Source organism: Helicobacter pylori, assembly GCF_002832345.1.
GTDB classification, from domain to species: domain Bacteria; phylum Campylobacterota; class Campylobacteria; order Campylobacterales; family Helicobacteraceae; genus Helicobacter; species Helicobacter pylori_CP.
In genome coordinates, this window is sequence record NZ_PHLZ01000011.1 from 1 (window position 1) to 51,711 (window position 51,711).

The following is a 51,711-nucleotide window of genomic DNA, read 5'->3' on the forward strand; positions in this document are numbered from 1 at the left end:
ATGAACCTAATCCTACACAAAAAGATTTAATAGATCAAGAGGATTTATTAAAAACAAGCGAAAATTTAAACGAAACCACACCAAACGCTAAAAATTTAAGCCCACTTGAACAAGCCAACGCTGAAAAACATGAGTTAACGCTAAAAACAATGCAAAAAATGCATAAAACGAAGCATAAAATGAAATTATAAGGATAGTGTAGCCCATAGAAAAACATTAGCAAAATCTCAGAATAGCAATTAAACATTAGTTATGAGCTGAGTGCTAGACATATTTGATAAAGCTAATGTGCTTTGAAACTTTAACATAAAAAATTAAACACAAGGAGTAAGGAATGAAAAGCATTAAAAAGCCTCACCTTGACCATACACAAGCCCTTGCGTCTTATGTGTCAGGGTCTATTGGCACACTCAAAGTGTTTTTAGTATGGGTTAGAAAGTTATTCTCCAACCCATGCCTTGACAATATTAGCACAAAAATATTAAATAATAGAAAGAGTGAATTAGTTTTAAAAACGATGTCCAAGAGTACGGAGATTATAAGAATAACAAGGCTTATAAAGAATTTTCAAGCACCGGACTCAATACTAAAGTAAAGGTTCAGCCACAGGTCGAGTTCCCATGGTGGTGCTAAAAAGAACAATACTTAAAAAACTTTAACAAGTCAAGGGGTAAAAAATGAATTAATCTTAAAAACGATGCATCAATCAAAGCTTTAATACAAGACACCAAACCCTCTAAGGGGCAACCATAGGTTGAGTTCCTATAACGATGTCTGTAAGAATGCTACCATAAAAACCCTAACAAAGTCAAATAACGACCTAAACCTTTTCAAGGAGAACGCAAGGAGAATGAATGAAAACAAAAAATGATGTTAAAGCAGAGATTGACAAGGCGGACATTATCCACTCTTTCATTCCGCAGGCAAGAACGCTTAAAGAATAAGCCAATGGAGTGGGCTTGCATTGAAACTATAAAACAAAAACTTTAAAAAGTCAAGAAATGAAAGAAAGCGAACTCAATAGCTACAATCAAATCATAGAAGAAGCGAGAAGGATAATGGATAAGGCGAATCATTAAAGAGTGAGTGGGTTATTAAGCTATGAAGTGGATAAATCAAGGAATGGGCTAACTCAGTCGCCTTTAGCGCCAAATTACAAAGGGAAAGATACTAATCCCCTAAACCTTGATAACCCTAATCCTACCACAAAAGAATAAGCAAGGCAATAAACTACCCAACCCAGTCAGTATGAGAAAAATAAGCCTAAAAACCCCTTTAAAAATTTTGGCTTTGTTTTAATCAAATGCCAATAATTGAGTTTTTAAAAAATGATTTTTTAAACCCTATAAAAATGAAATAACCCTTTTTATGGTTTAGTTTAAAGCCCAGTTGGTTTTAGTGAGATTTTCTCTGATGGAAAAAAGCTTGTCTTTGACTTCGTTACTGCTCAATTTCCTCACTTTATCCGAATTGTATTTCAAGTCCTGGCTAAGAAGAGACAATCTGTTAGACAAATCGGCAATATCCACCCTTAGCCCCTCATCTCTGGCTAATTTGAGTGCGGGGATTAGATCCGTATCTTTTGAAAATATCAAAATCCTATCGGCTATTTTTTTAAAGGCTATTCTTTGAATGTCAAGACCCATGAGCATATCCACCTGTTTTTGTTCCAATAACGCTCTATAACTCCCATCAAACTCCACTCTTATTGCGTTTAACTTAGTCCTCCCTAACCTTAATTCCACTTGATCCAATGAAGCCAAATCGTGTTGGAAATTTTCCACATCGCTATAAATCTTCTCCCATTTAGTCGCTTCACTGCTTTGTAAGATTTCTTCAATGTCGTTGCTCGTGAAGATTTTCATTTCTGTTCCCGGATTTTTTTCATTTTGGAGGGTGTCATTCCTTTTATCCCATAACGCATGTTCAAAATCAAAGGGTGGGGTGGTATAAAAGTAAATACGACTGATCCATTCATCATCTAGTAAAAAAGCTCTGATAGTAACGATCACATCTAAAGCGATATTGTAATTAACGCACTTTGTTTGTTTAATATCGCGCCTGAAATTCTCCCAATCCACTAGTATGATTGTGTTTGCTTTCATTTATTGCTCCCTTATTTATATGCTAAATTTTTTAAAAATTCTTAATGCAATCTTGTATTTTGCACCAACAAGAAACATGGATATAATAATAGCGTTTTTTAAACCTTGCAATTAAATAATAGGAATGATTGATGCGTATTTTAGGAATAGACCCAGGCAGCAGGAAATGCGGGTATGCTATCATTTCTCACGCTTCTAACAAGCTTTCTTTAATCACGGCCGGGTTCATTAATATCACCACGACACGCTTGCAAGAACAGATTTTAGATTTGATAGAAGCCTTAGATTGTTTATTGGATCGTTACGAAGTCAATGAGGTAGCGATTGAAGATATTTTCTTTGCGTATAACCCTAAAAGCGTGATCAAACTCGCGCAATTCAGGGGGGCGTTGTCTTTAAAGATTTTAGAAAGGATTGGCAATTTTAGCGAATACACGCCCCTACAAGTCAAAAAAGCCCTGACCGGTAACGGGAAAGCCGCTAAAGAGCAAGTGGCCTTTATGGTCAAACGCTTGCTTAACATCGCAAGCGAAATCAAGCCTTTGGATATTAGCGATGCGATAGCCGTTGCTATCACGCATGCACAACGCTTAAAGCTCCACTAACTACCATTTGTAAGCCACTTCAAAACGCGCGTTAAAACCAGGCTCTGCGATCGCTCTTTTAATAGCGTCAGTGCCTGGCATATCCGGGCTCATGACATAGGGGCTTGTTTGATCCACATAGAACTTGTTGAAAATGTTATTAAACACGGCTGAAAGCAACAAACCTTTCCAACGGCTTTTGGTTTTAGGACTCCAATTGATATAAAAATTACTCACGCCATAGCCCGGTTTATGCATATGCACTAACCCTAATTTAGATCCGCATTTGGCTAAATCGGTAGGGGTTTTGGGTTTCTCAGCCGTCCCATAATCAGGCAAGTAAATATCAAACCCGCAATAATCCAAACCGGTAACAAAGCGGCTAAGCCATGCAAGATTGATCCCTGTTTTTGGAATGGTGTAATCCAATTTGATGATAAAAACATTACCGGTGCTTGCGGCAAGCTCGTAGCTGTCCGCCATTAAATACCCCCTAGTGGTGGGCCAAGTGCGCGAGATCCCCACATTCAAACTCACGCCCTTGTATCTAAAAGTCCCACCCACTTCATAGCCATAAATACGAATCGCTTGATTTAAATTGGTTACAATCAAATTTTGCGCGTATTGGGAGATGAAATTATCCAAAGCTTGATAAAACGTCGCAGCCCTCCCGCTAAAATACTGGCTTGAATAATCAATATTAAATTCAGCGTTAGAGCCCACTTCAGGCTTGATATTTTTAGCGTATCGCAAATCGTTTTGGCGCATATACACGCCATCTCCTGGCATAACCCCCCTTGTAACTTGAGAATAAGTGATTTTTAAAGATAGTGGCTCAATGGGGCTTATCACAAGAGCCGCGCTAGGGCTAAAGCCTTGAGTGTAGCGGTGGTTCCAATCTTTATCATAAAGCGTGTATGCATCCCACCTCACCCCAGCTCCAAAAGTGATGATTTTATGAGGCGCATAATTCGCTTGCACATAGCCTCCATAAATATTCCCGTTCGCTTTCCCTCTTTGGCATAAAGTAGGGTCATTGGGGTTATTATCCACAAGAGAGCAAGCGATTTGTTTTTGCCCTTTATCATCAGTATAGACTTGATTAGGCCTGTATAATTCTGATTTAGGGATGCGAGCGTCAAAAACGCTTAAATTTTGGTAATTGAATCCGTATTCAAAAAGGCTGTCTGTGGCTTCATCAATCACATGCGCGACTTTAAGGTTTAATCCGGTGTTGTTTAAAAACAGATTTCTAGGCTGTGAGCTTGGTTTATCCACATCTGAAAAGCTTGGGGTGCAATACCCGCCTTCCACGCATGGGTAATTTTCTCTTTCCCATGCACTCGCTAAAGAAGTGGGGAATTTAGCATAAACGCCATTAGGATCAAATAGAGGATCAAACTGAGCGTTCCTGATGCTTGTATAAAGGGTAAAATCCAATCGTGGGTCGCCAAAAGAATTTCCCGCTTCCCTTTTATATTGTAAGGAAAGATTGTTAGCGCTATTAATAGAGTGATACAAATACCTTGTGAAACTATCTAACACATTAGGACACCCTTGAGCGCCATCAGGACTAAAAGGGGCTTCACAAGGATAGGCTAACCCAATAGCGTTGCTCCTTAAGGGGCGTGTGGCGTTATCTCGTGTCATGTTCCAGCTGAAAGTGAGCGTGTCTCTGTCGCTCAAATAACCATTCATTTTAATCAAAGCGTTGTTTTGCTCGCTAGGGGTTCCTGGCTCTTTATCGGCTTGTGTGGGATTGAAAAGGTTTTTCATCGCTGTGGCGCCGCTTCTATAATAGAAAATATTTTGGTGCGTGTAGTAAGCGATAATATCAAAATGCGCGCTCTGATAGGCCGATCTAAAAGTCTCTCGATCGCCAAAATTGGTATAAAAACTCACCGCCCCACTTGCTGCATAATTTTTCCCCCTAGGGATAAAATCAGCCGCTCCTTTAGTCTCCATTTTAATCACGCCCGCAATCGCTCCTGGCCCTGCACTCGCATTAGCCGCGCCTTTGGTAACTTCCACGCTTTTGAGCATGCCAGGGTCAATCACGGTGTTGCCTTGGTGGTGGTAGATATTGCCATTTTGCGCAGCCCCATCCACCGTAACCCTTAAAAGCCTGTCTTCAATGCCTCTCACATAGATTTTCTGCCCCATCACGCTCCCTCCGCCCACATTCACATCAGGATTAGTCCTAAACAAGTCTTTGACTTCATTGCTTTGGCGTTGATCCAATTCTTTAGAAGTTACTTTAAACTCATTGTTGTAAGTGAAAATCCTTTTAGCTTGGGTGGTAACCTTATTTAAAGTGCGCTCCTCGCTATAGCAAGTCTCAGCGAGTAGGGGGAAACATAAAGCGTATCTAAGCTTTGTGTATGATCTTAAAAACATCCAACAACTCTCCTTAATCTAAAAATTTAAAAAAAAAAAAAAAAAAAAAAAAAAAAAAACAAAATCCGTCAATACATTGAGATAGAATAGTATGATAATTATTATTAAAACCAGATTAAAAATAAAATTTTGTTTTTAATCTTTATTATTTTCATTAATTGTTACAAATAGAAATACTTAAGGAGGTTTTTCATTCTTAAAAAAAGGATTTTTTAAGGAAATTGAATCTTGTTAGTCTTTGTATAACAAATTATGTAATAATCACCACAAGTAATCGGCTTAGTGTTAGATTACGAAGTTTTGAAACCAAATAAAGGAAAGAATATGGTTAATAAAGATGTGAAACAAACCACTGCTTTTGGCGCTCCCGTTTGGGATGACAACAATGTGATTACGGCTGGTCCTAGAGGTCCTGTTTTATTACAAAGCACTTGGTTTTTGGAAAAGTTAGCGGCGTTTGACAGAGAAAGGATCCCTGAAAGGGTGGTGCATGCTAAAGGAAGCGGGGCTTATGGCACTTTCACTGTGACTAAAGACATCACTAAATACACTAAAGCGAAAATTTTCTCTAAAGTGGGCAAAAAAACCGAATGCTTTTTCAGATTTTCCACTGTGGCTGGTGAAAGAGGCAGTGCGGATGCGGTAAGAGACCCAAGAGGTTTTGCGATGAAGTATTACACTGAAGAAGGTAACTGGGATTTAGTAGGGAACAACACGCCTGTTTTCTTTATCCGTGATGCGATCAAATTCCCTGATTTCATCCACACTCAAAAACGAGATCCTCAAACCAATTTGCCTAACCACGATATGGTGTGGGATTTTTGGAGTAATGTTCCTGAAAGCTTATACCAAGTAACATGGGTTATGAGCGATAGAGGTATTCCTAAATCTTTCCGCCACATGGATGGTTTTGGCAGCCACACTTTCAGTCTTATCAACGCTAAGGGCGAACGCTTTTGGGTGAAATTCCACTTTCACACCATGCAAGGCGTTAAGCACTTGACTAACGAAGAAGCCGCAGAAATCAGAAAGCATGATCCTGATTCCAATCAAAGGGATTTATTCGAGGCGATCGCTAGAGGGGATTTCCCAAAATGGAAATTGAGCATTCAAGTGATGCCAGAAGAGGATGCTAAGAAGTATCGATTCCATCCGTTTGATGTCACTAAAATTTGGTATACCCAAGATTATCCGTTGATGGAAGTGGGCATTGTAGAGTTGAATAAAAATCCTGAAAACTATTTCGCAGAAGTGGAGCAAGCGGCATTCACTCCGGCTAATGTCGTTCCTGGAATTGGCTATAGCCCTGATAGGATGTTACAAGGGCGCTTGTTCTCTTATGGGGACACACACCGCTACCGCTTAGGGGTTAATTACCCTCAAATACCGGTTAATAAGCCAAGATGCCCGTTCCACTCTTCTAGCAGAGATGGTTACATGCAAAATGGGTATTACGGCTCTTTACAAAACTATACGCCTAGCTCATTGCCTGGCTATAAAGAAGATAAGAGTGCGAGGGATCCTAAGTTCAACTTAGCTCATATTGAGAAAGAGTTTGAAGTGTGGAATTGGGATTACAGAGCTGATGACAGCGATTACTACACCCAACCAGGTGATTACTACCGCTCATTGCCAGCTGATGAAAAAGAAAGGTTGCATGACACTATTGGAGAGTCTTTAGCTCATGTTACCCATAAGGAAATTGTGGATAAACAATTGGAGCATTTCAAGAAAGCTGACCCCAAATACGCTGAGGGAGTTAAAAAAGCTCTTGAAAAACACCAAAAAATGATGAAAGACATGCATGGAAAAGACATGCACCACACAAAAAAGAAAAAGTAACCCTTTTCTTTAAGCGTTCTTATTTTTTAGGAACGCTTTGTCTTTCAAAATTTAGGTTTTTGGATACTCATCAATCTTTTGGTGGTGTGTCCTATTTTTTCATTCATTCAACGAATTTAAAAATTACAATAAAGAGTTATAGTTATGAAACGAAGGGATTTTATTAAAACGACTGCTTTAGGCGCTACAGGTGCTGTTTTAGGAGTACAGATTTTGCAGGCAGAAGAAAGCAAAGGGAGTGTTGCAAAATATAAAATAGAAGCTCAATACAGCATTGATTTTGATTCTGCAGAACACACTTCACTTTTCATTCCCATGCCGAGTGTTGTAGCGAGTAATGTGCATTTACAAGGCAATCATGCCAGCCATAAAAGCATGCTCAATTTTGGAGTGCCTTATTTGCAAGTGGATTTTTTAAAAAGCGTTCAAAAAAAGCAAGTCCATTTGTCTTATGAGATCGCTAGCTATCAATTGAATGAGCGTTTGTTTGAAACGAGCGATTTTGTAGCAATGGGGCGTTATGAAAGAGACGATGCGAGCGTGGCTAACATTGCCAATCAGCTCAAGGGAACAACCCCTAAAGAAAGCGTTCGCAATTTTTATGCGTTCATCAAGCATGACATGCCTAAGAGACAGAAGGCTTTAGAGGGTAAAGAAAATTTGCCTAAGCGTGAGAGTTTGCCTTGGTTTGCAACCATTTCAAAAGAGAGCATGTTTGTGTCCTTATGCCATGCATGTGGGATTAAAAGCGCTGAAGTGCAAGGCTTGAAACTGGGTCAAAACAGCGTGGTGAAAAACGCTCCTAGAGTGGAAGTGTATTTGAAAGATTCATTTCTAGCGTTTGATTTTCAAAATAATCACAAGGAAGTTTTTATCCCGTTGAATCGCCATAAAGACATGCAGTTAGATTCTGCCTTATTGGCGACTTTTGGCGATGCCTTTGCCCTTGTGGATGGTAGGGATTTAGGCAATTACGAGAGCAAACTTTTTGAAAAAAGAGTGTCCTATACGATTGTCTAAAGGCATGAAATTTAGGAATATTCCTTGGTAGCGGGCTTTCCTTTTTAGGGAGAGTTTGCAAAAAGGGTTTATAAAGGGTTGTCTTTATGCGAGAATTTTTTAAGAAACTTGGCACAGAATACGCTTCTAAGCTGTTTTTGGTTTATTGGCTTAGATGGATGTTGAGCGCGTTGGTGATGCTACCTTTTATGGAGGTTTTTTATTATTTCAATTTTCCGTTGTGGCTCAATCTTTTCTTGGGGCAAACCATTGGAGCGGTGATTTTTTTCAAGCTGGATAAGTTGATTTTTTCTAAAAAATGATTTTTACAAGCTTAAAAAGCCACTAAGTTTTTTCTTAAGCTTTTGTATTTTCCTAAGCTTTTTTGAGAAATTCAGATTTTAAAGACAGGCTCTGCCCTTCTATTTTACAATCCACATTGTGATCGCTATTGACAAGTTTGATATTTTTGATTTTGGTGCCTTTTTTAAGCACTAAAGATGAACCTTTAACCTTTAAATCCTTAATGAGAATGACCGAGTCCCCATTTTGTAAAAGATTATTATGGCAATCTTTAACGATCAATTCTTCATTATTAACTTCATTTTCATTCCACTCATACAAACAGCTAAAGCAAACCAATTGCGTGCCATCATGGTAGGTGTAGGCGTCGTTGCATTTAGGGCATGGGGGTAAATCTTGCATGATAATTATCCTTATCGTGGTGTTAGTGCTACCATGTTATCTAAAGCAAGGTTATAAAACGCTTTATTTTGACAAGTATCAATCCCCTAAGATCGCATGACGAAAAATTACCACCTGATTAGAGCAAGCTATTTAATTTTTTAAAAAAATCTTTTAGCTTTTTTAATGTTATCAATTTAAGTTTTTCTCGTTGGTATTCAAAAAGCTCTTTTTAAAAATAGGTTACTAAATGTTACTAATAAGTTAAAATTTATTAAAATAATCATAATGATTAAAGATTTTAACCGCTATTGTAGAAAAATAACGAGAGGGTTTGTAAAAACTCTCATTAAAAACAAGGAGCAAAAAAGATGAAAAAAGCGGGCTTTCTTTTTTTAGCGGTGGTAGCTATCGCTGTTATGAGTTTAAACGCTAAAGATCCAAATGTGTTGCGTAAGATTGTTTTTGAGAAATGTTTGCCCAATTATGAGAAAAATCAAAATCCTTCGCCATGCATAGAAGTCAAACCCGATGCCGGCTATGTGGTTTTAAAAGATATTAACGGCCCGTTGCAATATTTGTTGATGCCAACAACTCACATTAGCGGTATTGAAAGCCCTTTGCTGCTTGATCCCTCTACGCCTAACTTTTTTTATTTATCATGGCAAGCGCGTGATTTTATGAGTAAAAAATACGGAAAACCCATTCCTGATAGCGCGATTTCTTTGACGATTAACTCTAGCAAAGGGCGATCGCAAAACCATTTTCATATCCATATCTCTTGCATTAGCCTTGATGCACGCAAACAGCTGGATAATAACCTAAAAAAAATCAACAGCCGTTGGTCGCCATTATCAGGTGGCTTGAACGGGCATAAATATTTGGCGCGTCGGGTAACAGAGAGCGAATTGGCGCAAAAAAGCCCCTTTATCATGCTTGCTAAAGAAGCGCCTAATGCGCATAAACGCATGGGAGACTATGGCTTGGCGGTGGTGCAACAAAGCGATAACTCCTTTGTCTTGTTAGCGACACAATTTAACCCATTGACTTCCAATCGCGCTTCAGCCGAAGAGATTCAAGATCATGAATGTGCGATTTTGCGTTAAAGCGAGTTAGGTTCTTAAATTTGAGCGATGACCTTTAAAAAGCGTTATGGGGGTAGTGTTACAAAACCCCCTATCCCCTTATGAATTTGACCGATCTTTTTGATTGATAAAACTTAAAATCCGCAACCAATCATTCTAAAAAGCTATTTAGGAACAACTTTTGCTTTATTTTGCATAGATTGAATTTCTTTAAATTAAAGGATAACCATGCTTAGGTCTTTATGGTCTGGTGTCAATGGGATGCAAGCCCACCAAATCGCTTTGGATATTGAGAGTAATAATATTGCGAATGTGAATACCACCGGGTTTAAATATTCTAGGGCTTCTTTTGTGGATATGCTCTCTCAAGTCAAACTCATCGCTACCGCGCCCTATAAAAACGGGTTGGCAGGGCAGAATGACTTTTCTGTGGGGCTTGGGGTAGGCGTGGATGCGACGACTAAAATCTTTTCGCAAGGCAATATCCAAAACACAGATGTCAAAACCGATCTAGCGATTCAGGGCGATGGCTTTTTTATTATTAGCCCTGATAGGGGGATCACGCGCAATTTCACTAGAGATGGGGAGTTTCTTTTTGACTCGCAAGGGAGTTTGGTTACCACCGGCGGGCTTGTGGTGCAAGGGTGGGTGAGAAACGGGAGCGATACCGGCAATAAAGGGAGCGATACGGACGCTTTAAAAGTGGATAACACAGGCCCTTTAGAAAACATCAGAATTGATCCAGGAATGGTGATGCCAGCCAGAGCGAGTAACCGCATTTCTATGAGAGCGAATTTAAATGCTGGAAGGCATGCCGATCAAACAGCAGCGATATTCGCTTTGGATTCTTCAGCCAAAACCCCTTCAGATGGCATTAATCCGGTGTATGATTCAGGCACGAATCTAGCTCAAGTCGCCGAAGACATGGGATCTTTATACAATGAAGATGGCGACGCTCTTTTATTGAATGAAAACCAAGGGATTTGGGTGAGCTATAAGAGCGCGAAAATGGTCAAAGACATCCTCCCTTCTGCAGAAAACAGCACGCTTGAGTTGAATGGGGTTAAGATTTCTTTCACGAACGATTCAGCGGTGAGCAGGACTTCAAGCTTAGTAGCGGCGAAAAATGCGATCAATGCGGTCAAAAGCCAAACGGGCATTGAAGCTTATTTGGACGGCAAGCAATTGCGTTTGGAAAACACCAATGAATTAGACGGCGATGAAAAGCTTAAAAACATTGTGGTCACTCAAGCCGGAACCGGGGCGTTCGCTAACTTTTTAGACGGCGATAAAGATGTAACGGCTTTCAAATACAGCTACACGCATTCTATCAGCCCTAATGCGGATATTGGGCAGTTTAGGACCACTGAAGACTTGCGCGCCTTAATCCAGCATGACGCTAATATCGTAAAAGATCCTAGTTTAGCGGACAATTACCAAGACTCAGCCGCTTCTATAGGAGTTACTGTCAACCAATACGGCATGTTTGAAATCAATAATAAAGACAATAAAAATGTCATTAAAGAAAATCTTAATATCTTTGTGAGCGGGTATTCTTCAGACAGCGTAACGAACAATGTTTTGTTTAAAAACGCGATGAAAGGGCTTAATACCGCTTCTTTGATTGAAGGGGGAGCGTCAGCGAGCAGTTCTAAATTCACCCACGCTACGCATGCGACAAGCATTGATGTGATAGACAGCTTAGGCACTAAACACGCCATGCGCATTGAGTTTTATAGGAGTGGGGGAGCGGAATGGAATTTTAGGGTGATCGTGCCTGAGCCTGGGGAATTAGTAGGGGGGTCAGCGGCTAGGCCTAATGTGTTTGAAGGAGGCCGTTTGCATTTTAATAACGATGGATCGCTTGCAGGCATGAACCCGCCTCTTTTGCAATTTGACCCTAAAAATGGCGCTGATGCCCCCCAACGCATCAATTTAGCCTTTGGTTCCTCAGGGAGTTTTGATGGGCTAACAAGCGTGGATAAGATTTCTGAAACGTATGCGATTGAGCAAAACGGCTATCAAGCGGGCGATTTGATGGATGTCCGCTTTGATTCAGACGGGGTGCTTTTAGGAGCGTTCAGTAATGGCAGGACTTTAGCGCTCGCTCAAGTGGCTTTAGCGAATTTCGCTAACGATGCGGGCTTACAGGCTTTGGGCGGGAATGTCTTTTCTCAAACCGGAAACTCAGGGCAAGCTTTAATCGGCGCGGCTAATACGGGGCGTAGGGGTTCAATTTCAGGATCCAAACTGGAGTCTAGTAATGTGGATTTGAGCCGGAGTTTAACGAATTTGATTGTGGTTCAAAGGGGGTTTCAAGCGAACTCTAAAGCGGTAACCACATCTGATCAAATCCTTAACACCCTATTGAATCTCAAGCAATAAACCAAAGGATTACTCTAATACAATATAATAGGGGCTAATTTAAAGATTAAGGTTTAGCATGCATGAATACTCGGTCGTTTCTTCTTTAATCGCTCTTTGCGAAGAGCATGCGAAGAAAAATCAAGCCCATAAGATTGAAAGAGTCGTGGTCGGTATTGGTGAAAGAAGTGCTATGGATAAGAGCTTGTTTGTGAGCGCGTTTGAGACTTTTAGAGAAGAATCTTTGGTGTGTAAAGACGCTATTTTAGACATTGTAGATGAAAAGGTTGAATTAGAATGCAAGGATTGTTCGCATGTTTTTAAGCCTAACGCCCTAGATTATGGGGTATGCGAGAAATGCCACAGCAAGAATGTAGTCATCACTCAAGGCAATGAAATGCGTTTGTTGTCTTTAGAAATGTTAGCGGAATAAAAACCGATGCAAGAAGAATTGAACGCTTACCAGCAAGAAATTGAAGACACTAGAGGAGTTTTAAAAAAAATCCGTTTGGAATTGAAGAAAGTCCAAGAAATTTTGCGTAAGAAAAAGAGCACTTTAAAAGGTCTGAAGCAAGAAATCTATCAAAAAAAATCAGAAAAAGAAAACTCCCGCTCAAACAAGGAAACGCAAAATACAGAAGAAGAATGGATTTTCCCTAAAGCCCTTGAAGAAGTGGAGGTTTTCACTAGTGATAATCAGGTTATCATGGCAAAACCAAGCAAGCGCGTGTTTGGTGAAGGGATTTACTTGCAATACCGCAGCGTTTTGCGCGAAAACAGGCTTTTAAAAAACCATCTCTCTAAAAAAGATTTTGAAAATTCGTTGCTCAAAATTGAACTAAGGGATTTGCATAAAGAAATCAAGCTCTATCAAGTCCAAAACCTTTTGAAAGACAAATAATGCCCACGATTTTAGTGAGCGCTTTAGAAGCGAGCTCTAATGCGCATTTAGAGGAATTACGCCAAAATTTGCCTGAAGATTATCGTTTTATTGGGGTGTTTGAAAGCAAAGAAGCGCTCTATAGCCCTAGGGAATTTTCTATCATGGGTTTTAGAGATGTGATAAGCCGTTTGGGGTTTTTACTCAAAGCCCATAAAGAAATGGTCCAATTAGCCAAACAAGCGGATATGGTGCTTTTAATGGATTCTTCTTCTTTCAATATCCCCCTAGCCAAAAAAATCAAAAAACAAGATCCGCATAAAAAAATCATGTATTATATTTTACCGCAAGTTTGGGCATGGAAAAAATGGCGCGCTAAAAGCCTTGAAAAATACTGCGATTTTTTGGGAGCGATTTTGCCTTTTGAAGTGAGCTATTACCAAAAAAAAGCCCAATATGTAGGACACCCTTTATTAGATGAAATTAAATATTATAAAAAAGATATTAAGGGCGAAACTCTAGTGTTTATGCCAGGAAGCCGAAAAAGCGAAATCGCTAAAATGTTCCCTTTGTTTGTCAAAGCGGCTCAAATTTTAGAACAAAACGAAGGGTTTAAAAGGCGTGTGTTAGTGGTGCCAAGTTTTTTTAAGGGGTTGGATTTGAAAGCCCTTTATGGAGAAGACATTGAATTATTTGAAATTTCTTATGATGCGCATAAGAGTTTGTTTGAAGCGGAATTTGCGTTCATTTGCAGCGGCACAGCGACTTTAGAGGCCGCTTTGATTGGCACGCCTTTTGTGTTAGCGTATAGGGCTAAAACGATGGATTTTTTGATCGCTAGAATGCTTGTCAATTTGCATTATATAGGACTCGCTAATATTTTTTATAACGCCTTAAATGATGAAACTCCAGGGCTTGGGGAGAGCCAATTGCACCCGGAATTAATCCAGCATTTTTTGAGCGTAGAGGGTTTGTTAAAAGCGTATAAAGAAATGGACAGAGAACGCTATTTTAAAGAAAGTTTGAGATTAAGGGAATATTTAAAACATGGGAGCGCGAGAAAAGTCGCCGAAGAGATGGCTTTTTTGCTGAATTTAACTTAATTTTTACTATAATCTCTACTGAATAAGCTTAGGAGATTAAATGAATAAAGAACCTATGAGTATGCATGGATACAATAAGATTTGTGCGGAATTAAAGCAATTAAAAGAGGTGGAACGGCCTAATATTGTGAAAGAAATTGATATTGCTAGAGGGCATGGGGACTTGAAAGAAAACGCTGAATACCATGCCGCTAAAGAAAAACAACGCTTCATTGAAGCGAGGATTGTGGATTTGAGCGAGATTATTTCTAACGCTCAAGTGATTGATCCGAGCGTTTTAGCCCATAATAAAGTGAGTTTTGGCAGCACGATCAAAATCCTTAATTTGGATAACGATAAAGAGTTTTCTTATACGATAGTAGGGAGCGTGGAGAGCGATCCGGCTAAAGGGTTGATCTCTTTTGGTTCGCCGATCGCTAAGAGCTTGATCGGTAAGAGCAAGGGTGATGCGGTGAGCATTCAATTGCCTAATGGCGAGAGCGATTTTGAAATTTTAGACATTTATTATAAAGAGATTTGTTTTGATGAAAATTAAAATCCAAAAAATCCACCCAAACGCCCTTATCCCTGAATACCAAACCGAGGGTTCTTCAGGCTTTGATTTGCATGCGGTAGAAGAAGTAGTGATCAAACCTCATAGCGTGGGGTTGGTGAAAATAGGGATTTGTTTGTCTTTAGAAGTGGGGTATGAATTGCAGGTGCGCACCCGTAGCGGTCTAGCGTTGAATCATCAGGTGATGGTGTTAAATTCCCCTGGCACGGTGGATAATGATTATAGGGGCGAAATTAAGGTGATTTTAGCGAATTTGAGCGATAAAGATTTTAAAGTCCAGGTAGGGGATAGGATCGCTCAAGGGGTGGTTCAAAAAACTTATAAAGCCGAATTTATAGAATGCGAACAATTAGATGAAACTTCAAGGGGGAGCGGGGGGTTTGGTAGCACGGGAGTGAGCAAGGCATGAGTATTAAGGAAAATTTAGAGCAGGTTAAAAGCGAATTTAAAAGCGATGAAAAGCTTTTAGAGGGGGCGTTTAGATTAGAAAAATTTTTCAAACGCTACAAGTGGGTGTTGTTGTTTATTGTGGTGGCTTTTATCGCTTATTTAGGGGATACAAAATTACAAGATTATAAGCATGAGCAAACGAGAGAGCGGATCACTCAAATTTATAATGAAGTGCTAGAGAGTCCTAATAATATAGCCTTGCAAAAAAGATTGAAAGAAATCGCCCCAGAGTTGTATGACTTGTATCAGTTCGCCAGAGCGAGTGAGAGAAACGATGCAAACGAGTTTAAAAGGCTTTCGCAATCTTCTAATGAAGTCGTTAAAGCGTTTGCCAAATATTCTTACGCATCGCTCTCTAGAGATAAAAACTTGCTTGAAAAAAGCCCCATTCTCAAAGAAATGAGCGCTTTACAAGAAGTGAACTTGTTGTATGAAGAAAATTCTAAAGACGCGATTAAAAAAGCGCATCAAAGTTTATCAACTATCCCTCTAAGTTCTTCACTCTATGCTATAATCTCTGTTTTAAAACATTATGGAATGTTAGAAGATATTCAACAAAACCCTTCCAAACCAACCAATCTAAAAAAAGAAACCATTCAAGGAACGCATTGATTTGATGAACAAACCATTTTTAATCTTACTCATAGCCCTAATTGCCTTTAGCGGCTGTAACATGAGAAAATACTTCAAACCCGCTAAACACCAAATTAAAGGCGAAGCGTATTTCCCTAACCATTTGCAAGAAAGTATCGTTTCGTCTAATCGTTATGGAGCCATTTTAAAAAATGGAGCGGTTATAGGCGATAAAGGTTTAACGCAGTTAAGAATCGGTAAGAATTTCAATTATGAAAGCAGTTTTTTAAATGAGAGTCAAGGGTTTTTCATCCTTGCGCAAGATTGTTTGAACAAGATTGATAAAAAAACAAGCAAAAACAAGGTGGCTAAGACTGAAGAAACGGAATTGAAATTAAAGGGCGTTGAAGCGGAAGTCCAAGATAAAGTCTGTCATCAAGTGGAATTGATTAGCAATAACCCTAACGCTAGCCAACAATCCATCATTATTCCCTTGGAAACTTTTGCCTTGAGCGCGAGCGTTAAGGGGAATCTTTTAGCGGTGGTGTTAGCGGACAATTCAGCGAATTTATACGACATCACTTCTCAAAAATTGCTTTTTAGTGAGAAAGGTTCCCCAAGCACCACGATCAATTCTTTGATGGCGATGCCTATTTTTATGGATACGGTCGTGGTATTCCCCATGCTAGATGGGCGCTTGTTAGTCGTGGATTATGTGCATGGAAACCCTACGCCTATTAGAAACATTGTTATCAGCAGCGATAAGTTTTTTAACAATATCACTTACCTTATCGTAGATGGCAATAACATGATCGCTTCTACAGGGAAAAGGATTTTGTCAGTGGTGAGCGGTCAAGAGTTCAATTACGATGGGGATATTGTGGATTTGCTTTATGATAAGGGGACTTTATACGTGCTCACGCTAGATGGGCAGATCTTGCAAATGGATAAGAGTTTGAGGGAATTAAACAGCGTGAAACTGCCTTTCGCTTCGCTCAACACGATTGTATTAAACCATAATAAATTGTATTCTTTAGAAAAGCGTGGGTATGTGATAGAGGTGGATTTGAATGATTTTGATTCGTATAATGTCTATAAAACACCAACTATAGGTAGTTTTAAGTTTTTTTCATCCAATCGTTTGGATAAAGGGGTGTTTTATGATAAAAATCGGGTGTATTATGATCGCTACTATTTAGATTATAATGATTTTAAACCAAAACTTTATCCTGTTGTAGAAAAACCGGCATCTAAAAAATCTCAAAAAGGCGAAAAAGGGAACGCTCCTATTTATTTGCAAGAAAGGCATAAAGCTAAAGAAAAGCCTTTAGAAGAAAATAAAGTTAAGCCAAGAAATAGTGGGTTTGAAGAAGAAGTTAAAACCAGAAGGCCTGAGCCTATTAAGGATCAAAATAACGCTATCCAACAAGGCGAAACAAAAAACAATGAAAGTAAAAACGCTCCTGTTTTAAAAGAGAACGCCGCTAAAAAAGAAGCACCAAAACCAAGTTCTAAAGAAGAAAAACGCCGCTTGAAAGAAGAAAAGAAAAAAGCCAAAGCCGAACAAAGAGCGAGAGAATTTGAACAAAGAGCGAGAGAACATCAAGAAAGAGATGAAAAAGAGCTTGAAGAAAGAAGAAAAGCTTTAGAAATGAATAAGAAGTGAGTCTATGCCAGCTAGGCGATCTTTTAAAGATTTGAAAAACCTGGTTTTATGCGATATAGGCAACACGCGCATCCATTTCACACAAAACTACCAGCTCTTTTCAAGCGCTAAAGAAGATTTAAAGCGTTTGGGTATTCAAAAGGAAATTTTTTACATTAGCGTGAATGAAGAAAATGAAAAAGCCCTTTTAAATTGTTACCCTAACGCTAAAAATATTGCAGGGTTTTTTCATTTAGAAACCGACTATGTAGGGCTTGGGATAGACCGGCAAATGGCATGTTTAGCGCTAAATAATGGCGTGGTGGTGGATGCGGGGAGCGCGATTACGATTGATTTAGTCAAAGAGGGCAAGCATTTAGGAGGGTGTATTTTGCCCGGTTTAGCCCAATATATTCATGCGTATAAAAAAAGCGCTAAAATTTTAGAGCAACCTTTCAAAGCCTTAGATTCTTTAGAAGTTTTACCTAAAAACACTAGAGACGCTGTGAATTACGGCATGATTTTGAGTGTCATTGCTTGTATCCAGCATTTAGCCAAAGATCAAAAAATCTATCTTTGTGGGGGCGATGCGAAGTATTTGAGTGCGTTTTTACCCCATTCTGTTTGCAAGGAGCGTTTGGTTTTTGACGGGATGGAAATCGCTCTTAAAAAAGCAGGGATACTAGAATGCAAATGATGCAGAATTTGAGTTTTTTGGGCATGTTTTTAGCCGCTTTGAGCATGTCCTTAGGGCATTGTGTGGGCATGTGTGGGGGGATTGTGAGCGCGTTTAGTCAAATAAGATTTTCTAAAATTACGAGCTTTTCTTACCAGCTCACTTGCCATGCCCTTTATAATATAGGAAGGATCAGCACCTACATGCTCTTAGGGGCTATAACGGCAGGTTTAGGGCATAGTCTTAGCGTGAGCATGGGTTTTAGAGGCGTTTTATTGATGAGCATGGGAGTTGTTTTAATCCTTTTAGCGCTCTTGGGATCTAAAGTGGAAAAATTAAGCTTTCAAATCCCTTTCATCTCTTTTTTGATGAAAAAAACCTTGCAATCTCAAAACATTCTAGGGCTGTATTTTTTAGGCGTGTTGAACGGGTTTTTACCTTGCATGATGGTGTATTCGTTTTTAGCGAGCGTGATTCTCAGTCATAGCGCATTTATGGGAGCGATGCTAGGCCTTTCTTTTGGGCTTGGCACCAGCGTGCCGTTGTTTTTAATGGGGATTTTTTTAAGCAAAATTTCCATTTCTTACAGGAAATTTTTCAATCTTTTGTCTAAAAGTTTAATGGGGGTTTTTGGGCTTTATGTCCTTTATATGGGGATCATGCTCATTAGCCACCAAACACCCCATGCAATGCACCACCAAAGCGATATGATGCACCATCAAAATAATGCTACACCACAGCAAGAGGGTTATTTTCATGATCACCACTAACAAAGCCCTTTTTTTAGACAGAGACGGCATTATCAATATTGATAAAGGCTATGTGAGTCAAAAAGAAGATTTTGAGTTTCAAAAAGGGATTTTTGAATTGCTAAAGCATGCGAAATCTTTAGGCTACAAACTGCTTTTAATCACCAACCAATCCGGGATCAACCGAGGCTATTACACCCTTAAAGATTTTGAAAACCTCACCCAATACCTCCAAGAAAGCTTGCTCAAAGAATTAGGTTTTAATTTGGATGGCGTCTATTTTTGCAGGCACGCCCCAGAAGAAAATTGCGCTTGCAGGAAGCCAAAGCCCTTTTTGATTTTACAAGCCGCTAAAGAGCATCAAATTTGCTTGGAGCAATCTTTTATGATAGGCGATAAAGAGAGTGACATGTTAGCCGGCTTGAACGCTAAAGTTAAAAATAACCTTTTATTGAGTGCAAATTTTTTAAAAACTCCTCATTCTTGGATACAATGTAAAGATCTTAAAGAGATGATTGATTGGATTAAATAAGGATAAATCATGCGTTATATTGATGATGGATTAGAAAATCAAACGATTTTAATCACCGGTGGGGCTGGCTTTGTAGGCAGTAATCTGGCCTTTTATTTTCAAGAGAACCACCCTAAAGCTAAAGTGGTCATTTTGGATAAATTCCGCAGTAACACACTCTCTAGTAATAACCGCCCGAGTTCTTTAGGGCATTTTAAGAATTTGATCGGTTTTAAGGGCGAAGTGATCACGGCTGATATTAATAACCCTTTAGATTTAAGGCGTTTAGAAAAATTGCATTTTGATTATTTGTTCCACCAAGCGGCTGTCTCTGATACGACCATGCTCAATCAAGAATTAGTGATGAAAACCAATTATCAGGCTTTTTTAAACCTTTTAGAAATCGCTCGCTCCAAAAAGGCTAAAGTGATTTACGCTTCTTCAGCGGGCGTTTATGGCAACACCAAAGCCCCCAATGTGGTGGGCTCAAACGAAAGCCCTGAAAATGTTTATGGCTTTTCCAAGCTTTGCATGGACGAATTTGTCCTCTCTCATTCAAATGACAATATTCAAGTGGGCTTAAGGTATTTTAATGTCTATGGGCCTAGGGAATTTTATAAAGAAAAAACCGCTTCTATGATCTTACAGCTCGCCTTAGGCGCGATGGCGTTTAAGGAAGTCAAGCTTTTTGAATTTGGCGAGCAATTAAGGGATTTTGTCTATATTGAAGATGTGATCCAAGCGAATGTGAAAGCGATGAAGGCTCAAAAAAGCGGGGTTTATAATGTGGGCTATTCGCAAGCCAGAAGTTATAATGAAATCGTTAGCATTTTAAAAGAGCATTTAGGGGATTTTAAAGTAACTTATATCAAAAACCCTTACGCTTTTTTCCAAAAGCACACCCAAGCGCATATTGAACCCGCTATTTTGGATTTGGATTACACCCCTTTATACGATTTAGAAAGCGGTATTAAAGATTATTTGCCCCATATCCATGCGATTTTTAAAGAACAGCGCGCATGAAAAAAATCTTAGTCATAGGCGATCTGATCGCTGATTATTATTTGTGGGGGAAGAGCGAACGCCTTTCTCCTGAAGCCCCTGTGCCTGTTTTAGAAGTCAAAAAAGAGAGTAAGAATTTAGGCGGAGCGGCCAATGTGGCTAATAACCTTATCTCTTTAAAAGCTAAAGTCTTTTTATGTGGGGTGGTGGGCGATGATTTAGAGGGCAAGCATTTCATTAGCGCTTTAAAAACAAGAGGGATTGACACTTCAGGCGTCTTAATAGATAAAACCCGTTGCACCACGCTTAAGACGCGCATCATCGCACAAAACCAGCAAATCGCGCGCGTGGATAAGGAAATCAAAGACCCCTTAAACGCTGATTTAAGAAAAAGACTTTTAGATTTTTTCACAGAAAAAATCCAAGAAATAGATGGCGTTATCCTTTCAGATTACAATAAGGGCGTGTTGGATTTTGAACTCACTCAAACAATGATCGCTCTAGCCAACCAACACCACAAGCTCATTTTATGCGACCCTAAAGGGAAAGATTATAGCAAATATTCTCATGCGAGTTTGATCACGCCCAATCGTTTTGAATTAGAGCATGCGCTCCATTTGAAGTTAGACAGCCATGCGAATTTATCAAAAGCGCTCCAAATCTTAAAAGAAACTTATCAAATCGCTATGCCTTTAGTTACTTTGAGCGAACAAGGCATCGCTTTTTTAGAAAAAGGCGAGCTAGTCAATTGCCCCACTATCGCTAAAGAGGTTTATGATGTAACTGGGGCAGGCGATACGGTGATCGCGTCTTTAACGCTCTCTTTATTAGAATCGATGAGCCTAAAAGATGCTTGCGAGTTTGCCAATGCGGCTGCGGCGGTGGTGGTGGGTAAAATGGGGAGCGCGTTAGCGAGTTTAGAAGAAATCGCTTTGATTTTAAACCAAACGCACCCCAAAATCCTCCCTTTAGAAAAGCTGTTAGAAACTTTAGAACACCATCAGCAAAAAATCGTTTTCACCAATGGCTGTTTTGATCTCCTCCATAAAGGGCATGCGAGTTATTTGCAAAAGGCTAAAGCTTTAGGGGATATTCTCATTGTGGGGTTAAATAGCGACGCTTCCGTTAAAAGGCTTAAAGGGGATAAACGTCCCATAGTGAGCGAAAAAGACAGAGCGTTTCTTTTAGCGAGTTTGTCTTGCGTGGATTATGTCGTGGTGTTTGAAGAAGACACGCCAATCAAATTAATTCAAGCCCTAAAGCCTGATATTTTAGTCAAGGGAGCGGACTATCTCAATAAAGAAGTCATAGGGAGCGAGTTTGCTAAAGAAACCCACTTGATGGAGTTTGGAGAAGGTTATTCCACAAGCGCCATCATAGAAAAAATTAAAAGGACATGCAATGATTGATGATTTGATTAAAAAAGAATTTTTAGCCCATAAGGAAGCGTTAGAAAAAAGTTTAGAGAATTTGCAAGAAGCGTTAAAACAAAGCGTTCGTCTTTTGATAGAAACTTTAGAAAATCAAGGGAAAATCCTTATTTGCGGTAATGGGGGGAGCGCTAGCGATGCGCAGCATTTTGCCGCTGAATTGACCGGGCGCTATAAACTAGAAAGGAAAGGCTTGAGCGCCTTAAGTTTAAGCACCGATACCTCAGCTCTTACCGCTATTGCGAACGATTATGGTTATGAAGAAGTGTTTGCCAGACAAGTAGAAGCGCTAGGGAATAAAGAAGATATTTTAATAGGGATTTCTACAAGCGGTAATTCCAAAAATGTCCTAAAAGCTTATGAAAAAGCCAAAGATTTAGGGATGAAAACGCTTAGCTTAGCGGGGCGTGATGGGGGGAAAATGAAGCCTTTAAGCGATATGGCTTTGATTGTCCCTAGCGATGATACCCCACGAATCCAAGAAATGCACATTCTTATGATCCACATCTTATGCGATTGCATTGAAAGGCATTTCGCTCATAAAAATTGAATTCAAAGGCTATACGCTTGAATTTAAAAAAAAAAAAAAATGATCCTACAAGAAATGAGAATAAAGAAAGGATTAAAAACAACAAAAACCCAAGTCAAAGCAAATGGCTTGAAAAATAGGTTGAAAACCCTTTTTTCTGTCTTCGCTTTTGTTCCATTGATCTTTTTTAGATCGTATCCCCATTGAAAATTGAATTTTTCACAATCACATAATCCACTTTTCGGATCGCTTCAAGGTCTCTCCCACCTGCATAGGAGATTGAAGATTGCAAATCTTGATGCATTTCAATCAGCGTGTCTTTTAACGAGCCTTTATGTTGGATCCAAATTTTCTTACCTTCAACATTTTTCTTTTCACCTTTTTGGAATTCTGATGCCGAACCGAAATATTCTTTGTATGCGATACCATTTTCTATTTTTGTTTCTCCAGATGATTCTTCATGCCCTGCAAAAAGCGAGCCAATCATTACCATTGTCGCGCCAAAGCGTATTGATTTTGCAATATCGCCATGCGTGCGGATGCCACCATCTGCAATAATGGGCTTTCTTGCTGCTTTAGCGCACCATCTAAGAGCCGCCAGTTGCCAACCACCCGTACCAAAGCCTGTTTTGATTTTAGTGATACACACTTTCCCAGGTCCAATGCCAACTTTTGTAGCGTCAGCACCGGCGTTCTCTAATTCACGGACTGCTTCTGGCGTGCCAACATTCCCAGCAATCACAAAAGTTTCGGGCAAATGCGTTTTGATGCGTTGGATCATTTCAATGACAGAATTTGAATGGCCATGCGCAATATCGATTGTGATATAGTCTGGCGTTAATCCTTGTTTGGCTAACTCTTCTATCAAAAGATATTCTTCCTTTTTCACCCCAACGCTGATCGAACTGATCCATTGGCGTTCTTTCATCTTTTTGACAAACGGGATTCTTGCCGATCCATTAAAGCGGTGCATGATGTAGAAATAGCCATTTTCTGCTAGGAATTCTGCGATTGAGTCGTTGATGATTGTTTGCATGTTGGCTGGGACTATGGGCATTTTAAATGCGTGTTTGCCTAGAATAACGGTCGTATCGCACTCTGAACGGCTATTCACGATGCATTTATTAGGAATGAGTTGGACATCTTCGTAATCAAATACTTTCAATGACTTGATCCTTTTTTGCTTTAAAACATTATTTTTACCTTAAATTGAATAAAAAATCAAGAGAAATGATATAGGCTCGATCAAATTTTGGGCGTCAAAGACCTTACAGATAACCATAATAAGCAAGGGTTACAATATTGCAAAGAAAACGCTACAATAAACTTTCTCTAATCACAAAAAATAAGGAAATCATAAGATGCTGCAAACCATCAACTTAACGCAACGCTATGCGACTAAAAAATTATTTGAGAATGTGAATATCAAGCTGGATAAAAACAAGCGCTACGGGCTGATTGGGGCTAATGGCGCAGGAAAATCCACTTTTTTAAAGATTTTAAGCAAGAGCATTGATTGTAGCAGTGGGGAAGTCATTATCACAAGCGGGATGAGGATGGGGGTTTTAGGGCAGGATCAATACGCTTTTGAAGATTTGAGCCTTAAAGATGCGGTTTTGATAGGCAATAAGCGTTTGTATGACGCTATCAAAGAAAAAGAGCGCTTATACACCGAAGGCGATTTGAGCGATGATAAAGTGAATGCGAGGCTAGGGGAGTTAGAAACCATTTGCGTAGAAGAAGATCCCATGTATGAATGCGAAGTGGTGATTGAAAAAATCCTAGAAGATTTAGGCATTCCTAGCTCTAGGCACAATGATTTGATGAAAACCTTGCCAAGCAGCGATAAGTTTAAAATCCTTCTCGCTCAAGTTTTATTCCCTAAACCGGACATTTTGCTTTTAGATGAGCCGACCAACAACCTGGATTTAAACGCCATTGAATGGCTAGAAAACAACCTCAAACGCCATGAAGGCACGATGGTAGTCATCAGCCATGACAGGCATTTTTTAAATGCGGTATGCACGCATATTTTGGATTTGGATTTTCACAGCGTGCGCGAATTCAGCGGGAATTATGACGATTGGTATATCGCTTCCACTTTGATGATTAAACAGCAAGAGGCTGAACGCAATAAAAAACTCAAGGAAAAAGAAGAGCTAGAAAAATTCATCGCTCGTTTTAGCGCTAACGCTTCTAAAGCCAAGCAAGCCACTAGCCGCCAAAAACAACTGGATAAATTAGACATTCAAAGCTTAGCGGTATCCAGCAGGAGGGATCCTAGCATTATTTTCAAACCCAAACGCACCATTGGGAATGAAGCTTTAGAGTGCGAAAACATCTCTAAAAGTTATGACGACCAAATCGTTTTAAATCAAGTGAGCTTGAAAGTGATGCCCAAAGACAAGATCGCCCTCATAGGGCCAAACGGCGTGGGTAAATCCACGCTTTGTAAAATTTTAGTAGAAGAGTTAAAGCCGGATACGGGCGTGGTGAAATGGGGAGCGACGGTTTCAAGAGGGTATTTCCCTCAAAACGTGAGCGAAGAAATTAGCGGGGAAGAGACCTTGTATCAATGGCTTTTTAATTTCAATAAAAAGATTGAAAGCGCCGAGGTGAGAAACGCTTTAGGGAGGATGCTTTTTAATGGCGAAGAGCAAGAAAAGTGCGTGAACGCTTTAAGCGGAGGCGAAAAACACCGAATGGTTTTATCCAAGCTCATGTTAGAGGGGGGGAATTTTTTAGTCTTAGATGAGCCAACCAACCATTTGGATTTAGAAGCCATTATTGCTTTAGGCGAAGCGCTTTTTAAATTTGATGGGGCAGTGATTTGTATAAGCCATGACAGAGAGCTCATTGATGCGTATGCTAATAGGATCATTGAATTAGTCCCAAGCCCTAAAGGCGCTTCAATCATTGATTTTAAAGGCAGTTATGAAGAGTATTTAGCGAGCAAAAAATGAAACCACGAGATATTGAAATCATTCAAAGCGTTTTAGAAATTACAGGGCCTATTAAGGTTACTGAGATTTATCATAAAGCCCAAGAGCTTGTTGAAGAAGGCGAGATTGAAAAAATGTTTGATTGTGGGGGCAACACACCACACCAGAGTGTTAGCGCTTCTATTTATACAGCCTTAAGCAAGGGCGAAGAGCTGCCTTTTTTTAAAGCGCGAGAAAAACCAACCTTAATCGCTTTAAAAGGTGCGGCTAAAGAATTGGTTTTAAACGCTGAAAAACCCAGCACTCCAAATGTTAAAATTGCGCATAATAAAATCGCGCATGAAAGGGATTTGCACCCTTTTTTAACCTACATGGCTATTAATAACGAAAATTTGAAATGCTACACGAAAACCATTTTTCATGAAGAGAGTTCAAAATCGCCAAAAGGCATGGACAGGTGGCTTTATCCGGACATGGTGGGGGTTAGGTTTTTACACGCTGAATTATCCAATGAAAATTTAATCGCTTTTTCTAAGAAATTTGACACTTTACCCGTTAAAGCTTTGAATTGAAAAAAGAAATCAGCGTGCATAATTGCAGGGAGTGTTATTTCCAAGCGATTTCTAACAGCTCTAATGAGGGGTATTTAGTGGGTTGCCATATTGATACGCACAATCCTAAACTCATGGATTTATTGAAGCGTTTGCATGCGAGTTTTGGGATTGGCGTGATTGATTTAAGAACTAATGAAGATAAAAGCGCTATTTTATTGAACGCTAAATACAAAGAAAAGATTGATTACACCGTGGCTTTGGAACTTAGCGACAAAAATGAAAAATTCAGTGGTTTTTTAAAAAGCGTTGTGGATTATGACCCGGATTTCCCAAACCGCTATAAAGATGAATTTGATGAGGTTAAAAAGAAAGAGGAGTTATACCCTAACCCATCACTTTCTTTTTAAAAAACGCTTTAAGCGTTTTTGTAAAAAATAGCAAAGAGCTTGATTTTAATCAAGCGATAGCTTATTGAAAAAGCGGTCTTGGGGGTTATGGGGTTTCTTAAGGGGGTTAAGGGGGTATTATCGCAAAATACCCCCTATCCCCTTAAGAGAATGAGTTTTATCAAAAAATAGAATTTTAAAAATTTTAGTTGTCAGTGTTTGGTTAAATAAAGCCTTTATTGATTATAAGGGCGTTTCAAAAACCCTAAATAAAGCGCTAAAGAGCAGCACGACCAAGCAATCCCTAATAAAAACCCTCCTAAAACATCGCTAGGGTAATGCACCCCTAAATAAACCCTATCATACGACATTAAAACAATCCAAAAAAGTAAAATAATAGTGCCAATAGTTTTAATGCGGTTGTTTGCGTTAGAATAGCATAACAGCAACGCCAAAGAGCCGTAAAAAAGCGCTGAAGCTAAAGCATGCCCGCTAGGGAAACTAAAGCCATGCGCAAAAACCAATTCGCCATTGGTTACAGGCCGTGGGCGCGCCACTAAAAGCTTAAGGGATTTTAAGGTGAATTCACCTAATAAAATGCTGAGAAAAAACCACACCCCTAAAGCGATGCGTTTTTGAAACCCAAACCACAAGCCAATGAGTAAGGCTATAGGAGTGGTGAGCTTGCTTTGCGCAAACCATGTGCTAAAAAACACGAAAGAAAGCCACGCGCTACCTTGAATGGGGGCAGGATTGCGGATCAAGTCTATAAAAAATAAATCCAATTGTTGCACCCACTCTTTTTGCAAAGCCACCCCGCTTATCACGATGCCAAACAAAATAAAAAAGACGATCCCCACAATCCCAAGCGTTTTAGCCGCTTTTTTTTCTCTTGCGCTTATTGTTCTGTCAAATACCATTCAAACCCCTTTTAAAAAATGAATTTTAAAAGGGCGATTATAGCTTATTTACCCCACAAACGCACAGAAAACGCAAGGAATAAAAAAATAATATTCTTTGCTATAATGAAACCTTTAAAGGGTGCGTGCCCAACGCCAAACAAAAACACCAATCAAAAAAACACAAAAAAGGGGCTTATATCATGGAAAACAACCCAAACAATAACCAAGCGTCTTTAGAGCGCAACGAATTGCACAACACCATTTGGAAAGTGGCTAATGAATTGAGAGGCTCAGTGGATGGCTGGGATTTTAAGCAATATGTTTTAGGCATTCTTTTTTACCGCTACATTTCAGAAAACATGGCTCATTACATCAATAAAGAAGAGCGAAAGCGCGATCCGAGCTTTGATTACGCTTTATTAAGCGATGAAGAGGCCGAGCGTGCAAGAAAAGGCCTTATTGAAGAAAAAGGCTTTTATATCCCGCCAAGCGCTTTATTTTGTAACGCGCTAAAAAACGCGCCTAGTAACGAAGATCTCAATGTAACCCTACAAAATATTTTTAACGAAATAGAAAAATCCAGCCTTGGCACTCCATCAGAAGAAAACGTCAAAGGCTTGTTTGCGGATTTAGATGTCAATAGCAATAAATTAGGGAGCTCTCATAAAATTAGGGTGGAAAAATTGACTAAAATCCTTCAAGCCATAGGGGGCATGCAATTAGGCGATTATTTAAAAAGCGGGATTGATGTTTTTGGCGATGCTTATGAATATTTAATGGCGATGTATGCGAGCAATGCCGGCAAAAGCGGAGGGGAATTTTTCACCCCCAAAGAAGTGAGCGAACTGCTCGCTAAAATCGCCCTGCACGGCCAAGAAAGCATTAATAAAGTTTATGATCCGTGCTGTGGGAGCGGGAGCTTACTCTTACAATTTTCTAAAGTGTTAGGCAATGAAAACGTTTCAAAAGGGTATTTCGGGCAAGAAATCAATTTGACCACTTACAACCTTTGCCGAATCAACATGTTTTTGCATGACATCAATTACTCTAAATTCCACATTGCACTAGGGGACACGCTTTTAGACCCAAAGCATGAAGACGATGAGCCTTTTGATGCGATCGTTTCCAACCCTCCTTATTCCACTAAATGGGTGGGCGATAGCAGCCCCATTTTAATTACTGATGAGCGTTTTAGCCCGGCCGGTGTGTTAGCGCCCAAAAACGCCGCCGATCTCGCTTTCACCATGCACATGCTCTCTTATCTTTCCAATCAAGGCACTGCTGCGATCGTGGAATTTCCCGGGGTGCTTTATAGAGGGAACGCTGAAGCAAAAATCAGAGAATATTTAGTTAAAGAGAATTTCATTGACTGCGTGATCGCTTTACCAGACAACCTCTTTTTTGGAACGAATATCGCCACTTGCATTTTAGTGCTTAAGAAAAACAAAAAAGACGACACCACGCTTTTTATTGATGCGAGTAAGGAGTTTGTTAAAGAGGGCAAGAAAAACAAGCTCAAAGAGCGCAACCGAGAAAAGATTTTGCAAACCTATATTGAAAGGAAAGCCATCAAGCATTTTTCGGCTTTAGCCAATATAGAGAAAATCCAAGAAAACGATTACAACCTATCGGTGAATCGCTATGTGGAGCAAGAAGACACGAAAGAAATCATTGACATTAAAGCGCTTAATATTGAAATTGCTCAAATCGTAAAAAAACAGAGCGCTTTAAGAAACCGCCTTGAATCCATCATTAAAGAGCTAGAAGCTTAAAGGGGGCAAAATGCATAAAATAGAGCGACTGCTCCACACTCTAGCGCCTAAGGGGGTGGAGTTTAAAACGCTTGAAGAGGTTTTTGAAATTAAAAATGGTTACACCCCATCAAAAAACAATCCTGAATTTTGGAAAAAAGGGACTATCCCTTGGTTTAGAATGGAGGACATTAGAGAAAATGGGAGGATTTTAAAAGACTCTATCCAACACATTACCCCAAAGGCTTTAAAGGGTAAGAAATTATTCCCTAAAAATTCTATTATTATTTCTACAACAGCAACGATAGGAGAGCATGCCCTTTTAATCGTTGATTCGTTAGCGAATCAACGATTCACTTTTTTAAGCAAAAAAGCGAATTGTGATCTTGCTTTAGACATGAAATTCTTTTTTTACCAATGCTTTCTTTTAGGGGAATGGTGTAAAAATAATATTAATGTTTCAGGTTTTGCTTCTGTGGATATGACTGCTTTTAAAAAATATAAGTTCCCCATCCCACCCCTAGAGATCCAACAAGAGATCGTTAAGATTTTGGACGCTTTCACAGAATTAAACACAGAATTAAACACAGAATTAAACGCGCGAAAAAAGCAATACCAGTATTACCAAAACATGCTTTTAGACTTTAACGATATTAACCAAAACCACAAAGACGCCAAAATGAGTGCAAAAACCTACCCTAAACGCTTGAAAACCTTACTCCACACTCTAGCGCCTAAGGGGGTGGGGTTTAGGAAGTTGGGGGAGGTGCTAGAATATGATCAACCCAATCAATATTGCGTAACGAGTAAAGAATTTGATAAAAGTTATCCTACCCCCGTTTTAACCGCAGGAAAAACCTTTATTTTAGGTTATACAAACGAAAAAGACAACATTTATCAAGCGAGTAAAAACGCTCCGGTTATCATCTTTGACGATTTCACAACAGCGACCCAATGGGTTGATTTCCCTTTCAAAGTAAAATCAAGCGCTATGAAAATCTTACTCCCAAAAGATCCTACAATTAACATCAGATTTATCTTTTTTTACATGCAAACTATTCCCTATAATATCAGTGGGGAACATACAAGGCAGTGGATTTCTCGCTATTCAAAAATAACAATCCCCATCCCACCCCTAGAAGTCCAGCAAGAAATCGTTAAGATTTTGGATCAATTTTCAATTTTAACCACCGATTTATTAGCCGGTATCCCCGCTGAAATAAAAGCACGAAAAAAGCAATACGAATATTACCGAGAAAAACTATTGACTTTCAAACCACTTAAAAGCCTAAAACCATGAGCTATGAGATTATCGCAGAAAATAATGAAAGCACGGTAGTAGCGCAATTTCATAGCGATAATGAGAGGAAAGGCGCTTATGAGAGCGAAGCAGAGCTAGAAAGGGCGTTTATCGCGCTTTTAGAAAAACAAGGCTATGAATTTAAAGAAATCCACAAAGAAGAAGATTTAAAAGAGAATTTAAAAGAGCAGTTAGAAAAGCTTAACGATTATACTTTCACGCCTAAGGAATGGGAGACTCTTTATTACCAATTCATCGCTAATAAAAACGATGACTATAAGGCTAAAACGAGAAAAATCCAAGAAGATCCGATTTTTAACCTAACCCTAGAGAATGGAAAAACCAAAAACATTAAAATCATTGACAAGAAAAATATCCATAAAAACGCCTTGCAAGTGATCCGCCAATACAGCGTTAAAGGGAAGTATGAGAACCGCTATGATGTGAGTGTCCTTGTGAATGGCTTGCCTTTAGTGCATGTGGAATTGAAAAAAAGAGGCGTGGCGATCAGGGAGGCGTTCAACCAAATCAAGCGCTATAAAAGGGATAGTTTTAGCGCTGAAGACGGGCTTTTTGAGTTCGTACAGATTTTTGTTATCAGTAACGGCACGAGCTCTAAATACTATTCAAACACCACAAGAATAGCCCAGCTAGAAAAAAACCATAAAGCCGATACTTTTGAATTCACGAATTATTGGGCGGATAGCAAGAATAACAATATTGAAGATTTAATGGATTTTGCCCGGTCGTTTTTTGCAAAGCATAGCCTTTTGAACGTTTTAACGCGCTATTGCGTTTTCACAAGCGAAGAGGTTTTATTGGTGATGCGGCCTTATCAGATCGTGGCGGCCGAAAGGATTTTAGAAAAAATCAAAGTTGCGCAAAATAGTAAAACGAAAAGTCAGAGCGGAGGCTATATCTGGCACACCACAGGGAGCGGTAAAACCTTAACGAGCTTTAAAAGCGCGGTTTTGGCTAAAGAATTAGAGAGTATTTCAAAAGTTTTGTTTGTGGTGGATAGAAAGGATTTAGACTATCAAACCATGAAAGAATACGATAAATTCCAAAAAGATTGCGCTAATTCCAACACAAGCACCAAGATTTTAAAAGAACAGCTTGAAGATTCTAACGCTAAAATCATTATCACCACGATCCAAAAATTAGACAAATTCGTTAAATCTAACCTTAAAGGGCATGCGGTTTTTAATGAAGAAGTGGTGATGATTTTTGATGAATGCCACAGGAGTCAGTTAGGCTCCATGCACCAAGCTATCACTAAAGCGTTTAAAAAATACCACCTTTTTGGGTTCACAGGAACGCCCATTTTTGTAGAAAATTGCGATAAAAACAACCCGTTAGGCACGACAGAGCAGAAATTTGGGAAATGCCTCCACCACTACACCATTATTGATGCGATCAGGGATAAAAATGTTTTGCCCTTTAGGGTGGAATACCACAACACCATTAAAGCTAAAGAGGACATTAAGGATAACAAAGTTAGAGCGGTTGATGAAAAAAACGCCCTTTTAGATAACAGGAGGATCAAAGAAATCGCTAAATGCATTGTAGAGCGTTTCAATCAAACCACTAAAAATAAAAGATTCAATTCCATTCTGGCATGCTCTAGCATAGAAGCGCTGAAAAAATACTACATGGCTTTTAAAGAAGAAAAACACGACCTTAAAATTGCTGCCATTTTTAGCTATGGCGCTAATGAAGAATTTGACATGTTAGAAGATGAAAACAATGAAAGCGTTTGCCGGCTAGATAAAAGCTCAAGGGATTTTTTAGAGGGCGCGATTGCGGATTATAACGGGATGTTTAAAACTTCTTTTGACACTTCGGATCAAAAATTCCAAAGCTATTATAAGGATCTTTCTCAAAAAATGAAGGATCGTGAAATCGATCTTTTAATGGTGGTGAACATGTTTTTGACCGGGTTTGACGCTACAAGGCTCAACACCCTTTGGGTGGATAAAAATTTGAAATACCATGGGCTAATCCAGGCTTTTTCACGCGCAAACCGCATTCTAGATAGCGTTAAAACGCATGGGAATATCGTGTGTTTTAGGGATTTAGAGCAGGATTTAAATGACGCTCTCATGCTTTTTGGCAACAAGGACGCTAAATCTATTGCGCTATTGAGAAAATATGAAGATTATTTGAAAGGCTACACGCATAACCATAAAGAATACGAGGGCTATGAGGGTTTGATTAAAAGGCTTTTAAGCGAATTTCCCTTAAAAGAGCCCATCATTTCAGAAAGCCAGAAAAAGGATTTCATTAAGCTTTTTGGCAAGATTTTGAAATTAGAAAATATTTTAAACAGCTTTGAAAATTTCAAAAAAGACGATTACATCAATCCGAGGGATTTTCAAGATTATCAAAGCAAATACCTTGATTTTTACGATGAAATGAGGCCAGAAAAAGGGAGGGATAAAGAAGAGATTAACGACGATTTGATTTTTGAAATTGAACTCATTAAGCAAGTGGAAGTCAATATTGACTATATTTTGAATTTGATTGAAAAATTCGCTAAAGAGCATGGGGTGGAAATTCAAGGCGTTAAAACCAAAATAGAGCCGATCATCAACTCCAGCATAGAGCTAAGGAATAAAAAAGATTTGATCATGGATTTCATTGACAAATACAACAAAGATGAAGAAGTCCATGCGCATTTTCAAGATTATATCCACCAAAAAAGAGAAGAGGAATTCCAAAATATCATAGAAGAAAACCGCTTGAATGAAGAAAAAGCCTATTCGTTCATGCAGCATGCCTTTAAAGGGGGCGAAATTGATTTTAGCGGGACAAAATTCCCTGAAATCATCAAAGAAAGACCCTCTAGGTTTAGCCAAAATTCGCGTTATCAAGAGGTGAAAGAAAAAGTTGCTGCAAGCCTTTCTCGTTTTTTCCACCGCTTTTGTGATCTCACTAGCGCTATATTTAAGAAAGATGAGGTTAAAAAAGATGAGGTTAATGAAAAATAGTTCATGAACGCTTTTGTATTAAAACTCAAAGACAGCGCTGCTTAATGGATTTTTTTGTAAAATAAAAGAAATTTTAAGGAGGCTCATGATGTTAGAAGAATTACGCCAAAAACGCCCTTTAGTGCATAATATCACCAATTATGTGGCGGCGCAATTTGTGGCTAATGGCTTGTTAGCCTTAGGGGCATCGCCTTTAATGAGTGATGCGATTGATGAGATGCAAGATTTAGCGAAAATTTCTGACGCGCTCGCTATCAACATTGGCACCCTCAATGAACGCACTATTTTATGCGCTAAAGAGGCTATCAAACATTACAAGGCTTTGAATAAACCCATTGTGTTAGATCCTGTGGGGTGTTCAGCGAGCGCTTTGCGTCATGACACAAGTTTAGAGCTTTTAGAAAGCGAAGGAATTAGCGCGCTTAGGGGTAATGCTGCAGAATTAGGCTCTTTAGTGGGTATTTCTTGCGAAAGTAAGGGGCTAGACTCTCATGATGCCAACACGCCTGTAGAAATAATCAAACGAGCGGCTCAAAAATATTCTGTGATAGCGGTAATGACGGGCAAAACAGATTACGTGAGCGATGGGAAAAAAGTTTTGAGTATTGCTGGGGGGAGCGAGTATTTGGCTGTGATTACTGGGGCTGGGTGTTTGCATAGTGCAGCGTGCGCGAGCTTTTTAAGTTTGAAAAAAGACCCCTTAGATTCTATGGCACAACTTTGCGCACTCTATAAACAAGCCGCTTTTAATGCGCAAAAAAAAGTGTTGGAAAATAACGGCTCTAATGGTTCGTTCTTGTTTTATTTTTTAGACGCTCTAAGCTTGCCCATAGAGTTAGAAAATAGCCTTATTAAGGAAGAGTGGTGAAAATTTACCCGCAAGTTTTAAGCATTGCTGGCAGCGATAGCGGTGGGGGTGCTGGGATACAGGCCGATTTGAAAGCGTTCCAAACTTTGGGCGTGTTTGGGACGAGCGTGATCACTTGCATCACCGCACAAAACACGCAGGGCGTGCATGGGGTTTATCCGTTGAGTGTTGAGAGCGTGAAAGCGCAAATCTTAGCCATTAGAGATGATTTTTCTATCAAAGCGTTCAAAATGGGAGCGTTATGCAATGCTCAAATCATTGAATGCGTGGCGGACACTTTAGAAACTTGCGATTTTGGGTTGTGCGTTTTAGATCCGGTGATGGTGGCAAAGAATGGGGCTTTGCTTTTAGAAGAAGAGGCGATTTTAAGCTTAAAAAAACGCCTTTTACCTAAAGCCAATTTACTAACCCCTAACCTCCCTGAAGTTTATGCGCTCACAGGCGTTCAAGTGCGAGACGATGAAAGCGCTTCAAAAGCGATGGGCGTTTTAAGGGATTTAGGCGTTAAAAACGCTGTGATTAAAGGGGGGCATACAGAGCGTTTTCAAGGGGAATTTAGCAACGACTGGGTGTTTTTAGAAGACGCTGAATTTATCTTAAACGCCAAGCGATTCAACACGAAAAACACGCATGGCACGGGTTGCACTCTTTCTAGCTTGATAGTGGGCTTACTCGCTCAAGGGTTGGATTTGAAAAACGCTATTTCAAAGGCTAAAGAGCTTTTAACTATCATCATTCAAAACCCCTTAAACATTGGGCATGGGCATGGACCTTTGAATTTATGGAGCGTTAAAAAGCTTGTTTGATGCGAATTGTTTGAAACTCATGTTTGTGGCTGGTTCGCAAGACTTCTACCACATAAAGGGCGGCAAAAACGATAGGATAAACGCGCTTTTAGACACTTTAGAATTAGCTTTACAATCTCAAATCACAGCGTTTCAATTCCGCCAAAAAGGCGATTTAGCCTTACAAGATCCTATTGAAATCAAACAATTAGCCCTAGAGTGTCAAAAATTATGCCAAAAATACGGCGTGCCTTTTATTGTCAATGATGAGGTGCAACTCACGCTAGAATTAAAGGCTGATGGCGTGCATGTGGGGCAAGAAGACATGGCTATAGAAGAGGTAATAACTTTATGCAAAAAGCGCCTTTTTATCGGTTTGAGCGTCAACACTTTAGAGCAAGCCCTAAAAGCGCGCCATTTAGATAGCGTAGCCTATTTAGGGGTAGGCCCTATTTTCCCCACACCATCTAAAAAAGACGCTAAAGAAGTTGTAGGCGTAGATCTTTTAAAAAAAATACAAGATAGCGGGGTAAAAAAACCTCTCATAGCGATTGGGGGCATCATGATGCATAACGCTTCAAAATTGCGCGAATATGGGGGTATCGCCGTCATTAGCGCGATCACGCAAGCCAGAGATAAAGCCTTAGCGGTTGGAAAACTTTTAAACAATGCGTGAGGGATTCTAAAATCCCGCAATAAAAATTTTTCTACCCTAGCGTGTCCAATAAACGCTCTTCAAAGGCAAAAAGCATGGGGGTTTTTTCGCACACGATTTCCACGCAAGAAAAGCCTAAAAGGGTGTTTTGAGCCTCTTTTAAAACTTCTTGAGTCCTTTGGAGGGTGGTTTTTAAAAAAAGTTGTTTTTCTTTTTCCTTTAAATAAATGACGCCGCCAATTTCGCCCAAGTTAGGATACAGAGCGTAAAAATCAACGCTTTGTTTTTTGGCTTTCATCTGTAAAAAGGCTTTTTTGCGCTCGTTTTCAACTACAAAGCTTAAAACCTGCGATTGCAAGCTTAAAAGCATGTTGGCCGTATTCAAAAACTCTTGCGGATTTTTAGCATGGACTAATTTTTCGCTCAAAAGTTCTTTGTATTCTTTTAAAGGGGTATTGTCTTTGGCGCTCAAGATTTCTTTGATTTTATTCATTTCAAGGGCTGGCAAATCGTTTAATGCGTCCAAGATTTTTGGGGCAGGCACTAAATTTTTAAGCACAATATCGCCCAGCCGATCTCTTTGCATAATCGCAAAATAAGGCTGATTGATTTTTAATTCTTGTTCGCTTTTGGTGGGGATAATTTTATTACCCACTTGCAAAAGAAAAAGATCTTTATCTTGTTTTTCTAAAACCTTTAAAAGAATGGGTAAAGTGGCGTTAAAATGGTGCGCGGCGTTTTTGGAATGAAGAGCGTTAAGCTGGTTTAGGGCGTTTAGGGCTTCTAGCATTAAAGGGCGTTCTCTTTGATAAAATCAAGGATTTTAAAGCTCGCTTCTAATTTGTTCATAGAAGGGATTTTTTGGGTTTTTTTATGGCTAAAAAGCCACAATTCATTCTCTAATGAGCCAAAAGGGCGTGAATCTTTAATGAGATTCAAAGCAACCACAGAGCAATCCTTGCCGTTATCTTGAGAAGGTTTTAAAAGATTTTGTGCGTTTTGCATGGCGTTTTGTTGATCGTCTTCAGCTTTAAAACCGATTTTAACGAATTGGTTAGGATTGACAGAAGCCAGTAGATCCTTATTTTGAACGCATTCAATGTTTAGGGTTTCGCCCAGTTCGCTTTTTTTAAGCTTATGGTTAAAAGAAGTTTTAGGCAAATAATCGCTAATGGCGGCTAAATTGAAGAGCAAGGGTTTTAAGGCATGTTTTTGCAAGTTGTTAGCGGCACTATTCAGGGCGTTTTCATAAGAAGCGGTGTCGCTGACTAAAACGCTTGTGATTCCTTTAGGCAAAGGAGTGGGGAAGCTTGATGCAATCAAAGTCACTTTCGCTCCCTTAAAATATAATGCTAGGGCTAAAGCGCTTGCTTGAATCCCGCTAGAAAGATTGCTAATGACTCTAACGCTGTCAATCTTTTCCATGCTCGCGCCACCCATGACTATGACTTCTCTGTTTTCAAAATAAGCGTCTTTTAAGAGCGTTTGAGCGGCTTTAAAAAGGATTTCTAAAGGCTCAGTCATCGCCCCATCGCCTTTAGTATCGCATGCTAAAAGGCCGTTTTGCGTGTCTAAAATAATGTGGTTGGAATCTTTCAAGCGTTTTAAATGGCTTTGAATGATAGGGGAATTGAGCATGTTGGTGTTCATGCTAGGGGCTAGGATTTTAGGGGAAGTGCAAGCTAAAAAAGTCGCGCTTACGGTATTATCCGCTAAAGCGTGAGCGATTTTAGACAAGCTGTTAGCGCTTAAAGGGGCAAAGATGAGTAAATCAGCGCTAGCAGCGCATGCGATGTGGTTATGGTGCAAGGCGTTTTGGTGGTTGTAATACCATTTTTCATTACGATCATGCAAGACTTTATGGTGGCTCAAAGCTTCAAAACTTAAAGGCTTAATGAATTTTTTCGCGTCCTTACTCATCACCACTTGAATACTGGCCCCGCTTTTAAACAACAAGCGCGTTAATTCTAGGGATTTATACGCCGCAATAGATCCGCTCACGAGCAATAAAACGCACTTGTTTTCTAACAATCTTAAAGGGTAAAACAAATCTTCTAAAAAATTCATAGTAATTTTAACAAATCATCAGGCTCTAGCCATTGGTTGTTATTATGGCTGCTGTATTCAAAATCGGGGGCGACTTTTTGGCCTTTTTCGTGGAGTCTGGTGAGCGTGTAATCTTTAGGCGTTTGGAAGCTTATGGTGGGCTGAATGATAAAAAAGTCTTCAAATTCTAGGGCCAAATGGCTTTCATCTTTAGGGATCATCACTTCATGGAGTTTTTCGCCCGGGCGAATGCCTATGATTTTAGTAGGAATATTGGGGGCTAGGGCTTTGGCGAGATCGGTCATTTTCATGCTAGGGATTTTAGGCACAAAAATTTCACCCCCATGCATTCTTTTCAAGCTTTTAAGAACAAAAGAAACCCCCTCATCTAAGGTAATCCAAAATCGTGTCATGCGAGTATCGGTGATGGGGATTTCACTCGCTTTGTTTTGGACTAATTTTTTAAAAAACGGCACCACGCTCCCACGACTCCCCACCACATTACCATAACGCACCACGCCAAATTGCGTTTGAGAAGAGCCTTTAAAGTTGTTCGCGCTCACAAAGAGCTTATCGCTACACAATTTGGTTGCGCCGTAGAGGTTAATGGGGTTAGCGGCTTTATCGGTGCTTAGGGCGATGACCTGGCTGATAGCGTTTTTTAAGCATGCGTTAATCACATTGCTCGCTCCCATGATATTGGTTTTAATGCATTCTAGGGGGTTGTATTCAGCGATAGGCACATGCTTGAGCGCGGCCGCATGGATGCAAATATCCACGCCCTCTAAAGCGTAATTCAAGCGTTCTAAATCCCTCACATCGCCGATAAAAAAACGCATCCTAGGATCATTAAATTCCATGGCCATTTCGCTTTGTTTCAATTCATCTCGGCTATAAACGATGATTTTTTTAGCGTTGGTGGTGTCTAAGACTTTACGCACAAAGCGTTTGCCAAAACTCCCAGTGCCACCGGTGATTAAAATCGTTTGGTTATCTAGCATGTTTTGATGATTTGGCATGTTTTACCAGCGATAGCCTAAAGAAGCGCTAAAGATTCTCAATTGCCCAATACTTGGGGATTGATACAAACTGGAGCGGTTGCTTTTAAAAGTGAAACTCCCCGCTACGCCCAAATCAAAGCCCCTAAAATTGTATTTAGTCCCAAAAGCCACGGTATAGCCATTAGAATCCGGAATGCCTATCGCGTCTTGGGGGCTTGGGGCTTGGTCGTAATCAATAGCGCCCATTAAACGCAAGCTTTTGCCCATGTAAGTTACCCCTAATCTAAAGGTGTTGGTGTCCCTCCAGCCAGCCCCCATGTTCATCACGCTTTTAAAATTCGCTAAGCCTACCATTTTTTTAAGCGTTTCAGAGTCTAGTGAAGCCACCGTTCCGCTTAAGCCCTTGTAAGTAGCGTTCGCAAAATCAGGGGTTACTAAAAATTTATTCCCTTGACTCCAAAAGGTGCGCTCAAACACCCCCTCTATTCTTAAATGGTCTTTAAAAAATTGGTGGGCGTAGGCTAGGCTTAGGGTTTGGGGGAGTGAAACATTGATATTCAAGCTGCCTTTAGTCAAAACGCTCCCTAAAGAAGGGCCAAGCTCTGTGATAGCCACTAAACCTCCTTTCATATTAAATGTAACTGAAGAATTATACACCACAGAAAACATGCCATGATCAAAGATACGCAAACTCGAACCCACTCTATACCCCCCTGATACGCCTTGCCCGTTGGATTTTTGCACGACTTGAGTCGTGCCATAAAGATTCGCGCTCGCTTTGATTAAGCCGCTATAACCCATGATTTTTTTCAAGCCGTTATAAAACTCTTGACAGCTCTGATCGCTCATATCCCCACCGGCTTTTTGGCAATTAAGGGCCGGCTGGTAGCCAATATTGCCCAATAAAGTCATCATGTTGCTTGGCACTTGATCGGCAAAAACATTGTTGGGTAAATTTAAGATTTGCTCCGCGCTCAAAACCGAAGCGCCCTCTAAAGGCACATAAACGGTGTTATTAAAGCTCCCGGTTGCATAAAGCCCCCTTAAGCCTACGCCCACGGAAAAGCGCTTATTAACAGTATAGCTCATGCTAGGGGCGAGCTCTACCATCATGATAAACACGTCATGCAAAAATTCCCCCCCCTTACCATTCCATTTCATGCCTAACCCGCTAGGAGCGGTGAAACTCCCCCCAAAAGTGAAGCCGTTATGCGTGCGGGTTTTATAAAAGAATTTGGGTAAAACGAAATTAGTCGTTCCCGTCCAGCCATTCACGATTTGAGAATCAGGATTTGAAGCGAGGGTTACAACTTTTTGATTGGTTAGATTCATAAGCCCTTGAACACGATTGATTGCTTGTGATAAGCCATTGGTAGCGGCCGTATTGCCAAGCGCTTTAAGGATATTGCCAAGCCCTATAGTGTTGATGATGCCTAAAATATTTTGTTGGCTTTTATCAATTTCTAAACTCGTAACCGAATACAAGCCTTGGTTAGTCGTAGGGACTTTAAAGCTAAAGGCCGGGATATTAATCACGGTGGTGGTCATTTCAAATTCGCTTCTGTTTTCACCCCAATCGTTAGTAAAGCCCATATTCGCCGGGTTGTAAAAGGAAGCGTCAGCGCCCCTAGCCCCAGCGACATACGCCGAGCCTAAAGCCGTGCCATTTAGGCTTTGCTCTTGGATTTTAAAGCCATTGGCATAAGAAAGCAAGGGCAGGCTCAGAGCGATTAAATGGCGTTTTTTGAGCTTTTTAAAACAACAAAGTGGGGAAAAGTTTTTCATTGAAGCTCGCTATCAGCGTTTTCATTATCTTCTAAATCTTGCAAAGAAGGCTCATAGGGTTCAATCCTAATAGCAATTTTTTGCGTCAAATTCTGGAAAGAAATCAGGCCATTTTTTCTTTCATAAAGGATAATTTCCCCGCTTTTTTGAAACCTTTGGATCACGTATTCAGGGGTTAAGTGGCGTTTTCCTAAACCTTTAAAAATATCCCTCCCTAAAACAATATCATCAAACAAATCCCCATAACTCACCTTACCAAACAAATCCCTTGCAGCAATCCATTTAGCCGAACATTTTTGGCTAAAACAAATGTTTCGTTTAGTCATATAAATATCGCCCACTCTTTGGCTGAGCTTATAAAGGGTTACTTCAATATTATGGTCTTTATCGGTTTTAATCGTGCCGTAATCATAAAAGCGAAAAACCGGCGTGTTAATATAAATGAGCCTGAATTGGCGCAAGGCATTCAAAGTCTCTTCTCTTTTTTTATTGGCTTCTTCTTGTCTGATCTGCTCCCTAGTTTTGGGGGTTTGCTTAGAAAAAGGGTGCTTAGAGCAAGAGGCAAAAAAAAGCGTCATGAAAAATAATAAAAAAGCGTTTTTAAAATACCGCATGGTTATAGAGTAAGAGGGTTTATCCTCTCGCTCCGCTCAAAATACGATACCAAATCCTGCCGTCTAACTTAAGCTCCATGCTCACTTGACACAAGCCGTCTTTATAGATGGTCTCAGTGATTTCAGCGTTACGAATGAGAGCGTTGACTCTCGTTTTAATCACGGAATTTTGTAAAACCATGTCTTTGACGGTGTCTTGAGCGTTCACTCTAATACCATACATTTTTTCACCCAACTGGCGGTAGCCATCAACAATAGCGGCTCGCTTGGCCAAAGCTAGAGCTTGAGAGGGCGAAATGGTGGATTCTGGAGCCACACCCATGCCCACTGCGTTCAATTCAATGACATTATTAGGCGTGAGAATGGGGGTGTTAGGGATAGCGTTAGTGGGGTTAGAGCTAATGATGGGCTGATTGTTATTCTCAAAGCGTGGGCTTGGGAGAGGCTGAATACTCTTTCTGGGGGTGAAATTGGTTGGGGGATAAATGGGGGCTTGCAACCCGTTAGCTGAAGGGGGGATTAGTTGGGCGTTAGTGTTACGCTTTTTAAAGAGACTGCAACCGCTTATCAAAAGAGTGGCAACGAGCAACGAATTAATACCAAAAAAGGCAGAGTGCAAACGCATGGGCATTTCCTTAAAATGAGTTCATCAAGTCTATTATATCATTTTTGAATGGATTTGTCATGCGGACATTCTTATTAAGCTTATAGGGCTAGTGAGCTTTAAGTTTAAAGTCTAGGGGGTTATGATTTATTTTTTGGCTTTCCTAAATTTTTAATAGGGATAACTCAATTTTTAAAAAAAGGGATTTTAATGGCTTGATTGTATCGTTTTAAGGTTTTATTTTATGATAAAACCCATTTTTTGAGTTTGATTTTTAAACCCATTTCTTAATTAGGATAGGGGGCATTTTGAAAAATCCTCCCCTACAACCCACAACTAAAACCCCCTTAAAGAGTGCTTTTTAAGAGGTTATCGCTTGCTTTTTGAAAGATCTTTTTAATTGTAAAAAATGCTTTGAATATTTTTTAAATAAGATGAAAAATAAAATATTTTTTTGAGTACTTTTTTAAGGATAAGGTTAAATTTTTAATTTCTTTTAACTACCTTTTTCGCAAACAACACAAACAACGACTGTTTTAAATCCCTATGGTAGTAAAAATAATGCGAGTGGTGTCCTTGGCGGGATTCGAACCCACGACCTTACGATTAGGAATCATACGCTCTATCCAGCTGAGCTACAAGGACATAAGAAAGCAAGAAGCTTACCATCTATTGATAAGCCCCTTGCTGAGTGGATTAGATTTACTTGCCTTCTTCAACTTTTTGTTTAAGGATTTTGCCGGGTTTGAATTTAGGTACTCGTTTGTCTTCGGTTTTATAAGTTTTATCGCTTCCTGGAACTTTACCTTCTTTGCCTTTTTGCTCTGCGGTTTCAAATTTGCCAAAACCAATCAACTCCACGCTTTCACCCTTGCTTAAAGCTGTTTCTACCGCTAGAGTAAAGGCGCTGATCGCTTCTTCGGCTTCTCTTTTGCTGCTGTATTTACCCGCTTCTTTAACCAAATCAATAAATTCCGCTTTGTTCATGTGGATAACCCCTTTTCTAATAGATGCTAAAACCAAGCGATTTAACCGCCTAGCTTGACTGATTGAGCGGTAATTATAATCAAATCCTAAAGATAAATCAAGCAAAAAACGCTTTTTTAGGGGGGTTTAACGCATAAAAAATTTAATTTTGTTGGGCGCTTTTTTTATCTTTAGCGTTAAGGATTAAGGGCGTGCCTAAAAAATTAAATTCTTTCCTTAAAGTGTTGATCAAATAGCGTTTGTAACTGAAATGCAAGGCTTTAGGGCGATTCATTACAAGAGAGATTTGAGGGGGTTTGGTGGCAAATTGCGTGGCGTAATACACTTTCACTAATTTTCCGCCATCGCTTGGCAAGGGGTGTTTTTGGGTGGCTTGAAAAATCACGCTATTGAGTGAGCTTGTGGGAATGCGTTTGGAAAAACACTCATAGACTTCTATGATTTTATGCTTGATTTCATCTATATGGCGCGCTTTTAAGCAACTGGTTGTGATCACAGGGGCGTATTCTAAAAAGCGGAATTTCCTTTTTAAGGTTGCCATGATCTCTTCATAAGGGGCGTAGCGGATGTCCCATTTGTTTAAAACAAGAATGATGCCTAAAGAATGTTTATCCGCTAAGGAGCTGATCTTTTCGTCTAATTCCACAAAAGGAGCGCTCACGTCTAAAACTAAAAGCGCGATGTGGGATTTTTCTAAGGCTTTTTGCGTGCGTTCTAGCGCGTATTTTTCAATGCCTAAAATTTTACCCCTATGCCTGATGCCAGCGGTATCCACAAAGCAGATTTTTTGATCGCCTATTAGAATAGTTTCATCTATGGGGTCAATGGTAGTGCCAGCCATGCTAGAGACAAGGCTCCTTTCTTTTTTCGTGAGCGCGTTTAAGAGCGAACTTTTGCCCACATTCACCCTCCCAATGATGCCCACTTGAATGATTTCTTCTTCTTTAGTTTCTTCTAAAGCGTTATTAGGGGTTTCTAAGCTTTCTAAAATATCCGCATCCAAATCTTGCTCTATGATTTGGTTTAAATTCAGTGCGTTCAATATCGCATCAATTAATGCACTAATGCCTCTATTGTGCGAAACGGAGATGTTAAAACTCTTGGGAATGCCAAAAGAAGAAAACGCATAAGCTCGCTCTTTTTCTTTGTCGTTATCAATCTTATTGATCACTAAAAAGCAGTTAGGGTTGGTTTTAAAAACCTCTCTAAAAAGCTTGATGTCTTCATCGCTAGGGATAGACTTGCCATCCACAACGTATAAAATCAAATCGCTCATTTGAGCGGCTTTTAAATTAAGGGCTTTGATTTCTTTAGACAAAAGAGCGTCTTTAGCCATGCCCCCTGTATCTAACAATTCCACTTCATGACCATTCAATGCGATTTTTCGTTTGTTAATGTCTCGTGTAGTGCCTACAAAATCTGAAGTGATAGCGATCCTTTCTCTAGCCAGGCGGTTAAATAGTGAGCTTTTCCCCACATTAGGCTGGCCTAAAATCGCAATGGTTTTTAAAGTTTTAGGGCTTGTATTCATCTTTTTTATCGCTTCAATTTAATCAAAATTAGATTACAATATTATAGTTATTTAAAGCTTAAATAAGGGTCTGGCATTGTTTTTAGTCAAAAAAATAAGCGTGGTAATAATGATTTTAATATGCTTTTTAGCTTGCTCGCAAGAGAGGTTTATTAAGTTGCAAAAAAAAGCCCAAGAGCAAGAAAATGACGGCTCTAAACGCCCTAGCTATGTGGATTCGGATTATGAAGTCTTTAGCGAAACGATTTTTTTAAAAAACATGGTGTATCAGCCTACAGAAGAAAGAGATGCTTTCGCCCAACTGACTAAAGATGGAAACGATTCTTTTAACCCCGAAACTTCTGTGATTTTATTGAATGAGCCAAGCGATAATGATGCAAAAAATCCGCCCTTATACCAAAATGAGTTTCATAACAACAACACTGCCAATAACGATACAAAAAACCCGTTCCTTTACAAACCGAAAAGAAAAACAAAAAATCCAAAGCTCATTGAATATTCCCAACAAAATTTCTACCCCCTAAAAAATGGGGATATTGTGATGAGTAAAGAAGGGGATCAATGGCTGATAGAAATCAAATCCAAAGCCTTGAAGCGTTTTTTAAAAGATCAAAACGATAAAGATCGCCAGATCCAAACTTTCACTTTTAATGACACTAAAACGCAAATCGCGCAATTTAAGGGCAAGATTTCTTCGTATGTTTATACCACCAGTAACAGCGATTTGAGTTTAAGGCCCTTTTATGAATCCTTTCTCTTAGAAAAAAAGAGCGATGATTTTTATACGATAGGGGCGATAGGGGATAAGGCTTTAGACGCCATTGAGATTTCAAAGTGTCAAATGGTGTTAAAAAAGCATTCAACCGATAAATTAGACAGCCAGCATAAAGCCATCAGTATTGATTTGGACTTTAAAAAAGAGCGCTTTAAGAGCGATACGGAACTTTTTTTAGAATGCCTTAAGGAAAGTTAGGGCGTTTATTACAATAATTTAGATTTTTTGGATAGCATATAAATTAAATATTACAAAGTGATGAGAGAATGTCAATGTGGATCACCCAAGAAATCACGCCGTATTTGCGTAAAGAATACACCATAGAAGCGAAATTACTAGATGTTAGAAGCGAGCATAATATCTTAGAGATTTTTAAATCTAAGGATTTTGGTGAAATTGCGATGCTTAACCGCCAATTGCTGTTTAAAAACTTTCTTCATATTGAAAGCGAGTTGCTCGCTCATATGGGGGGTTGCACCAAGAAAGAGCTTAAAGAAGTTTTGATTGTGGATGGGTTTGATTTGGAATTAGCCCACCAGCTTTTTAAATACGACACGCATATAGATTTTGTGCAAGCGGATGAAAAGATTTTAGACAGCTTCATTAGTTTTTTCCCCCATTTCCATGAAGTGAAAAACAACAAGAATTTCACGCACGCTAAACAACTCTTAGATTTAGACATTAAAAAATACGATTTGATCCTTTGCTTGCAAGAGCCGGATATTCATAAAATAGATGGTTTAAAAAGAATGCTTAAAGAAGATGGGGTGTTTATTTCGGTAGCCAAACACCCATTATTAGAGCATGTGAGCATGCAAAACGCCCTTAAAAACATGGGCGGAGTTTTTTCTGTTGCCATGCCTTTTGTAGCGCCTTTAAGGATTTTGAGCAATAAGGGTTATATTTACGCTTCTTTTAAAACCCACCCCTTAAAAGATTTAATGACGCCAAAAATAGAAACGCTAAAAAGCGTGAGATACTATAACGAAGACATTCATAGGGCTGCATTCGCTTTGCCTAAAAATTTACAAGAAGTCTTTAAAGACAATATCAAATCTTAAAATGGTTTTAAAAAACGCTATCGCTCTGACAGGGGGGATAGGTACCGGTAAAAGCACCACCATTAAAATATTAGAATCGCAAGGTTATAAAATTTTAGATGCGGATAAGATCGCCCACCAATTATTGCAAGAGCACCGGTTTAAAATCGCCCAACATTTTGGATCAGAGATTATAGAAAAAGATATTTTGAATCGCAAAAAACTTGGCGCGATCGTGTTTCAAAATACTAATGAGTTAAAATGGCTAGAAGATTTTTTGCACCCCTTAATCCGTGAATGCATGCTTAAAAAAGCCTATGAATTAGAAAAAAATCATCAAGCGTATTTTTTAGACATCCCTTTGTTTTTTGAAGTGGGAGGTAAAAAACGCTATCCTGTGAGTAGGGTGGTGTTAATCTATGCGCCTAGGGCTTTACAAATTGAGCGCCTTTTAGAGCGAGACAAACTCAAAGAAACTGAAATTTTGCAGCGCTTAGCTTGTCAAATGGATATAGAGCAAAAACGCGCCATGAGCGATTACATCATAGACAACAGCTCCAGTTTAAAAGATTTAAATAAGCGAGTTGAACGCTTTTTAAAAACGCTCTTATAAGCTCGTTTTATATGTAAGCATGTTAAACTACCATTAAATTTTTTGTAAGGCTAAAAACATGATCACTTTAAAACAAGCCCTTTCTTTATCCCAAGATGAATTAGAAACCCTTAAAAACGAAATTGACGCTAAGGTCAGAGCTTCAGATTTGAACGCTTATATTAAAGCCCCTAGCCTTAATGGCGCTAGCGCTAAAGGGGTGCCGATCCTTATTAAAGACAATATCAGCGTTAAGGGGTGGGAAATCACTTGCTCCAGTAAGATTTTAAAAGGCTATATCGCTCCTTATCATGCGAGCGTGATGGAAAACTTGCACCAAAACAGCATGGCAGGGTTTGGGCTTTCTAACATGGACGAGTTTGCGATGGGAAGCACCACAGAGTCTAGTTGCTATGGGATCACTAAAAACCCACGAGACAAAAACAGAGTGCCTGGAGGGAGTAGCGGAGGAAGTGCAGCAGCTGTGGCAGGCGGCTTAGCGGTGGCGGCTTTAGGGAGCGATACGGGCGGGTCTATCAGGCAGCCGGCGAGCTATTGCGGGTGCGTGGGGTTAAAACCCACTTACGGGAGGGTGAGCCGTTATGGTTTGATCGCGTATTGCTCTAGTTTTGATCAAATTGGGCCTATCACGCAAAATGTAGAAGACGCTTCTCTTTTATTTGATGCAATTAGTGGGTATGATAGCAAGGACTCCACGAGCGCGAATCTCAAACCCACGCAAACCTTTAAAAACCTTAACAGAGACAAACGCTTTAAAATCGCTGTCTTAAGAGATCACATTAAAGATGCGAGCAATGAAGTGCAACTCGCTTATGAAAACACCCTTAAAGCCTTGAAAGAAATGGGGCATGAGATTGTGGAAAAAAAGATGTTGGATTCGCATTATCAAATCTCTGTCTATTATATTATCAGCATGGCTGAAGCGAGTTCGAATCTGGCCCGATTTGATGGGGTGCGTTATGGGAGGAGGGCTCAAAATATTAAAGATTTGAAAGAATTGTATCTCAAAAGCCGCAGTGAAAGTTTTGGCGATGAGGTGAAACGGCGCATCATGTTAGGGAATTTTGTCTTAAGCAGCGGGTATTATGACGCTTATTATTTGAAAGCCCAGCAAATGCGTTTGATGATTAAAGAGCAATACAACAAGATTTTTGAAGAAGTGGATTTGATTTTCACCCCTATAGCTCCCACGAGCGCCCATTTATTCAATTACCATGCAAGCCCTCTAGAAATGTATTTGAGCGATATTTACACGATTGGGGCGAATTTGAGTGGTTTGCCGGCCCTTTCCTTGCCGGTCGCTAAAGATCCTTTAGGCTTGCCCATAGGGATGCAATTCATTGCTAAGGCTTTTGATGAGCAAAGCCTTTTAGATGTTTCTTACGCTTTAGAGCAAGAATTAGATTTAAAATTAGATTAAGGATAGAAAATGAGAATTTTACAAAGGGCTTTGACTTTTGAAGACGTGTTGATGGTGCCTAGAAAGTCTAGCGTTTTACCTAAAGATGTGAGCTTAAAGTCTCGCCTAACTAAAAACATTCGTTTGAATATCCCCTTTATTAGCGCGGCTATGGATACGGTTACAGAGCATAAAACCGCTATCGCTATGGCGCGCCTTGGGGGTATTGGCATCGTGCATAAAAACATGGATATTCAAACGCAACTCAAAGAAATCACTAAAGTTAAAAAAAGCGAAAGCGGGGTGATTAATGATCCTATTTTTATCCATGCACACAGGACGCTAGCGGACGCTAAAGTCATAACGGATAATTATAAGATTTCAGGCGTGCCTGTGGTAGATGATAAGGGGTTGTTGATCGGGATTTTAACCAACAGAGACGTGCGCTTTGAAACGGATTTGAGTAAAAAAGTGGGCGATGTGATGACTAAAATGCCTTTAGTTACCGCTCATGTGGGCATTAGTTTGGATGAAGCGAGCGATTTGATGCACAAGCATAAGATTGAAAAATTGCCTATTGTGGATAAAGATAATGTTTTAAAAGGCTTGATCACGATCAAGGACATTCAAAAACGCATTGAATACCCTGAGGCCAATAAAGATGATTTTGGGCGCTTGAGAGTGGGGGCGGCTATTGGAGTGGGGCAGTTGGATAGGGCTGAAATGTTAGTTAAAGCGGGGGTAGATGCGTTGGTATTAGACAGCGCGCATGGGCATTCGGCGAACATTTTACACACTTTAGAAGAGATTAAAAAAAGCTTGGTAGTGGATGTGATTGTGGGGAATGTGGTTACTAAAGAAGCCACAAGCGATTTGATTAGCGCGGGAGCGGACGCTGTTAAAGTGGGTATTGGGCCAGGAAGCATTTGCACCACTAGGATTGTGGCTGGGGTGGGAATGCCCCAAGTGAGCGCGATTGATAATTGCGTAGAAGTGGCGTCTAAATTTGATATTCCTGTGATTGCAGATGGAGGGATTCGCTATTCAGGCGATGTGGCTAAGGCTTTGGCTTTGGGAGCATCAAGCGTGATGATAGGCTCTTTACTCGCTGGCACAGAAGAATCGCCAGGGGATTTTATGATCTATCAAGGGAGGCAATATAAAAGTTATAGGGGAATGGGCAGCATTGGGGCTATGACTAAAGGGAGCTCTGATAGGTATTTTCAAGAGGGCGTAGCGAGTGAAAAGTTAGTCCCAGAAGGCATTGAAGGGCGTGTGCCTTATCGTGGTAAGGTTTCGGATATGATTTTCCAATTAGTAGGGGGCGTGCGTTCTTCTATGGGGTATCAGGGGGCGAAAAATATTTTGGAATTGTATCAAAACGCTGAATTTGTAGAAATCACTAGCGCGGGGTTAAAAGAAAGCCATGTGCATGGCGTGGATATTACTAAAGAAGCCCCTAATTATTATGGGTGAATTTTAAAAGAAAACAGGATAAATCGTTAAAAAACTCGTTAAAAAGCTTGGTTTAATGAGTTTTTAAAACTTAATTGCTACAATTAAGGAAATTTTCAATAAGGCTTAGAGAAACTTTTTCATGGAACACAGAGTATTTACTATTGCTAATTTTTTTAGCTCCAATCATGATTTTATCACTGGGTTTTTTGTCGTTTTGACAGCGGTTTTGATGTTTTTCATTTCGCTTGGCGCGTCGCGCAAAATGCAGATGGTGCCTATGGGTTTGCAGAATGTGTATGAGAGCATCATTAGCGCGATTTTGAGCGTGGCTAAGGATATTATAGGCGAAGAATTAGCCCGCAAATACTTCCCCCTAGCTGGCACGATCGCTTTGTATGTCTTTTTTTCTAACATGATAGGCATCATTCCTGGCTTTGAATCCCCTACGGCTAGTTGGAGTTTTACGCTGGTTTTAGCGCTGATTGTGTTTTTTTATTACCATTTTGAAGGCATTAGAGTGCAGGGCTTTTTCAAGTATTTCGCTCATTTTGCAGGCCCTGTGAAATGGCTCGCCCCTTTCATGTTCCCTATTGAGATCATCTCGCATTTTTCTAGGATCGTGTCTTTATCGTTTCGTTTGTTTGGGAATATCAAGGGCGATGACATGTTCTTGCTCATCATGCTTTTATTAGTGCCTTGGGCTGTTCCTGTAGCACCCTTTATGGTTTTGTTTTTTATGGGGATTTTACAAGCTTTTGTTTTTATGATCCTCACTTATGTGTATTTGGCAGGGGCTGTTTTAACCGATGAGGGGCATTAAGCAAAACATTCTTGTTTGGCTTTAATGTTGTTTTTTTAAAACTTTGTTTTATGGTAAAGCTTTTAAAAGGATAGGGGGTGATTTTGAAACCATGTTCTCCTTATCCTTTGATAACGCTTTTTAAAATTACTGCTTGCTTGTGTAAGTTCTATTTTATTATCAATACCCAATTTTAATAGCTTTTATAATTTTTTAAGCAATCATTAGATAAAATCCACCATACTTCTGTTTTGGATGTGTTTGGGTTTTAGAAGTGTTACTTTTTTATAACTTTTTCATATTCTTATGGGTATGTTGTCATTTTTTTACCGGAGAATTTTATCTTGAAAAACATTTATGTAGGGAATTTGGTTTATAGTGCTACCAGTGAGCAAGTCAAGGAGCTTTTCAGTCAATTTGGCAAAGTTTTTAATGTCAAGCTGATTTATGACAGAGAAACGAAGAAACCTAAAGGTTTTGGCTTTGTAGAAATGCAAGAAGAGGGCGTTAGTGAAGCGATTGCTAAATTGGATAATACGGATTTTATGGGCAGAACGATTAGGGTAACCGAAGCCAATCCTAAAAAGTCTTAATCTTAAAGCATTAGAAAATTAGAAAATAATTTTCTAATGCGTTTCATTCTTTTAATGCGTCTTATTTTAGATTGCTTATAGAAGCTAAAAGGGGTTAAAAACCCTTTTAAAATCCACTCAAAATTTCAATCCATTCTTAAAAGCGATTAAAAACGAGCTTTATTCTAATCAAATAGGGACAGCTAAAGCTTTAAAACGCTCTTTAGTATTTTTATTATTGATTATACAAACTGCCAATATTTCAAATATTTAAAATGGAGTTCTCTCATTAGGGCGATTTTAGGGCTATAGGGTTCTTCTTTTCGCGCTATCGTAGAGATTTGCTCATCATCAGCGATCACAAAAGGTTGTAACACCAGATTTTTCACGCCATGGATAAAAATAGCGTCCATTATCGTATCCACAGGAACAACCCATTTTCGGCTGTTCTTTAAAAAAACTTTGGCAATCTTGGGCGTGATCACATAGCCTTGCGTTCCCACCCCATGACTATAAGCTTTAATGATCCCCACACGCTCTTGTATCTCGTGGTTTTTATGGTTCAATGGCTCACTTTTAACATTGGGGTCATATAATAAATGCATCAAGCGAACATAGCCTAACTCTTGGATGTGTTTTTCTAAAAAATCCAATCCCTCTTTAAAATCCTCTTTCAAGGTTATATCGTCTTCTAAAATACAGATCGCTTCATTGAGTTCTATGCATTTTTCCCACAAGGAATAATGGCTCGCATAGCACCCAAGCTCTCCCAAGCTCATAAACTTCGCATGGTATTTTAAAGCGTAATAAAACTTAGAAACCCCACTGATGAGATTGGTTGTGATCCCCATGTCTTTGATGTTTTGCGCGATGAAATAAGGGTGTAAATGCTTTTTCACTAAGGGGTGCAACCCGCCTTCAAAAGTTTTAGAATAAATCGCATCAAAAATTTGCGCCTTGTGGCGGGTGGCATTGATGCTATTGAGTAAAGTCGTGGTGTCTCTAAAAACCAAACCAAATTTATCGCACACTTTTTGATTTAAAGAAATAATAAAAACACGCAAAGCTTAAACTCCCATAATTTTTTAACAGAGTATATCGTTTTTAGGCTCTGTTTATAATAAAACTCTTAAGAGAATAGGGGGTATTAAAATAGTTCTCCCCCCTACAACCCCCAACTAAATCCCCACAAC

General features: G+C 39.5%; 49 protein-coding genes, 1 tRNA gene and 2 pseudogenes. 37 read left to right on the forward strand and 15 right to left on the reverse strand.

Annotated features, from left to right (window positions below):
- Both CXY28_RS04240 and CXY28_RS08890 read left to right on the forward strand, forming a co-directional pair.
- A partial coding sequence (locus CXY28_RS04240; RefSeq protein ID WP_157819743.1) for a DUF3519 domain-containing protein occupies positions 1-191 on the forward strand: 191 nt, incomplete at its 5' end.
- An 891-nt stretch (positions 192-1,082) separates the two neighbouring features.
- Positions 1,083-1,217 carry a hypothetical protein gene (locus tag CXY28_RS08890; protein WP_015644171.1) on the forward strand — a complete coding sequence of 45 codons (135 nt, stop codon included), beginning with the start codon at positions 1,083-1,085 and terminating at the stop codon, positions 1,215-1,217.
- 156 nt (positions 1,218-1,373) lie between these two features.
- On the opposite strand, the gene CXY28_RS04255 is transcribed toward CXY28_RS08890, so the two are convergent.
- On the reverse strand, positions 1,374-2,105 hold the full coding sequence (locus CXY28_RS04255; protein WP_000646766.1) for an NYN domain-containing protein: 732 nt from the start codon (positions 2,103-2,105) through the stop codon (positions 1,374-1,376).
- 131 nt (positions 2,106-2,236) lie between these two features.
- On the opposite strand from CXY28_RS04255, the gene ruvC reads away from it, so the two are divergent.
- Entirely contained in the window at positions 2,237-2,710 is a 474-nt protein-coding gene (gene ruvC / locus CXY28_RS04260) for a crossover junction endodeoxyribonuclease RuvC (RefSeq protein ID WP_001221145.1), read from the forward strand.
- On the opposite strand, the gene CXY28_RS04265 is transcribed toward ruvC, so the two are convergent.
- On the reverse strand, positions 2,711-5,086 hold the full coding sequence (locus tag CXY28_RS04265) for a TonB-dependent receptor (protein ID WP_100979581.1): 2,376 nt from the start codon (positions 5,084-5,086) through the stop codon (positions 2,711-2,713). It abuts the gene before it with no gap.
- A 324-nt stretch (positions 5,087-5,410) separates the two neighbouring features.
- On the opposite strand from CXY28_RS04265, the gene CXY28_RS04270 reads away from it, so the two are divergent.
- The 3 genes from CXY28_RS04270 (at position 5,411) to CXY28_RS04280 (ending at position 8,250) form a co-directional block, all read left to right on the forward strand.
- On the forward strand, positions 5,411-6,928 hold the full coding sequence (locus CXY28_RS04270; protein WP_100979583.1) for a catalase: 1,518 nt from the start codon (positions 5,411-5,413) through the stop codon (positions 6,926-6,928).
- 144 nt (positions 6,929-7,072) lie between these two features.
- Positions 7,073-7,948 carry a twin-arginine translocation signal domain-containing protein gene (locus CXY28_RS04275; protein WP_100979585.1) on the forward strand — a complete coding sequence of 292 codons (876 nt, stop codon included), beginning with the start codon at positions 7,073-7,075 and terminating at the stop codon, positions 7,946-7,948.
- Between the two features lie 86 nt (positions 7,949-8,034).
- The gene (locus CXY28_RS04280; protein WP_001206523.1) at positions 8,035-8,250 is read left to right on the forward strand and encodes a hypothetical protein; all 216 of its coding nucleotides are present in this window, start codon (positions 8,035-8,037) and stop codon (positions 8,248-8,250) included.
- 52 nt (positions 8,251-8,302) lie between these two features.
- On the opposite strand, the gene CXY28_RS04285 is transcribed toward CXY28_RS04280, so the two are convergent.
- Entirely contained in the window at positions 8,303-8,632 is a 330-nt protein-coding gene (locus CXY28_RS04285) for a zinc ribbon domain-containing protein YjdM (protein WP_100979587.1), read from the reverse strand.
- Positions 8,633-8,899: 267 nt separating this feature from the next.
- Between CXY28_RS04285 and cdh the strand changes: the two are divergent.
- From cdh to gmhA, 15 genes and pseudogenes are all read left to right on the forward strand, one after another.
- A pseudogene (cdh, locus tag CXY28_RS04295) lies at positions 8,900-9,717 on the forward strand (CDP-diacylglycerol diphosphatase).
- A gap of 207 nt (positions 9,718-9,924) precedes the next feature.
- Positions 9,925-12,081 (forward strand): flagellar hook protein FlgE, encoded by a 2,157-nt coding sequence (gene flgE / locus CXY28_RS04300; protein WP_000946407.1) that lies wholly within the window; start codon positions 9,925-9,927, stop codon positions 12,079-12,081.
- Between the two features lie 58 nt (positions 12,082-12,139).
- On the forward strand, positions 12,140-12,493 hold the full coding sequence (gene hypA / locus CXY28_RS04305) for a hydrogenase/urease nickel incorporation protein HypA (RefSeq protein ID WP_000545282.1): 354 nt from the start codon (positions 12,140-12,142) through the stop codon (positions 12,491-12,493).
- A 6-nt stretch (positions 12,494-12,499) separates the two neighbouring features.
- Positions 12,500-12,961 carry a nickel-binding protein Mua gene (gene mua / locus CXY28_RS04310; RefSeq protein WP_100979591.1) on the forward strand — a complete coding sequence of 154 codons (462 nt, stop codon included), beginning with the start codon at positions 12,500-12,502 and terminating at the stop codon, positions 12,959-12,961.
- The gene (lpxB, locus tag CXY28_RS04315) at positions 12,961-14,043 is read left to right on the forward strand and encodes a lipid-A-disaccharide synthase (protein WP_100979593.1); all 1,083 of its coding nucleotides are present in this window, start codon (positions 12,961-12,963) and stop codon (positions 14,041-14,043) included. The genes mua and lpxB overlap by 1 nt, the downstream gene beginning before the upstream one ends.
- A gap of 40 nt (positions 14,044-14,083) precedes the next feature.
- Positions 14,084-14,578: a transcription elongation factor GreA gene (gene greA, locus CXY28_RS04320; RefSeq protein WP_001031335.1), complete on the forward strand. Its 495-nt coding sequence runs from the start codon at positions 14,084-14,086 to the stop codon at positions 14,576-14,578.
- The gene (dut, locus tag CXY28_RS04325) at positions 14,568-15,005 is read left to right on the forward strand and encodes a dUTP diphosphatase (RefSeq protein ID WP_024118393.1); all 438 of its coding nucleotides are present in this window, start codon (positions 14,568-14,570) and stop codon (positions 15,003-15,005) included. Before greA ends, dut begins: the two co-directional genes overlap by 11 nt.
- The gene (locus tag CXY28_RS04330) at positions 15,002-15,658 is read left to right on the forward strand and encodes a hypothetical protein (RefSeq protein ID WP_100979595.1); all 657 of its coding nucleotides are present in this window, start codon (positions 15,002-15,004) and stop codon (positions 15,656-15,658) included. The genes dut and CXY28_RS04330 overlap by 4 nt, the downstream gene beginning before the upstream one ends.
- A 4-nt stretch (positions 15,659-15,662) precedes the next feature.
- Entirely contained in the window at positions 15,663-17,285 is a 1,623-nt protein-coding gene (gene pgbB / locus CXY28_RS04335; protein WP_100979597.1) for a plasminogen-binding protein PgbB, read from the forward strand.
- A 4-nt stretch (positions 17,286-17,289) separates the two neighbouring features.
- On the forward strand, positions 17,290-17,961 hold the full coding sequence (locus tag CXY28_RS04340; protein WP_100972317.1) for a type III pantothenate kinase: 672 nt from the start codon (positions 17,290-17,292) through the stop codon (positions 17,959-17,961).
- On the forward strand, positions 17,952-18,710 hold the full coding sequence (locus CXY28_RS04345; protein WP_100979600.1) for a sulfite exporter TauE/SafE family protein: 759 nt from the start codon (positions 17,952-17,954) through the stop codon (positions 18,708-18,710). The genes CXY28_RS04340 and CXY28_RS04345 overlap by 10 nt, the downstream gene beginning before the upstream one ends.
- Positions 18,697-19,221 carry a D-glycero-beta-D-manno-heptose 1,7-bisphosphate 7-phosphatase gene (gene gmhB / locus CXY28_RS04350; protein ID WP_198542430.1) on the forward strand — a complete coding sequence of 175 codons (525 nt, stop codon included), beginning with the start codon at positions 18,697-18,699 and terminating at the stop codon, positions 19,219-19,221. The genes CXY28_RS04345 and gmhB overlap by 14 nt, the downstream gene beginning before the upstream one ends.
- Positions 19,222-19,230: 9 nt before the next feature.
- Complete coding sequence (gene rfaD / locus CXY28_RS04355) at positions 19,231-20,223, forward strand: ADP-glyceromanno-heptose 6-epimerase (RefSeq protein ID WP_100979601.1); 993 nt, start codon at positions 19,231-19,233, stop codon at positions 20,221-20,223.
- Complete coding sequence (gene rfaE1, locus CXY28_RS04360) at positions 20,220-21,611, forward strand: D-glycero-beta-D-manno-heptose-7-phosphate kinase (RefSeq protein WP_100979603.1); 1,392 nt, start codon at positions 20,220-20,222, stop codon at positions 21,609-21,611. Before rfaD ends, rfaE1 begins: the two co-directional genes overlap by 4 nt.
- Complete coding sequence (gmhA, locus tag CXY28_RS04365) at positions 21,604-22,182, forward strand: D-sedoheptulose 7-phosphate isomerase (protein ID WP_100977465.1); 579 nt, start codon at positions 21,604-21,606, stop codon at positions 22,180-22,182. The genes rfaE1 and gmhA overlap by 8 nt, the downstream gene beginning before the upstream one ends.
- 166 nt (positions 22,183-22,348) lie before the next feature.
- Here the strand turns inward: gmhA and CXY28_RS04370 are convergent, their stop codons facing one another.
- Complete coding sequence (locus CXY28_RS04370) at positions 22,349-23,326, reverse strand: GMP reductase (protein ID WP_198542606.1); 978 nt, start codon at positions 23,324-23,326, stop codon at positions 22,349-22,351.
- Between the two features lie 196 nt (positions 23,327-23,522).
- Between CXY28_RS04370 and CXY28_RS04375 the strand changes: the two genes are divergently transcribed.
- Both CXY28_RS04375 and CXY28_RS04380 read left to right on the forward strand, forming a co-directional pair.
- The gene (locus CXY28_RS04375) at positions 23,523-25,124 is read left to right on the forward strand and encodes an ABC-F family ATP-binding cassette domain-containing protein (protein WP_100979607.1); all 1,602 of its coding nucleotides are present in this window, start codon (positions 23,523-23,525) and stop codon (positions 25,122-25,124) included.
- Positions 25,121-26,064 (forward strand): annotated as a pseudogene (locus tag CXY28_RS04380) (HrgA protein). Before CXY28_RS04375 ends, CXY28_RS04380 begins: the two are co-directional and overlap by 4 nt.
- Positions 26,065-26,279: 215 nt before the next feature.
- On the opposite strand, the gene CXY28_RS04385 reads toward CXY28_RS04380, so the two are convergent.
- The gene (locus tag CXY28_RS04385; protein WP_100979609.1) at positions 26,280-26,963 is read right to left on the reverse strand and encodes a phosphatase PAP2 family protein; all 684 of its coding nucleotides are present in this window, start codon (positions 26,961-26,963) and stop codon (positions 26,280-26,282) included.
- Positions 26,964-26,981: 18 nt separating this feature from the next.
- Between CXY28_RS04385 and CXY28_RS08945 the strand changes: the two genes are divergently transcribed.
- From CXY28_RS08945 to thiE, 7 genes are all read left to right on the forward strand, one after another.
- Positions 26,982-27,182, forward strand: a complete 201-nt coding sequence (locus tag CXY28_RS08945) for a type I restriction endonuclease (protein WP_100979641.1) — start codon at positions 26,982-26,984, stop codon at positions 27,180-27,182.
- Complete coding sequence (locus CXY28_RS04395) at positions 27,146-28,717, forward strand: type I restriction-modification system subunit M (RefSeq protein WP_100979639.1); 1,572 nt, start codon at positions 27,146-27,148, stop codon at positions 28,715-28,717. The genes CXY28_RS08945 and CXY28_RS04395 overlap by 37 nt, the downstream gene beginning before the upstream one ends.
- A 10-nt stretch (positions 28,718-28,727) precedes the next feature.
- Positions 28,728-29,996, forward strand: coding sequence for a restriction endonuclease subunit S (locus CXY28_RS04400; RefSeq protein ID WP_100979611.1), 1,269 nt, complete (start codon positions 28,728-28,730; stop codon positions 29,994-29,996).
- Positions 29,993-32,986 (forward strand): HsdR family type I site-specific deoxyribonuclease, encoded by a 2,994-nt coding sequence (locus tag CXY28_RS04405; RefSeq protein WP_100979613.1) that lies wholly within the window; start codon positions 29,993-29,995, stop codon positions 32,984-32,986. The genes CXY28_RS04400 and CXY28_RS04405 overlap by 4 nt, the downstream gene beginning before the upstream one ends.
- An 88-nt stretch (positions 32,987-33,074) precedes the next feature.
- On the forward strand, positions 33,075-33,854 hold the full coding sequence (thiM, locus tag CXY28_RS04410) for a hydroxyethylthiazole kinase (RefSeq protein WP_198542608.1): 780 nt from the start codon (positions 33,075-33,077) through the stop codon (positions 33,852-33,854).
- Positions 33,851-34,660 (forward strand): bifunctional hydroxymethylpyrimidine kinase/phosphomethylpyrimidine kinase, encoded by an 810-nt coding sequence (gene thiD / locus CXY28_RS04415; protein WP_198542607.1) that lies wholly within the window; start codon positions 33,851-33,853, stop codon positions 34,658-34,660. The genes thiM and thiD overlap by 4 nt, the downstream gene beginning before the upstream one ends.
- Positions 34,653-35,315, forward strand: coding sequence for a thiamine phosphate synthase (gene thiE / locus CXY28_RS04420; protein ID WP_100979619.1), 663 nt, complete (start codon positions 34,653-34,655; stop codon positions 35,313-35,315). Before thiD ends, thiE begins: the two co-directional genes overlap by 8 nt.
- A gap of 31 nt (positions 35,316-35,346) precedes the next feature.
- Here the strand turns inward: thiE and CXY28_RS04425 are convergent, their stop codons facing one another.
- The 9 genes from CXY28_RS04425 to der form a co-directional block, all read right to left on the reverse strand.
- Positions 35,347-36,084 carry a hypothetical protein gene (locus tag CXY28_RS04425; protein ID WP_100979621.1) on the reverse strand — a complete coding sequence of 246 codons (738 nt, stop codon included), beginning with the start codon at positions 36,082-36,084 and terminating at the stop codon, positions 35,347-35,349.
- Positions 36,084-37,361, reverse strand: coding sequence for a bifunctional phosphopantothenoylcysteine decarboxylase/phosphopantothenate--cysteine ligase CoaBC (gene coaBC, locus CXY28_RS04430; RefSeq protein ID WP_100979623.1), 1,278 nt, complete (start codon positions 37,359-37,361; stop codon positions 36,084-36,086). Before coaBC ends, CXY28_RS04425 begins: the two co-directional genes overlap by 1 nt.
- The gene (gene pseB, locus CXY28_RS04435) at positions 37,358-38,341 is read right to left on the reverse strand and encodes a UDP-N-acetylglucosamine 4,6-dehydratase (inverting) (RefSeq protein ID WP_198542609.1); all 984 of its coding nucleotides are present in this window, start codon (positions 38,339-38,341) and stop codon (positions 37,358-37,360) included. Before pseB ends, coaBC begins: the two co-directional genes overlap by 4 nt.
- A gap of 21 nt (positions 38,342-38,362) precedes the next feature.
- Positions 38,363-40,126, reverse strand: a complete 1,764-nt coding sequence (locus tag CXY28_RS04440) for an OmpP1/FadL family transporter (protein WP_100979627.1) — start codon at positions 40,124-40,126, stop codon at positions 38,363-38,365.
- The gene (locus tag CXY28_RS04445) at positions 40,123-40,740 is read right to left on the reverse strand and encodes an HP0838 family lipoprotein (protein WP_100979629.1); all 618 of its coding nucleotides are present in this window, start codon (positions 40,738-40,740) and stop codon (positions 40,123-40,125) included. Before CXY28_RS04445 ends, CXY28_RS04440 begins: the two co-directional genes overlap by 4 nt.
- A gap of 19 nt (positions 40,741-40,759) precedes the next feature.
- The gene (locus CXY28_RS04450; protein WP_001236581.1) at positions 40,760-41,365 is read right to left on the reverse strand and encodes an LPP20 family lipoprotein; all 606 of its coding nucleotides are present in this window, start codon (positions 41,363-41,365) and stop codon (positions 40,760-40,762) included.
- Positions 41,366-41,912: 547 nt separating this feature from the next.
- Positions 41,913-41,989 (reverse strand) — tRNA-Arg (locus tag CXY28_RS04455).
- A 57-nt stretch (positions 41,990-42,046) separates the two neighbouring features.
- Positions 42,047-42,331 (reverse strand): HU family DNA-binding protein, encoded by a 285-nt coding sequence (locus CXY28_RS04460; RefSeq protein ID WP_001029098.1) that lies wholly within the window; start codon positions 42,329-42,331, stop codon positions 42,047-42,049.
- A gap of 142 nt (positions 42,332-42,473) precedes the next feature.
- Positions 42,474-43,862, reverse strand: a complete 1,389-nt coding sequence (gene der / locus CXY28_RS04465) for a ribosome biogenesis GTPase Der (RefSeq protein ID WP_100979631.1) — start codon at positions 43,860-43,862, stop codon at positions 42,474-42,476.
- 76 nt (positions 43,863-43,938) lie between these two features.
- On the opposite strand from der, the gene CXY28_RS04470 reads away from it, so the two are divergent.
- The 7 genes from CXY28_RS04470 (at position 43,939) to CXY28_RS04500 (ending at position 50,539) form a co-directional block, all read left to right on the forward strand.
- A complete protein-coding gene (locus CXY28_RS04470; RefSeq protein WP_100974048.1) occupies positions 43,939-44,835 on the forward strand; it encodes a hypothetical protein in 897 nt (298 codons plus the stop codon).
- A gap of 74 nt (positions 44,836-44,909) precedes the next feature.
- Positions 44,910-45,698, forward strand: coding sequence for a spermidine synthase (locus tag CXY28_RS04475; protein ID WP_100974049.1), 789 nt, complete (start codon positions 44,910-44,912; stop codon positions 45,696-45,698).
- A gap of 1 nt (position 45,699) precedes the next feature.
- Positions 45,700-46,290 carry a dephospho-CoA kinase gene (gene coaE, locus CXY28_RS04480; RefSeq protein WP_100979633.1) on the forward strand — a complete coding sequence of 197 codons (591 nt, stop codon included), beginning with the start codon at positions 45,700-45,702 and terminating at the stop codon, positions 46,288-46,290.
- A gap of 58 nt (positions 46,291-46,348) precedes the next feature.
- Complete coding sequence (gene gatA / locus CXY28_RS04485) at positions 46,349-47,710, forward strand: Asp-tRNA(Asn)/Glu-tRNA(Gln) amidotransferase subunit GatA (protein WP_100979635.1); 1,362 nt, start codon at positions 46,349-46,351, stop codon at positions 47,708-47,710.
- 9 nt (positions 47,711-47,719) lie between these two features.
- On the forward strand, positions 47,720-49,165 hold the full coding sequence (gene guaB / locus CXY28_RS04490) for an IMP dehydrogenase (protein WP_001221704.1): 1,446 nt from the start codon (positions 47,720-47,722) through the stop codon (positions 49,163-49,165).
- Between the two features lie 121 nt (positions 49,166-49,286).
- Entirely contained in the window at positions 49,287-49,967 is a 681-nt protein-coding gene (locus tag CXY28_RS04495; RefSeq protein WP_000401209.1) for a F0F1 ATP synthase subunit A, read from the forward strand.
- Between the two features lie 323 nt (positions 49,968-50,290).
- The gene (locus CXY28_RS04500; protein ID WP_000790557.1) at positions 50,291-50,539 is read left to right on the forward strand and encodes an RNA-binding protein; all 249 of its coding nucleotides are present in this window, start codon (positions 50,291-50,293) and stop codon (positions 50,537-50,539) included.
- Positions 50,540-50,760: 221 nt separating this feature from the next.
- Here the strand turns inward: CXY28_RS04500 and CXY28_RS04505 are convergent, their stop codons facing one another.
- Complete coding sequence (locus CXY28_RS04505) at positions 50,761-51,582, reverse strand: glycosyltransferase family 25 protein (RefSeq protein ID WP_100979637.1); 822 nt, start codon at positions 51,580-51,582, stop codon at positions 50,761-50,763.
- Positions 51,583-51,711 lie beyond the last annotated feature (129 nt).

Bases quoted from the DNA above. Each gene is read 5' to 3' on its own strand.
- CXY28_RS04255 (WP_000646766.1), bottom strand. From the start codon at position 2,105: ATGAAAGCAAACACAATCATACTAGTGGATTGGGAGAATTTCAGGCGC.
- ruvC (WP_001221145.1), top strand. From the start codon at position 2,237: ATGCGTATTTTAGGAATAGACCCAGGCAGCAGGAAATGCGGGTATGCT.
- CXY28_RS04265 (WP_100979581.1), bottom strand. From the start codon at position 5,086: ATGTTTTTAAGATCATACACAAAGCTTAGATACGCTTTATGTTTCCCC.
- CXY28_RS04270 (WP_100979583.1), top strand. From the start codon at position 5,411: ATGGTTAATAAAGATGTGAAACAAACCACTGCTTTTGGCGCTCCCGTT.
- CXY28_RS04275 (WP_100979585.1), top strand. From the start codon at position 7,073: ATGAAACGAAGGGATTTTATTAAAACGACTGCTTTAGGCGCTACAGGT.
- CXY28_RS04280 (WP_001206523.1), top strand. From the start codon at position 8,035: ATGCGAGAATTTTTTAAGAAACTTGGCACAGAATACGCTTCTAAGCTG.
- CXY28_RS04285 (WP_100979587.1), bottom strand. From the start codon at position 8,632: ATGCAAGATTTACCCCCATGCCCTAAATGCAACGACGCCTACACCTAC.
- flgE (WP_000946407.1), top strand. From the start codon at position 9,925: ATGCTTAGGTCTTTATGGTCTGGTGTCAATGGGATGCAAGCCCACCAA.
- hypA (WP_000545282.1), top strand. From the start codon at position 12,140: ATGCATGAATACTCGGTCGTTTCTTCTTTAATCGCTCTTTGCGAAGAG.
- mua (WP_100979591.1), top strand. From the start codon at position 12,500: ATGCAAGAAGAATTGAACGCTTACCAGCAAGAAATTGAAGACACTAGA.
- lpxB (WP_100979593.1), top strand. From the start codon at position 12,961: ATGCCCACGATTTTAGTGAGCGCTTTAGAAGCGAGCTCTAATGCGCAT.
- greA (WP_001031335.1), top strand. From the start codon at position 14,084: ATGAATAAAGAACCTATGAGTATGCATGGATACAATAAGATTTGTGCG.
- dut (WP_024118393.1), top strand. From the start codon at position 14,568: ATGAAAATTAAAATCCAAAAAATCCACCCAAACGCCCTTATCCCTGAA.
- CXY28_RS04330 (WP_100979595.1), top strand. From the start codon at position 15,002: ATGAGTATTAAGGAAAATTTAGAGCAGGTTAAAAGCGAATTTAAAAGC.
- pgbB (WP_100979597.1), top strand. From the start codon at position 15,663: ATGAACAAACCATTTTTAATCTTACTCATAGCCCTAATTGCCTTTAGC.
- CXY28_RS04340 (WP_100972317.1), top strand. From the start codon at position 17,290: ATGCCAGCTAGGCGATCTTTTAAAGATTTGAAAAACCTGGTTTTATGC.
- CXY28_RS04345 (WP_100979600.1), top strand. From the start codon at position 17,952: ATGCAAATGATGCAGAATTTGAGTTTTTTGGGCATGTTTTTAGCCGCT.
- gmhB (WP_198542430.1), top strand. From the start codon at position 18,697: ATGATCACCACTAACAAAGCCCTTTTTTTAGACAGAGACGGCATTATC.
- rfaD (WP_100979601.1), top strand. From the start codon at position 19,231: ATGCGTTATATTGATGATGGATTAGAAAATCAAACGATTTTAATCACC.
- rfaE1 (WP_100979603.1), top strand. From the start codon at position 20,220: ATGAAAAAAATCTTAGTCATAGGCGATCTGATCGCTGATTATTATTTG.
- gmhA (WP_100977465.1), top strand. From the start codon at position 21,604: ATGATTGATGATTTGATTAAAAAAGAATTTTTAGCCCATAAGGAAGCG.
- CXY28_RS04375 (WP_100979607.1), top strand. From the start codon at position 23,523: ATGCTGCAAACCATCAACTTAACGCAACGCTATGCGACTAAAAAATTA.
- CXY28_RS04385 (WP_100979609.1), bottom strand. From the start codon at position 26,963: ATGGTATTTGACAGAACAATAAGCGCAAGAGAAAAAAAAGCGGCTAAA.
- CXY28_RS08945 (WP_100979641.1), top strand. From the start codon at position 26,982: ATGAATTTTAAAAGGGCGATTATAGCTTATTTACCCCACAAACGCACA.
- CXY28_RS04395 (WP_100979639.1), top strand. From the start codon at position 27,146: ATGGAAAACAACCCAAACAATAACCAAGCGTCTTTAGAGCGCAACGAA.
- CXY28_RS04400 (WP_100979611.1), top strand. From the start codon at position 28,728: ATGCATAAAATAGAGCGACTGCTCCACACTCTAGCGCCTAAGGGGGTG.
- CXY28_RS04405 (WP_100979613.1), top strand. From the start codon at position 29,993: ATGAGCTATGAGATTATCGCAGAAAATAATGAAAGCACGGTAGTAGCG.
- thiM (WP_198542608.1), top strand. From the start codon at position 33,075: ATGTTAGAAGAATTACGCCAAAAACGCCCTTTAGTGCATAATATCACC.
- CXY28_RS04425 (WP_100979621.1), bottom strand. From the start codon at position 36,084: ATGCTAGAAGCCCTAAACGCCCTAAACCAGCTTAACGCTCTTCATTCC.
- coaBC (WP_100979623.1), bottom strand. From the start codon at position 37,361: ATGAATTTTTTAGAAGATTTGTTTTACCCTTTAAGATTGTTAGAAAAC.
- pseB (WP_198542609.1), bottom strand. From the start codon at position 38,341: ATGCTAGATAACCAAACGATTTTAATCACCGGTGGCACTGGGAGTTTT.
- CXY28_RS04440 (WP_100979627.1), bottom strand. From the start codon at position 40,126: ATGAAAAACTTTTCCCCACTTTGTTGTTTTAAAAAGCTCAAAAAACGC.
- CXY28_RS04445 (WP_100979629.1), bottom strand. From the start codon at position 40,740: ATGCGGTATTTTAAAAACGCTTTTTTATTATTTTTCATGACGCTTTTT.
- CXY28_RS04450 (WP_001236581.1), bottom strand. From the start codon at position 41,365: ATGCGTTTGCACTCTGCCTTTTTTGGTATTAATTCGTTGCTCGTTGCC.
- CXY28_RS04460 (WP_001029098.1), bottom strand. From the start codon at position 42,331: ATGAACAAAGCGGAATTTATTGATTTGGTTAAAGAAGCGGGTAAATAC.
- der (WP_100979631.1), bottom strand. From the start codon at position 43,862: ATGAATACAAGCCCTAAAACTTTAAAAACCATTGCGATTTTAGGCCAG.
- CXY28_RS04475 (WP_100974049.1), top strand. From the start codon at position 44,910: ATGTGGATCACCCAAGAAATCACGCCGTATTTGCGTAAAGAATACACC.
- coaE (WP_100979633.1), top strand. From the start codon at position 45,700: ATGGTTTTAAAAAACGCTATCGCTCTGACAGGGGGGATAGGTACCGGT.
- gatA (WP_100979635.1), top strand. From the start codon at position 46,349: ATGATCACTTTAAAACAAGCCCTTTCTTTATCCCAAGATGAATTAGAA.
- guaB (WP_001221704.1), top strand. From the start codon at position 47,720: ATGAGAATTTTACAAAGGGCTTTGACTTTTGAAGACGTGTTGATGGTG.
- CXY28_RS04495 (WP_000401209.1), top strand. From the start codon at position 49,287: ATGGAACACAGAGTATTTACTATTGCTAATTTTTTTAGCTCCAATCAT.